The sequence below is a fragment of the Kitasatospora sp. NPDC004240 genome, assembly GCF_053603215.1.
Window position 1 is genome coordinate 1 of the sequence record NZ_JBSGFD010000050.1, and the last position, 48719, is coordinate 48719.

General features: G+C 72.9%; 55 protein-coding genes and 1 pseudogene. 33 read left to right on the plus strand and 23 right to left on the minus strand.

Translation table 11 applies throughout. The features are described 5' to 3' along the window. Window positions 1-117 precede the first annotated feature (117 nt). The 3 genes from ACWEQL_RS15930 to ACWEQL_RS15940 all read right to left on the minus strand — a co-directional run bounded on the left by ACWEQL_RS15930 (window position 118) and on the right by ACWEQL_RS15940 (window position 4154). On the minus strand, window positions 118-1377 hold the full coding sequence (locus tag ACWEQL_RS15930) for a DUF5667 domain-containing protein (RefSeq protein ID WP_452150841.1): 1260 nt from the start codon (window positions 1375-1377) through the stop codon (window positions 118-120). A 268-nt stretch (window positions 1378-1645) separates the two neighbouring features. Then, window positions 1646-2437 (minus strand): ECF subfamily RNA polymerase sigma factor, BldN family, encoded by a 792-nt coding sequence (locus ACWEQL_RS15935; protein ID WP_452150893.1) that lies wholly within the window; start codon window positions 2435-2437, stop codon window positions 1646-1648. Between the two features lie 634 nt (window positions 2438-3071). Beyond that, window positions 3072-4154, minus strand: a complete 1083-nt coding sequence (locus tag ACWEQL_RS15940; RefSeq protein WP_452150842.1) for an HAD family hydrolase — start codon at window positions 4152-4154, stop codon at window positions 3072-3074. Window positions 4155-4339: 185 nt separating this feature from the next. Here ACWEQL_RS15940 and ACWEQL_RS15945 point away from each other — a divergent pair, with 185 nt between their 5' ends. From ACWEQL_RS15945 to hemB, 7 genes are all read left to right on the plus strand, one after another. After that, the gene (locus ACWEQL_RS15945) at window positions 4340-4624 is read left to right on the plus strand and encodes a glutaredoxin family protein (protein ID WP_452150843.1); all 285 of its coding nucleotides are present in this window, start codon (window positions 4340-4342) and stop codon (window positions 4622-4624) included. Between the two features lie 210 nt (window positions 4625-4834). Then, window positions 4835-5584 (plus strand): 3'-5' exonuclease, encoded by a 750-nt coding sequence (locus tag ACWEQL_RS15950; RefSeq protein WP_452150844.1) that lies wholly within the window; start codon window positions 4835-4837, stop codon window positions 5582-5584. 101 nt (window positions 5585-5685) lie between these two features. Further along, window positions 5686-6576: a redox-sensing transcriptional repressor Rex gene (locus ACWEQL_RS15955; RefSeq protein WP_452150845.1), complete on the plus strand. Its 891-nt coding sequence runs from the start codon at window positions 5686-5688 to the stop codon at window positions 6574-6576. Between the two features lie 31 nt (window positions 6577-6607). Then, window positions 6608-7954, plus strand: a complete 1347-nt coding sequence (locus ACWEQL_RS15960) for a glutamyl-tRNA reductase (protein ID WP_452150846.1) — start codon at window positions 6608-6610, stop codon at window positions 7952-7954. Between the two features lie 41 nt (window positions 7955-7995). Next, window positions 7996-9006 (plus strand): hydroxymethylbilane synthase, encoded by a 1011-nt coding sequence (gene hemC, locus ACWEQL_RS15965; protein WP_452150847.1) that lies wholly within the window; start codon window positions 7996-7998, stop codon window positions 9004-9006. Continuing rightward, window positions 9003-10673: a uroporphyrinogen-III synthase gene (locus ACWEQL_RS15970; RefSeq protein ID WP_452150848.1), complete on the plus strand. Its 1671-nt coding sequence runs from the start codon at window positions 9003-9005 to the stop codon at window positions 10671-10673. The genes hemC and ACWEQL_RS15970 overlap by 4 nt, the downstream gene beginning before the upstream one ends. Before the next feature lie 95 nt (window positions 10674-10768). Then, on the plus strand, window positions 10769-11749 hold the full coding sequence (gene hemB / locus ACWEQL_RS15975; RefSeq protein WP_452150849.1) for a porphobilinogen synthase: 981 nt from the start codon (window positions 10769-10771) through the stop codon (window positions 11747-11749). Between the two features lie 82 nt (window positions 11750-11831). On the opposite strand, the gene ACWEQL_RS15980 is transcribed toward hemB, so the two are convergent. From ACWEQL_RS15980 to ACWEQL_RS15990, 3 genes are all read right to left on the minus strand, one after another. Further along, window positions 11832-12089, minus strand: coding sequence for a hypothetical protein (locus ACWEQL_RS15980; RefSeq protein WP_452150850.1), 258 nt, complete (start codon window positions 12087-12089; stop codon window positions 11832-11834). A 235-nt stretch (window positions 12090-12324) separates the two neighbouring features. Then, window positions 12325-12669 (minus strand): rodlet layer protein, encoded by a 345-nt coding sequence (locus ACWEQL_RS15985; protein WP_452150851.1) that lies wholly within the window; start codon window positions 12667-12669, stop codon window positions 12325-12327. Window positions 12670-12747: 78 nt separating this feature from the next. After that, complete coding sequence (locus ACWEQL_RS15990; RefSeq protein WP_452150852.1) at window positions 12748-13092, minus strand: rodlet layer protein; 345 nt, start codon at window positions 13090-13092, stop codon at window positions 12748-12750. A gap of 325 nt (window positions 13093-13417) precedes the next feature. Between ACWEQL_RS15990 and ACWEQL_RS15995 the strand changes: the two genes are divergently transcribed. Continuing rightward, a complete protein-coding gene (locus ACWEQL_RS15995) occupies window positions 13418-14068 on the plus strand; it encodes a hypothetical protein (RefSeq protein ID WP_452150853.1) in 651 nt (216 codons plus the stop codon). Window positions 14069-14234: 166 nt separating this feature from the next. Here the strand turns inward: ACWEQL_RS15995 and ACWEQL_RS16000 are convergent, their stop codons facing one another. From ACWEQL_RS16000 to ACWEQL_RS16015, 4 genes are all read right to left on the minus strand, one after another. Further along, on the minus strand, window positions 14235-14654 hold the full coding sequence (locus tag ACWEQL_RS16000; protein WP_452150854.1) for a hypothetical protein: 420 nt from the start codon (window positions 14652-14654) through the stop codon (window positions 14235-14237). A gap of 125 nt (window positions 14655-14779) precedes the next feature. Then, window positions 14780-15055 (minus strand): chaplin, encoded by a 276-nt coding sequence (locus tag ACWEQL_RS16005; protein ID WP_452150855.1) that lies wholly within the window; start codon window positions 15053-15055, stop codon window positions 14780-14782. Between the two features lie 112 nt (window positions 15056-15167). After that, window positions 15168-15410, minus strand: coding sequence for a chaplin (locus ACWEQL_RS16010; RefSeq protein WP_452150856.1), 243 nt, complete (start codon window positions 15408-15410; stop codon window positions 15168-15170). Between the two features lie 315 nt (window positions 15411-15725). Then, complete coding sequence (locus ACWEQL_RS16015) at window positions 15726-15977, minus strand: chaplin (protein ID WP_452150857.1); 252 nt, start codon at window positions 15975-15977, stop codon at window positions 15726-15728. 240 nt (window positions 15978-16217) lie between these two features. Between ACWEQL_RS16015 and ACWEQL_RS16020 the strand changes: the two genes are divergently transcribed. Then, window positions 16218-16457, plus strand: a complete 240-nt coding sequence (locus ACWEQL_RS16020; protein ID WP_452150858.1) for a chaplin — start codon at window positions 16218-16220, stop codon at window positions 16455-16457. Between the two features lie 95 nt (window positions 16458-16552). On the opposite strand, the gene ACWEQL_RS16025 is transcribed toward ACWEQL_RS16020, so the two are convergent. After that, a complete protein-coding gene (locus tag ACWEQL_RS16025) occupies window positions 16553-17146 on the minus strand; it encodes a DUF4291 domain-containing protein (protein WP_452150859.1) in 594 nt (197 codons plus the stop codon). Window positions 17147-17297: 151 nt separating this feature from the next. Here ACWEQL_RS16025 and ACWEQL_RS16030 point away from each other — a divergent pair, with 151 nt between their 5' ends. The 3 genes from ACWEQL_RS16030 (at window position 17298) to ACWEQL_RS16040 (ending at window position 20545) form a co-directional block, all read left to right on the plus strand. Then, window positions 17298-18671 carry an ATP-grasp domain-containing protein gene (locus ACWEQL_RS16030; protein WP_452150860.1) on the plus strand — a complete coding sequence of 458 codons (1374 nt, stop codon included), beginning with the start codon at window positions 17298-17300 and terminating at the stop codon, window positions 18669-18671. Window positions 18672-18765: 94 nt separating this feature from the next. Then, window positions 18766-20019: a hypothetical protein gene (locus tag ACWEQL_RS16035; RefSeq protein WP_452150861.1), complete on the plus strand. Its 1254-nt coding sequence runs from the start codon at window positions 18766-18768 to the stop codon at window positions 20017-20019. Between the two features lie 34 nt (window positions 20020-20053). Continuing rightward, on the plus strand, window positions 20054-20545 hold the full coding sequence (locus tag ACWEQL_RS16040) for a MarR family winged helix-turn-helix transcriptional regulator (RefSeq protein ID WP_452150862.1): 492 nt from the start codon (window positions 20054-20056) through the stop codon (window positions 20543-20545). 58 nt (window positions 20546-20603) lie between these two features. Here ACWEQL_RS16040 and ACWEQL_RS16045 read toward each other — a convergent pair whose 3' ends face one another. Continuing rightward, on the minus strand, window positions 20604-21086 hold the full coding sequence (locus ACWEQL_RS16045; protein ID WP_078879960.1) for a hypothetical protein: 483 nt from the start codon (window positions 21084-21086) through the stop codon (window positions 20604-20606). A 417-nt stretch (window positions 21087-21503) separates the two neighbouring features. Here ACWEQL_RS16045 and hemL point away from each other — a divergent pair, with 417 nt between their 5' ends. The 7 genes from hemL to ACWEQL_RS16080 all read left to right on the plus strand — a co-directional run bounded on the left by hemL (window position 21504) and on the right by ACWEQL_RS16080 (window position 28697). Further along, entirely contained in the window at window positions 21504-22832 is a 1329-nt protein-coding gene (hemL, locus tag ACWEQL_RS16050; protein ID WP_452150863.1) for a glutamate-1-semialdehyde 2,1-aminomutase, read from the plus strand. Between the two features lie 71 nt (window positions 22833-22903). After that, window positions 22904-23545, plus strand: a complete 642-nt coding sequence (locus ACWEQL_RS16055; protein ID WP_452150894.1) for a histidine phosphatase family protein — start codon at window positions 22904-22906, stop codon at window positions 23543-23545. 259 nt (window positions 23546-23804) lie between these two features. Next, window positions 23805-24422, plus strand: coding sequence for a TlpA family protein disulfide reductase (locus tag ACWEQL_RS16060; RefSeq protein ID WP_452150864.1), 618 nt, complete (start codon window positions 23805-23807; stop codon window positions 24420-24422). Next, on the plus strand, window positions 24419-25189 hold the full coding sequence (locus tag ACWEQL_RS16065) for a cytochrome c biogenesis CcdA family protein (RefSeq protein WP_452150865.1): 771 nt from the start codon (window positions 24419-24421) through the stop codon (window positions 25187-25189). Before ACWEQL_RS16060 ends, ACWEQL_RS16065 begins: the two co-directional genes overlap by 4 nt. A gap of 2 nt (window positions 25190-25191) precedes the next feature. Continuing rightward, window positions 25192-27030 carry a cytochrome c biogenesis protein ResB gene (locus ACWEQL_RS16070; protein WP_452150866.1) on the plus strand — a complete coding sequence of 613 codons (1839 nt, stop codon included), beginning with the start codon at window positions 25192-25194 and terminating at the stop codon, window positions 27028-27030. 3 nt (window positions 27031-27033) lie between these two features. Further along, window positions 27034-28167 carry a c-type cytochrome biogenesis protein CcsB gene (gene ccsB, locus ACWEQL_RS16075; RefSeq protein WP_452150867.1) on the plus strand — a complete coding sequence of 378 codons (1134 nt, stop codon included), beginning with the start codon at window positions 27034-27036 and terminating at the stop codon, window positions 28165-28167. Between the two features lie 143 nt (window positions 28168-28310). Then, a complete protein-coding gene (locus tag ACWEQL_RS16080; RefSeq protein ID WP_452150868.1) occupies window positions 28311-28697 on the plus strand; it encodes a hypothetical protein in 387 nt (128 codons plus the stop codon). Between the two features lie 27 nt (window positions 28698-28724). On the opposite strand, the gene ACWEQL_RS16085 is transcribed toward ACWEQL_RS16080, so the two are convergent. Next, complete coding sequence (locus ACWEQL_RS16085) at window positions 28725-29759, minus strand: ScbA/BarX family gamma-butyrolactone biosynthesis protein (protein WP_452150869.1); 1035 nt, start codon at window positions 29757-29759, stop codon at window positions 28725-28727. Between the two features lie 268 nt (window positions 29760-30027). On the opposite strand from ACWEQL_RS16085, the gene ACWEQL_RS16090 reads away from it, so the two are divergent. Then, window positions 30028-30699 carry a ScbR family autoregulator-binding transcription factor gene (locus tag ACWEQL_RS16090; RefSeq protein WP_452150870.1) on the plus strand — a complete coding sequence of 224 codons (672 nt, stop codon included), beginning with the start codon at window positions 30028-30030 and terminating at the stop codon, window positions 30697-30699. On the opposite strand, the gene ACWEQL_RS16095 is transcribed toward ACWEQL_RS16090, so the two are convergent. The 4 genes from ACWEQL_RS16095 to ACWEQL_RS16110 all read right to left on the minus strand — a co-directional run bounded on the left by ACWEQL_RS16095 (window position 30635) and on the right by ACWEQL_RS16110 (window position 34257). Next, complete coding sequence (locus ACWEQL_RS16095; RefSeq protein WP_452150871.1) at window positions 30635-31390, minus strand: ScbR family autoregulator-binding transcription factor; 756 nt, start codon at window positions 31388-31390, stop codon at window positions 30635-30637. The genes ACWEQL_RS16090 and ACWEQL_RS16095 overlap by 65 nt on opposite strands. A gap of 152 nt (window positions 31391-31542) precedes the next feature. Continuing rightward, window positions 31543-31755, minus strand: coding sequence for an acyl-CoA carboxylase subunit epsilon (locus ACWEQL_RS16100; RefSeq protein WP_452150872.1), 213 nt, complete (start codon window positions 31753-31755; stop codon window positions 31543-31545). 55 nt (window positions 31756-31810) lie between these two features. Then, window positions 31811-33412 carry an acyl-CoA carboxylase subunit beta gene (locus tag ACWEQL_RS16105; protein ID WP_452150873.1) on the minus strand — a complete coding sequence of 534 codons (1602 nt, stop codon included), beginning with the start codon at window positions 33410-33412 and terminating at the stop codon, window positions 31811-31813. A 440-nt stretch (window positions 33413-33852) separates the two neighbouring features. After that, window positions 33853-34257: a PLD nuclease N-terminal domain-containing protein gene (locus ACWEQL_RS16110; RefSeq protein WP_452150874.1), complete on the minus strand. Its 405-nt coding sequence runs from the start codon at window positions 34255-34257 to the stop codon at window positions 33853-33855. 140 nt (window positions 34258-34397) lie between these two features. Here ACWEQL_RS16110 and ACWEQL_RS16115 point away from each other — a divergent pair, with 140 nt between their 5' ends. Together ACWEQL_RS16115 and mqnP are read left to right on the plus strand one after the other, a co-directional pair. Beyond that, window positions 34398-35855 carry a menaquinone biosynthesis decarboxylase gene (locus tag ACWEQL_RS16115; protein WP_452150875.1) on the plus strand — a complete coding sequence of 486 codons (1458 nt, stop codon included), beginning with the start codon at window positions 34398-34400 and terminating at the stop codon, window positions 35853-35855. Then, window positions 35855-36760, plus strand: coding sequence for a menaquinone biosynthesis prenyltransferase MqnP (mqnP, locus tag ACWEQL_RS16120; RefSeq protein WP_452150876.1), 906 nt, complete (start codon window positions 35855-35857; stop codon window positions 36758-36760). The genes ACWEQL_RS16115 and mqnP overlap by 1 nt, the downstream gene beginning before the upstream one ends. A 72-nt stretch (window positions 36761-36832) precedes the next feature. On the opposite strand, the gene tnpA is transcribed toward mqnP, so the two are convergent. Beyond that, window positions 36833-37249 carry an IS200/IS605 family transposase gene (tnpA, locus tag ACWEQL_RS16125; RefSeq protein ID WP_452150877.1) on the minus strand — a complete coding sequence of 139 codons (417 nt, stop codon included), beginning with the start codon at window positions 37247-37249 and terminating at the stop codon, window positions 36833-36835. Window positions 37250-37275: 26 nt separating this feature from the next. Between tnpA and ACWEQL_RS16130 the strand changes: the two genes are divergently transcribed. The 5 genes from ACWEQL_RS16130 to ACWEQL_RS16150 are packed head-to-tail and all read left to right on the plus strand — an operon-like array spanning window position 37276 to window position 40475. Further along, window positions 37276-38556, plus strand: a complete 1281-nt coding sequence (locus ACWEQL_RS16130; RefSeq protein WP_452150878.1) for an RNA-guided endonuclease InsQ/TnpB family protein — start codon at window positions 37276-37278, stop codon at window positions 38554-38556. A 49-nt stretch (window positions 38557-38605) separates the two neighbouring features. Continuing rightward, window positions 38606-39439 (plus strand): helix-turn-helix domain-containing protein, encoded by an 834-nt coding sequence (locus tag ACWEQL_RS16135; RefSeq protein WP_452150879.1) that lies wholly within the window; start codon window positions 38606-38608, stop codon window positions 39437-39439. After that, the gene (locus ACWEQL_RS16140; RefSeq protein ID WP_452150880.1) at window positions 39426-39623 is read left to right on the plus strand and encodes a DUF397 domain-containing protein; all 198 of its coding nucleotides are present in this window, start codon (window positions 39426-39428) and stop codon (window positions 39621-39623) included. The genes ACWEQL_RS16135 and ACWEQL_RS16140 overlap by 14 nt, the downstream gene beginning before the upstream one ends. Beyond that, the gene (locus ACWEQL_RS16145; RefSeq protein ID WP_452150881.1) at window positions 39616-39813 is read left to right on the plus strand and encodes a DUF397 domain-containing protein; all 198 of its coding nucleotides are present in this window, start codon (window positions 39616-39618) and stop codon (window positions 39811-39813) included. Before ACWEQL_RS16140 ends, ACWEQL_RS16145 begins: the two co-directional genes overlap by 8 nt. Before the next feature lie 32 nt (window positions 39814-39845). After that, a complete protein-coding gene (locus ACWEQL_RS16150; RefSeq protein ID WP_452150882.1) occupies window positions 39846-40475 on the plus strand; it encodes a hypothetical protein in 630 nt (209 codons plus the stop codon). Here the strand turns inward: ACWEQL_RS16150 and ACWEQL_RS16155 are convergent. Beyond that, window positions 40472-40993 (minus strand): DUF3995 domain-containing protein, encoded by a 522-nt coding sequence (locus ACWEQL_RS16155; RefSeq protein WP_452150883.1) that lies wholly within the window; start codon window positions 40991-40993, stop codon window positions 40472-40474. The two genes, ACWEQL_RS16150 and ACWEQL_RS16155, sit on opposite strands and share 4 nt — an antisense overlap. A 115-nt stretch (window positions 40994-41108) precedes the next feature. Continuing rightward, window positions 41109-41750: a hypothetical protein gene (locus tag ACWEQL_RS16160; RefSeq protein WP_452150884.1), complete on the minus strand. Its 642-nt coding sequence runs from the start codon at window positions 41748-41750 to the stop codon at window positions 41109-41111. An 80-nt stretch (window positions 41751-41830) separates the two neighbouring features. On the opposite strand from ACWEQL_RS16160, the gene ACWEQL_RS16165 reads away from it, so the two are divergent. Continuing rightward, entirely contained in the window at window positions 41831-42199 is a 369-nt protein-coding gene (locus ACWEQL_RS16165) for a VOC family protein (protein ID WP_452150885.1), read from the plus strand. Window positions 42200-42233: 34 nt separating this feature from the next. On the opposite strand, the gene ACWEQL_RS16170 is transcribed toward ACWEQL_RS16165, so the two are convergent. The 3 genes from ACWEQL_RS16170 to ACWEQL_RS16180 form a co-directional block, all read right to left on the minus strand. After that, the gene (locus ACWEQL_RS16170; RefSeq protein ID WP_452150886.1) at window positions 42234-42770 is read right to left on the minus strand and encodes a GNAT family N-acetyltransferase; all 537 of its coding nucleotides are present in this window, start codon (window positions 42768-42770) and stop codon (window positions 42234-42236) included. A 65-nt stretch (window positions 42771-42835) separates the two neighbouring features. Next, window positions 42836-43546 carry an MOSC domain-containing protein gene (locus ACWEQL_RS16175; protein WP_452150887.1) on the minus strand — a complete coding sequence of 237 codons (711 nt, stop codon included), beginning with the start codon at window positions 43544-43546 and terminating at the stop codon, window positions 42836-42838. 52 nt (window positions 43547-43598) lie between these two features. Next, entirely contained in the window at window positions 43599-44354 is a 756-nt protein-coding gene (locus tag ACWEQL_RS16180) for a cyclase family protein (RefSeq protein ID WP_452150888.1), read from the minus strand. A 103-nt stretch (window positions 44355-44457) separates the two neighbouring features. Here ACWEQL_RS16180 and ACWEQL_RS16185 point away from each other — a divergent pair, with 103 nt between their 5' ends. From ACWEQL_RS16185 to ACWEQL_RS16205, 5 genes and pseudogenes are all read left to right on the plus strand, one after another. Further along, a complete protein-coding gene (locus tag ACWEQL_RS16185; protein ID WP_452150889.1) occupies window positions 44458-45162 on the plus strand; it encodes a UbiX family flavin prenyltransferase in 705 nt (234 codons plus the stop codon). 129 nt (window positions 45163-45291) lie between these two features. Continuing rightward, window positions 45292-45753 carry an Lrp/AsnC family transcriptional regulator gene (locus tag ACWEQL_RS16190; RefSeq protein ID WP_452150890.1) on the plus strand — a complete coding sequence of 154 codons (462 nt, stop codon included), beginning with the start codon at window positions 45292-45294 and terminating at the stop codon, window positions 45751-45753. Window positions 45754-45757: 4 nt separating this feature from the next. Then, a complete protein-coding gene (locus ACWEQL_RS16195; RefSeq protein ID WP_452150891.1) occupies window positions 45758-46720 on the plus strand; it encodes a threonine ammonia-lyase in 963 nt (320 codons plus the stop codon). Between the two features lie 52 nt (window positions 46721-46772). Further along, window positions 46773-47936 (plus strand): aminofutalosine synthase MqnE, encoded by a 1164-nt coding sequence (gene mqnE, locus ACWEQL_RS16200; RefSeq protein ID WP_452150892.1) that lies wholly within the window; start codon window positions 46773-46775, stop codon window positions 47934-47936. A 149-nt stretch (window positions 47937-48085) separates the two neighbouring features. Further along, window positions 48086-48719: pseudogene (locus ACWEQL_RS16205) on the plus strand (hypothetical protein); the annotation flags it as partial.

Consider the following 48719-nt stretch of genomic DNA (forward strand, 5'->3'; position numbering starts at 1 on the left):
CCTGGCGGGGCGGCCAGGGCGGTGCCGGGGCTTCGGCCGGCATCGAGGGCCCGACCCGACTCGCAGCGAGTCGGGCCTCCCGTGGTCGTTCCGGGCCGTCGGCCCCGTCGGCCGCCGTCAGCCGCCCAGGATCCGCAGCCCCGGCAGCAGGCCGGGGATGAGCGGGGGCAGGTCCATGCCCTGCTGGGCGTCGGCCGTGGCGCTCGGTGAGACGGACGGCTGGGGCGCCTGGTCCGGGGCCGGGGCCGGGACCGGCGAGGACTGGCCGCCGGTGAGCCCGTTGGTGAGGCCGTTGACCAGCCCGCCGACCGGGTTGGCCGGGTTGCTGGGCGCGCCGCTCGGTGCCGCGCCGGGCGTGCCGGCCCCGGCGGTCGGCGCCTGACCGGCGCCGCCGGGCTTGCCGTTGCCGCCGTTCGCCGCCCCCGGGACGCCCTGGGGCGCTCCGGCGCCCGGCCGGGGCTGCCCGGCCTGGCCGTCGGCGGGGTCGGGGGCCGCGGGGCCGTTCGCGCCGCCCGACCCGCCGCCGGCCGGGGTGCCGCCCTTGGCGTGCGGCTCGACCAGGCGCAGGGGCGCGACGTCCTCGCTTATGTCGTCGAAGAGCTGGTCCACCAGGTGGGCCTGCTGGGTGAGTTGGACGGGCAGCTGGCGCTGCAGGTCGGTCCAGTCGTCCTCGTCCTGGGCGAAACCGGCCAGCGCGCGCATCGGTTCGAGCGAGCCGTTGCTGCGGTAGACCGAGCGCAGCAGCTCCCGGCCCTTGAGGGCCTCGGTGTGCATGTCGTCGAGGGCCCGGCGGACCTGCTCGACCGTGGCCGGGCTGAGCGATGTGCTCGGACCGGCGCGTCCCATCAGGCTCTTGGCCTCGCCGAGCCGGGTGGAGGCGTGGTCCAGCAGCAGCTCGCCGCGTTCGCTGTCGGAGTCCGCGAGGGTCAGCCTGAGCTCTTCGAGGCCGCGCTTCATGCCGTACAGCGTGTCCCCGGGCAGGGCGTTGCCGCTGGCGGCCGCGACCCCGGCGAAGCTGCCGACGGCGAGTCCGGCGACCAGGCCGCCGACCGCGAACCGGCGGCTCCAGCGGCCGCGGGGGGCCGCGCGCAGGCCGCGGTGCCGGCGTTGCCGGGGCACCGTGGCGCCCGGTCCGCCGGCGAAGGCCTGCTCGAACGCGGCCATCAGCTGGGCGCGTTGGACCGTTCTGACGTCGTGGTCCAGCTCCGGTGCGGGCAGTGCCCCGAGTGAGTCCGCCACACCGATCAGCCCGGACATCGCGGCCGAGGCCGCTCCGGTGGGCGCGGTGGTGGCGGCGCCGCGTTGCTCTGACTGGTGGGCCTCCAGCGCCTCGGCGAAGGCCTTCGCCCGCCGGTGCTCCAGCACGTTTGCCGTCACGGGCCACACCTCCCTTCGTCGTTGTCGACACCTCGGCCCGCGGGACGGTTGCCCCGGCGGACCAAAGCCACTCCATCGGGTGAGAGGTCGCAATTCGACTTGACCGTACGCCTGGTGGAGGCTTGCACGCTGGCCAACGAGTGGTGCGGGCGGTCGGTTACGCACGGCTGATCATCGGACCGACCGTTCACCCGGACGTGTCGGCCCGGCACCGGCGGTGACGGCCGGCCCGGCACCGCCCCCGGTATCCCCCCGCTCATCGGCCCGTTCACCGCGCGTCGGGCGGCAGCAGCCGGGCCAGCGTCCGTACGGCCCGGTACTGGAGGGTCTTGATGGCGCCCTCGTTCTTGCCCATGATCCGGGCGGTCTCGGCCACCGAAAGCCCCTGGAGGAAGCGGAGCGTGACGCACTCCTGCTGCTGAGGGTTGAGCCGGTGGACGGCCTCCAGCAGCGCGGCGTTGGAGAGCGACTCCAGGACGGAGTCCTCGGGGCTGCGCTCGCACTCGTTGGAGTCGAGCATCTCGCCGGTGGTGACCTCCAGCCGGAACCGGCTGGACTTGAAGTGGTCGGCGACCAGGTTGCGCGCGATGGTGACCAGCCAGGCACCGAAGTCCCGGCCCTGCCAGGTGAAGGTGCCGATCCGGCGCAGCGCGCGCAGGAAGGTCTCGCTGGTGAGGTCCTCGGCGGTGGCCCGGCTGCCGACCCGGTAGTAGATGTAGCGGTAGACGGTGTCCGCGTAGTGGTCGTAGAGGCTGCCGAAGGCCTCGCTCTCGCCGGCCTGGGCCCGCTCGACCAGCTCCATGATCGGGTTGTGCTCGGTCTCGGTCCCGGGGCCGGCGGCCGTCCGGGAGCGGCTGCGGCCGCCGACGGTGGTGGTGCGTCCGCGCGAGCCGGTGCCGCTGCCGGCGCTGGTGGCGGTCGAGCGCAGGGCGGTGCCCGGCGGGCCGTACCCGAGCGGGCCGCCGACGGGCACCGGTCGGGGGCCGATGACGGCGAGCTGCCCGACGGCCGACTGCCCGACGGCGAGCTGGCTGCGGAGCAGGCTGCGCAGCAGGTCCAGGCCGGTGGAGATCTGCCGGGCGGAGGCCGGGCGGCCGCGGAGGCCGGTGCGGGAGCGCAGGGGCGCGGACGACGGGCGGGAGGGAGCAGGCGCGTCGTTCCGGACGGGTGGGTACACGGGACTCCCAGAGGCAGAACTGTGGACGGATCACCTCCGCCTGCGCGGAGAGCACGCCCGTCGGACCCCGGCCGGCGGGGACGCCTGATGGGCGTGCATCCAGGAGAGAATAACGCTTTGTGCAATGACAGCTACACCGTGTGGTCGAAGTGGTCGTTTGAGATCCGCATGGCGCGCATTTTCAGCTGATACTGACCGAACATGTCATCGATCATCCGGCCCAACGTGACCGTTCCGGAGCGGTGAGTGACCAATTCAAGGGCGGGGCGGACGGTTTCCCTGTCTTGGGGCCTGGCAACCCCTGACTTTCCCGGCTTGCCGAACGATCAGAACCGGTCAGCGGCTTGCGCGTTCGCAACCGCGGACTGGACCACCCGGTGCGGGGCGGCGGTTCGCCCGTACGAGGTCCCTGCTCAGCGGCCCGGTTGACGGACCGTCACTCCTGCGGGGAGGTCCGCCGGGGCCGCGTCGGGGCTATGCCGGGGGGGCGCATCGGGGCCGCGTCGGGGGCCGGGGCTCAGGGCCGGTGGCGGCGACGCAGCGCCACCGTGGCGGCCGCGGCGCCCGCGGCCACGCCGAGCCCGGCCGCCGCCGGGACGCCCACCCGGGCCGCCTTGCGCCCGGTGCGGAAGTCGCGCACCCGCCAGCCCATCGCCCGGGCGTGCCGGCGCAGCGCGCCGTCCGGGTTCACCACGTACGGATGGCCGACCAGGGAGAGCATCGGGATGTCGTTGGCGGAGTCGCTGTAGGCCGCGCAGCGGTCGAGGTCGAGCCGTTCGCGGCGGGCGAGGGAGCCGACGGCGGCGGCCTTGGCGGGGCCGTGCAGCAGGTCGCCGACCAGCCGGCCGGTGTAGTGGCCGTCGCGGGCCTCGGCGACGGTGCCGAGCGCGCCGGTCATGCCGAGCCGGCGGGCGATGATCCTGGCCACCTCCAGCGGGGCGGCGGTGACCAGCCAGACGCGCTGGCCGGCGTCCAGGTGCATCTGGACCAGGGCGCGGGTGCCGGGCCAGATCTTGTCGGTGATGACGTCCTCGAAGATCTCCTCGCAGATCGCCTCCAGGTCGGCGGTCGGCTTGCCGGCGACCAGGCCGAGGGCGGTGTGCTGGGCGTCGGCCATGTGGTCCGGGTCCTCGGTGCCGTTGAGCCGGAACCAGGCCTGCTGCCAGGCGAAGCGGGCGATGTCGCGGCGGGTGAGGAAGCCGCGGCGGTAGAGGCCGACGCCGAGGTAGAAGATCGCGGCGCCGCGCAGGATGGTGTTGTCGCAGTCGAAGAAGGCGGCGGCGCGGGGGTCGTCCGGCTCGGGGACGTGGTTCTCGGCGGGCGCCTTGGGCGGCTTGCCGGTGCGCGCCGCGTCGGCGAGGGTCCCGTCACCGCGGTCCTCGCCGGAGCGGTCCCCGGCGGTGCGGTCCCCGGCCGGGTGCGCCTCGGTGATGACGGCCCCGCCCGTGCGCGCCCCCTCGGCGGGCTCCGCCGCGCGGGCCTGCGGCGGCGGGGTGTCGCGCAGGGCGGCCTCCGCCGCCTCGGCGGCGGCCTCGCCGGCCAGGGCGGTCCGCTCGGTGGTGGAACGCCTTGCCTTGAGGAGCCTTCGGAGCACGGCCATGGCCATGAGCATAGCCAGGCTGACCTGCGACGTCCGTGACGGCCGCGTGTCGGACGGGTGGACGGTCGGTGGCCGCGGCACGGCCCCGGGGGAGCCGCCGAGGGGCTGCCGGGGAGCCGCCGAGGGGTCACCGAGGGGCCGGGCCCGCGCCCGGCCGTGCCGTAAGGCTGGCGCACAATGGCGGGGTGAGCCCTCTGCTGCGACGTGACAAGACCCCGAGCCCGAAGCCGTCCGACCGCACCGTGACGCTGGTCGGCAAGCCGGGCTGCCACCTGTGCGACGACGCCCGGGAGGTGATCGTCCGGGTGACCGGCGAGCTGGGCGCGGCGTTCGAGGAGAAGGACATCACCCAGGACGAGGAGCTGTACCGGCTGTACTGGGAGCAGATCCCGGTGACCCTGGTCGACGGCCGGCAGCACGACTTCTGGCGGGTGGACGAGAACCGCCTGCGCAAGGCCCTCGGCGCCTGAGCACCCGCCTGAGCGCCGGCCCGAACGCCGGCCCGGAGCGTGTTCCCTCCCGTCACCCCCACCTCTTGCGCCACCCCCGCCGAACGGCGGGGGCCGTCGCCGAATCGTTGCGAAGAATCCCGGCGCAGGGCATGGGGCGGCCCCCTTTGATCGGCTTACGATCGAACCCGTTTGCGCCCATGGGGGGCTGAGCACGCGAGGAGTGCCGCCATGCTTCCCGGCCCGGTCCCAGGGATGTCCGCCGCCCCGGCGGCCTCCGGGGGTTTCGCCGTGGTGGACGTCGAGGCGAGCGGCCGCAGCCCCTGGCGGCACCGGGTGGTCGAGATCGCGGTGGTGCTGCTGGACGCGCGGCTGCGGCCGGAGGGCGAGTTCTGCACGCTGCTGGACCCGCTGGGCCCGGTCGGCCCGACCCATGTGCACCGGATAGCGCAGGAGGACGTCGAGGGCGCCCCGCGCTTCCGGGAGATCGCGCCGCAGCTGCTGGAGCTGCTGGCCGGCCGGGTGCTGGTGGGGCACCACGTGACCTGTGACCACGCCTTTCTCCATCGCGAGTTCGCCCGGATCGGGGTGCCGCTGCCGCCCGTCCCGCTGCTGTGCACGATGCGCCTGGCCCGGACGTACCTGCCGCAGGCCGGCGGGTTCGGCCTGGCGGCCTGCGTGGCGGCGGCGGGTCTGGACGGCTTCGCGGCGCACACCGCGCTGGGTGACGCCCGGGCGACCGCCGAGCTGCTGCGGCACTGCGCGGGCCGGGAGCGGCCGGCGCCGCACGCGGACTGGGCCGGGCCGCTCGGGGAGGCGGCCCGGGTGCCCTGGCCGAGGCTGGGCGAGGGCCGCCCGCGGCCCACCGGGCTGCCGGTGCGGCTGGTCCGCCGGGAGGTCCCGTTCGGGCCGTGGACGCCGGGCGTCGAGGCCCCGGCGACGGCGCGGGAGGAGAGCGGTGCTATGGGGTCGACGGCGTGATGCGCATCACTGTTCATGGACAAATCGGACACCATCTTTGTGCACACGTTCACAAACGCATAGCCTGGCTGCCTAAGCCCAGCTTCACCCACAGGAGCACCGTGGCAATCGGCCGATCACCACAGAGCAGTTCGCAGGCGCCCGACCAGGGCGCCGCGCGCCGACCCTCGCGTGCCCGGGGCATCCCGGAGGCGACCGTCGCCCGGCTCCCGCTGTACCTGCGGGCGCTCACCGCGCTCTCCGAGCGTTCGGTACCCACCGTCTCCTCCGAGGAGCTGGCCGCCGCGGCCGGCGTGAACTCCGCCAAGCTCCGCAAGGACTTCTCCTACCTCGGTTCGTACGGCACCCGCGGCGTCGGCTACGACGTCGAGTACCTCGTCTACCAGATCTCCCGCGAGCTCGGCCTGACCCAGGACTGGCCGGTCGTCATCGTGGGCATCGGGAACCTGGGCCACGCGCTCGCCAACTACGGCGGGTTCGCCTCCCGGGGGTTCCGGGTGGCCGCCCTGCTGGACGCCGACCCGGCCGTGGTCGGCACCAGCGCGGCCGGCCTGCCGGTGCGCCACATGGACGAGCTGGAGGCGATCGTGGAGAGCCAGCACGTCTCCATCGGCGTCATCACCACCCCGCCCGGTGCCGCCCAGCAGGTCTGCGACCGGCTGGTCGAGGCCGGCGTCACCAGCATCCTCAACTTCGCCCCGACCGTGCTGACCGTCCCGGACGGCGTGGACGTGCGCAAGGTCGACCTCTCCATAGAGCTCCAGATCCTCGCGTTCCACGAGCAGCGCAAGGCCGGCGAGGAGCCCACCCCCGGCGACTCCGTGCTCGACCGCGCCCCCGGCCCGGTCCGGGCGGCGGCGGCCAAGCTGCGCCGGGCCACCGGCGGCGGCAAGGGCCGCGCGGCCGAGCCGGGCAAGGCCGAGGCCGAGACGGCCAAGGGCAAGCCGGCCAAGGGCAGCGAGGGCGACCTCTCCGCGGTGATGCCGGCGTGAGTACCGACAACCGTGGCACCTGGGGGCGGGCATGAGCCTTCTCGTCGTAGGACTGAGCCATCGCACCGCGCCGGTCGGCGTGCTGGAGCGCGCCGCGCTGACCGGCGAGGTGCCCACGCGCCTGCTGCACGACGCCGCCGCGAGCGCGACGGTGGCCGAGGCCGCCCTGCTCAACACCTGCAACCGGATCGAGCTGTACGCGGACGTGGACAAGTTCCACGCCGGCGTCGCCGAGCTGTCGCTGCTGCTCGCCCACCACAGCGGGGTGGACCTGGAGGAGCTGACCGCGCACCTCTACGTCCACTACGAGGACCGCGCCGTCCACCACCTCTTCTCGGTGGCCTGCGGCCTGGACTCGATGGTGGTCGGCGAGGGCCAGATCCTCGGCCAGCTGCGCGACGCGCTGGCCCGGGCCCAGGACGAGCACACCGCCGGCCGCGGCCTGAACGAGCTGTTCCAGCAGGCCCTGCGGGTCGGCAAGCGTGCGCACAGCGAGACCGGCATCGACAAGGCCGGCCAGTCGCTGGTGACCTTCGGGTTGGAGCGGCTCGCTGCCGGAATGGGCGACGGCACGGGCGACATCGCCGGCAAGCGGGCCCTGGTGGTCGGCGCCGGCTCGATGAGCTCGCTGGCCGCCGCGACCCTGGTCCGCGCCGGGGTGGCCGAGCTGCTGGTCGCCAACCGCACGCCCGAGCGCGCCGAGCGGCTGGTCGAGATCCTCGGCACGCCCACGGCCCGTACGGTCGCGCTGGCCGAGGTGCCGAAGGCGCTGGCCGGGGTCGACCTGGTGATCTCCTGCACCGGCGCGGCCGGCGCGGTGATCGCCGCCGAGGACGTGGCCGCCGCCGTGGCCGCCCGCGGACCGGTCACCGCCGCGGCCCGCGGCCCGCTCGCCTTCCTCGACCTGGCCATGCCCAGGGACGTCGACCACGAGGTGCACGGGATCCCCGGCGCCCTGCTGGTCGACCTGGAGAGCCTCTCGCACGCCCACGCCGCCACCCCCGGCGCCGGGGACGTGGACGCCGTCACCGGCATCGTGGCCGAGGAGGTCACCGCCTTCGGCGCCGCCCAGCGGGCCGCCCGGATCGCGCCGACCGTGGTCGCGCTGCGGGCGATGGCCTCCGAGGTGGTCGCCGCCGAGCTGGGCCGCCTGGACTCCCGGCTGCCCGACCTGGACGAGCGCTCCCGCGCGGAGATCACCCAGACCGTCCGCCGGGTCGTCGACAAGCTGCTGCACGCGCCGACCGTGCGGGTGAAGCAGCTGGCCGCCGAGCCGGGCGGCGCGTCCTACGCGGACGCGCTGCGCGAGCTCTTCGACCTCGATCCGGCGGCCGTGCACGCCGTGTCCGGCACCCCCGTCGGCGGAGGCGCCAGATGAACCGTCAGCCATCCCACGAGTACCACCGGGACGATCACCTCATGAATGGTCAACCGTTCACCGACCAGGCCGGGGCGGACACCACGCCGCTGCGGCTCGGCACCCGGCGCAGCGCGCTCGCCATGGCCCAGTCGGGCATGGTCGCGCGCGAGGTGACCAGGGTCACCGGACGCCCCGTCGAGCTGGTGGAGATCACCACGTACGGCGACACCTCACGCGAGGCGCTGGCCCAGATCGGCGGCACCGGCGTGTTCGTCTCGGCCCTGCGCGACGCGCTGCTGGAGGGCCGGATCGACTTCGCCGTGCACTCGCTCAAGGACCTGCCCACCGCCGAGCCCGCGGGCCTGGTGCTGGCGGCCGTCCCGGAGCGCGAGGACTCCCGCGACGCCCTGGTGGCGCGCGAGGGCCTGGGCCTGGACGAGCTGGTGGAGAAGCTGGCCGGGGCCGGGCGAACCGCCCGGATAGGCACCGGCTCACCGCGCCGGATGGCGCAGCTGAACGCCTGGGCGGCGGCCCGGGGCACCACGCTGGAGACCGTGGCGATCCGCGGCAACGTGGACACCCGGATCGGCTTCGTCGCCTCCGGCGAGCTGGACGCGGTCGTGCTGGCCACGGCCGGCCTGAACCGTCTCGGCCGCGGCGCCGAGATCACCGAGCACCTGGGCGCGGAGCTGATGCTCCCGGCCCCCGGCCAGGGCGCCCTCGCGGTCGAGTGCACCACGGCGAACACCGGGCTCACCGCCGCCCTGTCGGCCCTGGACCACCTCCCCACCCGGGTCGCGGTGGCCGCCGAGCGCGCCCTGCTGGCCACCCTGGAGGCCGGCTGCTCCGCGCCGGTCGCCGCGCTGGCCACCTGGGGCCACCGATCCGAACTGCGGCTGGAGGGCGTGGTCGGCACCGTCGACGGCGCCACCCTGCTGAAGATGTCCGCCAACGGTCCGATCGTCCTCGACGAGACCGCCGTCCGGCAGGCGTCGGCCCTCGGCCACGCCCTCGCCGCCCGGCTGCTCGACGCGGGCGCGGCCGCCCTCATGGGGGAGCGAGCCCGATGAGCCCCACCACCGCCACCGACAGTCCGTTCCCGGCGGACAGCCCGTTCGGTCCCGGACCGGCGCCCGAGGGCCGCTGCACCTTCCTGGGCGCGGGTCCCGGTGACCCGGGCCTGCTGACCCTGCGCGCGGTCGAGGTGCTGGCCACGGCCGACATCCTGGTCGCCGACCCGCTGACCGCCGCCGCCGTGCGCAGCCACTGTCCGGCCGGTGTGCAGGTGCACACCCCGGGTGCGGCGGGCGCGGAGGCCTTCGACCTGGTCAAGCTGGTCGCCGAGGCGGTCCGCGCGGGCAAGCAGGTGGTCCGCACCGTGGACGGCGACCCCGGCCTGGACGGCTGCGCGGCCGAGGAGATGCTCGGCTGCGCGGGCGACGGCATCCCGTTCGAGGTGATCCCGGGCGTGGCCCAGTCGGTCGGCGTGCCGGCGTACGCGGGTGTCCCGCTGCGCGCGGGCAGCGGCACCGACGTGCGGTTCGTGGACGGCGCCGCGCTGCTGGCCGGCTCCCCGGTGGACCTGGGCGCGGACGGCACCACCCTGGTGGTGCGCACCACGCTGGGCCAGCTGCCGGCCACCGCCAACGCGCTGGTGTCCAACGGCCGCAAGCCCGAGTCGGCGCTGAGCGCCACCCTGTCGGGCACCACCACCCGTCAGCGCACCTTCACCGCGACCCTGGCGACCATCGCCGCGGACCTCAAGGCGGCCCGGGTGCTGCCCTCGCCGGTCTCCGCCCCGGTGGACCCCGCGACCTCGGTGATAGCCGTGGTGGGCGAGCAGGTCGCCCGCCGCTCCTCGCACTCCTGGTTCGAGACCAAGCCGCTGTTCGGCTGGAACGTGCTGGTGCCGCGCACCAAGGAGCAGGCCACCGGCCTGTCCGAGCAGCTGCGCTCGTACGGCGCGGTGCCGCAGGAGGTGCCGACCATCGCGGTCGAGCCGCCGCGCACCCCGCAGCAGATGGAGCGGGCGATCAAGGGCCTGGTCACCGGCCGCTACGAGTGGATCGCCTTCACCTCGGTGAACGCGGTGCGGGCCGTGCGCGAGAAGTTCGAGGAGTACGGGCTGGACGCGCGGGCGTTCGCCGGCATCAAGGTGGCGGCGGTCGGCGAGACCACCGCGCAGGCGCTGGTGGACTTCGGCGTGAAGCCGGACCTCGTGCCCTCCGGCGAGCAGTCCGCGGCCGGGCTGCTGGAGGACTGGCCGCCGTACGACCCGGTGTTCGACCCGATCGACCGGGTGCTGCTGCCGCGTGCGGACATCGCCACCGAGACCCTGGTGGCCGGCCTGGTCGAGCTGGGCTGGGAGGTCGACGACGTGACGGCGTACCGGACGGTGCGCGCCTCTCCGCCGCCGGCCGAGACCCGTGAGGCGATCAAGGGCGGCGGTTTCGACGCGGTGCTCTTCACCTCGTCCTCGACCGTGCGCAACCTGGTCGGCATCGCCGGCAAGCCGCACAACGTCACGGTGATCGCCTGCATCGGCCCGGCGACCGCCAAGACCGCCGAGGAGCACGGCCTGCGGGTCGACGTGATGGCCCCGGCGCCGTCGGCGGCCGCGCTGGCCCAGGCGCTGGCAGACTTCGGTGCCAAGCGCCGGGACACCGCCACGGCCGCGGGCGAGCCGGTCTACCGGCCCAGCGAGCGCCGTCCGGGCTCGCGGCGCAAGGCCCGCTGAGACACCCCGGGCCCTGGGGCCCTAGGGGCCCGGTCCGGACCGGGGGCGGCGATCCGTCGCCCCCGGAGCCGTACAACCGTTCGGAGAGAGAAGCCGTGTCCGCTGAATTCCCGTACGTCCGCCCCCGCCGGCTGCGCTCGACCCCGGCGATGCGCCGGCTGGTCGCGGAGACCCGGCTGCACCCGGCCGAGCTGATCCTGCCGCTGTTCGTCCGCGAGGGCGTGAGCGAGCCGGTGCCGGTCTCCTCCATGCCGGGCGTGGTCCAGCACACCCGGGACACCCTGCGCAAGGCCGCCGTGGAGGCGGCCGAGGCGGGCCTGGGCGGCGTGATGCTCTTCGGCGTCCCCGAGGTGCAGGACGCCACCGGCAGCGAGGGCACCAACCCGGACGGCATCCTGCAGCAGGCCATCCGCGACGTGGTCGGCGAGGTCGGCGACGCGCTGGTGGTCATGTCGGACCTCTGCCTGGACGAGTACACCGATCACGGCCACTGCGGGGTGCTGGCCGCCGACGGCAGCGTGGACAACGACGCGACGCTGGAGCGCTACGCCGAGATGGCCCGGGTGCAGGCCGACGCCGGCGTCCACCTGGTCGGCCCGTCCGGGATGATGGACGGCCAGATCGGCGTGGTCCGCCGGGCGCTGGACGAGGCCGGGCACCAGGACGTGGGCATCCTCGCCTACACCGCCAAGTACGCCTCGGCCTTCTACGGCCCGTTCCGGGAGGCGGTCGGCTCCTCGCTGAAGGGCGACCGCAAGTCCTACCAGCAGGACCCGGCGAACGCCCGGGAGTCGCTGCGCGAGCTCCAGCAGGACGTCGCCGAGGGCGCCGACCTGGTGATGGTCAAGCCCGCGATGGCGTACCTGGACATCCTGCGCCAGGTCGCCGACGCCTCGCCGGTGCCGGTGGCGGCGTACCAGGTGTCCGGTGAGTACGCGATGGTCGAGGCGGCCGCCGCCAACGGCTGGATCGACCGCGACCGCATGATCATGGAGACCCTGACCTCGATCCGCCGGGCCGGGGCCGGGCAGATCCTCACCTACTGGGCGCTGGAGGCCGCGGCCGCGCTGCGCTGACCGCCGCCGGACCCTCACGGCCCGTACGCACCGGAGGCCGGACCCCCGCTCGGGGTCCGGCCTCCTGGCGTCGTACGGGGGGTCAGCCGACGTGGGCGAAGCCCTCCTGGCCACCGAGCGCGTCGGTGGAGGTCGCGGCGCCCCACTGGTGGAAGCCGGTCAGGATGTTGTCGGTGTGGGCGATGCCCCACTGCTCACCGGCCAGGAACACCGGGTCGGCCGAGGCGACGAACTCGCCGCCGCCCACCAGGCCGACGTGCGCGAACGCCGGCGTGGCGGCACCCGCCAGGGCCAGCGCGCCCGCGGCGACCAGCACGGCCTTGCCCAGCTTGTTCTTCATGGATTACGTCCTCTCTGCGGAGTCCTGCACTACACGTGATCACACGCCGCCGTCCCCGGCGCCCCTGCACGCGCCGGGGAGGCGGCCTTCCACCCGGCGGGTCCGTACGGCTACGGCCCCGCCGGGGGAGTCGGTCGCACCCGGTGCCCGGACGGCCCGGATGCCCCGGAGGGCCCGGGGGAGACATCCCCCGGGCCCTCCGGCCGGTCGTGCCCTGGATCGGTCGCCGAGGTGATCAGCCGATCAGGTGCGAGACACCCGCGTCGCCCGAGGACTGGGTGTTCTGGCCGACGTTGCAGATCTGCTTCGGGGTGCTGTTGAGGATCGGCACCTCGACCGGAACCGCGACGCCGACGACGGCGACGGCGATGTTGTGGACCTCCGGCAGGCAGACGTTGGCGTTGTCCAGGGTGTGGAAGTTCGGGCTGCCGTTGCCGTGGGTGCCGGTGGCGTTGGTGCCGCCGTTGCCCTGGACGGAGACGGCCGAGCCGTCCGAGTCGGCGATGGCCGAGGCGGAGCCCGCGGACATGGCGAGGGCGGCGGCGGCCAGGCCGGCGGCGGCGATGGACTTCTTGATCATTTCGGTTTTCCTCTCGAGGGGTGAATCGGGGAGCGATTCGGAGGGATGGTTCGGGGGTGGCGCAGACGGGGCGGAGGGTCAGCCGACGAGGTGCGAGACGCCGCCGTCGCCCTTGCTCTGGGTGCCCTGGCCCACGGAGCAGATCTGCTTGCCGCCGCTGTTGGCGACCGGCACCTCGACCGGGACGGCCACACCGAGCACCGCGACCGAGATGTTGTGGATCTCGGGCAGGCAGATGTTCGGGTTGTCCAGGAAGTGGAAGTTCGGGCTGTTGTCCCCGTGCGTACCGGTGTAGTTGGTACCGCCGTTGCCCTGGAAGGAGCCGGCGGCGCCGTCCGCGTTGCCGATGGCCGAGGCGGGGGCGGCGGTCGCGGCGAGGGCGGCCGCGGCCAGGCCGGCGGCGGCGAAGGACTTCTGGATCATGGAGAGATCCCTCTCTGAAATGCTCTTGTGTTCCCGTGCGTACGACGTCGCGTACTGCGCCCTCGCGGACGGCGCGTGCGTCGCTCGGACCCGGTCTGCGGTCACTGACATTGAGATCAAAGAATGACGAAGCGGAAGGTTACGCGGTTTCCGGAAAACTTCCGGGGAGGCTCTCCGGGTTGCCACTTTCCGGTCGGATTATTAGGCCGAATCGGTTAACCGGCGCAATCCGCGCCCGGCGTGGCTCGTTTAGGCAGATTGCTTTCGGCTGCGCCCCCGCAGCCGTCCCAGATCTCCAGTACGGACAGGCGGAACGGTGAAAAGCATGAGGTTCTCCAAGCGGGCCGGCGCGATGCTGCTGGCGGTCGGCGCGGGCGTGGTCGCCACCCAGGGGACGGCCTCGGCCGCCCAGCCCACCCCCGGTCAGGTCGGGGCCCTGGAGGAGAAGCTGGCGACCCAGCAGGTGCCGGTGGACGTCCCGCTGAGCCCGCTGGGCAGCCGGATCTCCGGCGGCGTCCCGACCTCGCTGGTGATGCCCCCGGTGCCCGCCCACACCACCGGCGACGCGCTGCTCCCGGACCGGCTGGTGCCCGCGCTCGGCACCGGCAAGGTCGGCCCGACCGCCAAGGCCGAGCTGCCGCTGCCGCTCGTCGACGACGCGGCCGACCTGGGTGAGGTGCTGGTCGACGCGCCCGCCGCGCCGCTCAAGGCCGACACCCCCGGCCTGGCCCTCGGCAAGCCGCTCGCGCTCGCCCAGGACGGCACCGGCCAGCTCGCCGGCGGCAACCTCAAGGTGGACGAGGTCGACCCGCGCCTGATCACCGGCGCGGTGCAGGCCGTCCCCGGCGCCAAGGCCACCCTCGGCAACGAGGGCGAGCGGATCTCGGTCACCGACTCGGTGGAGAACCTGGCCGCGACCGCCACCGCGACCGCCACGGCCACCACCACGGGCGCGCTCCAGCAGGCCGTGCTCTGAGCGATCCGCTGGCCTGAGCGATCCACTGCCCTGAGCGATCCACTGGCCTGAGCGATCCGATGCCGTGAGCGGCCCGTGCGGGAGCCGTCCGGTGGGCCGTACGACAGGTGAGCCCGGGGCCCGTCCAACTGGACGGGCCCCGGGCTCACCGCTGCGCGGGGCGGGCTCAGCCCGGCAGCACGCCCAGCAGCGCGCCGGCCAGGGGCAGGTCGCGCGGCCCCCCGCCGGCGCTCAGCGGGCCGGTCAGGGTGCCGGTGCCGATCGGCGGCAGGCCGGAGTTGTCCGGCTGGAGGGTGGCGCCGTTGTTCAGCACGTCGGCCGAGGAGTTGGCCCACGGGTCCAGGCGCAGGTCCTTCAGCGGCGCGATGCCGTATCCGAGGCCGCTGGTGGTGCCGCCCAGCGCCTGGTTGACGTCGGTGTGCTTCAGGTTCGCGCCGGGCAGCGGCGCCTCGGCGTGCGCCGGGCCGGCGGCGGCGCCGAGCAGCACCGCGGCGCCGAGGGCGGCGAGGGAGGCGCCGCCCACCGGGGCGAGGCGGGCCCGCCGGGGCCGGGCGTGGGTCGGGGAGTGGGGCTGCTCGGGGGCCATGCGGGAACCGTCCTTCGGGTTCGGTGGGGGAGCGGGCCGCGCCGGGCGGCGCACCCGCCACGCCGAACCGCCCCCCGGCCGGCGGGCCGAGGGGCAGTTCGATGGGGACTCGTGCCGATCGGGGATCAGCAGTCCTCCTCCTGCTTGACCGGGGGCGCCGCCTCGATGTTGGCGCAGTGGTTGCCGAACGCGGGGTTCAGCAGGCCGACCACGTTCACGGTGTTGCCGCACAGGTTGACCGGGATGTGCACCGGGACCTGGAGCTGGTTGCCCGAGACGACGCCGGGGGAGCCGGCGGCGACGCCCTCGGCGCCGGAGCTCGCCACGGCGGACCCGGCACCGGCCAGCAGCATGCTCGCCGCGGCGGCGGAGAGGACGGCGGCCTTCTTCACGTTCTGCATGGGGGTTGATCTCCTCGATCACACACGGGTGGAGCGGGCCGTACGCGGCCGGTCGGACCGCGTACGGCACGGACTCGGTGAAGCGGTGGTCGCCGGTTCAGCGACCGCCGTCTCAGCCGATGTTGGCGCAGGTGTTGCCGAACGCCGGGTTGAGGATGCTGATGACGCCGATGGAGTTGCCGCAGACGTTGACCGGGATGTGCACCGGGATCTGGATCTGGTTGCCGGAGAGCACGCCGGGGGAGCCCGCGGCGACACCCTGGGCACCGGAGCTGGCGACCGCGCCGCCGGCACCGGCGACGACCAGGCCGGCGGCGGCGATGGACAGGACGGCGGCCTTCTTGAAGTTGCGCATTGTGGTTCTTCCTCCGTTTGTCTGCCCGACGGATTATTTGAGAAGTCGGGAGTCGGGCGTTCGGATCATCGCCCGATGGTTTACGGGGTGCCGTGATTGTCACTCTGGCGGCCCAGATAGATCGTGTCGCCCGTGGCTGGGGCGCTGGCCGGCCGCCTATTCCCGCGTCCCGCGAACAATTCCCGCACGGCCGGGAACAATTCGTGCAGGGACGCGACCGGGGGCAATTCCGTACGGGGCCGGCCCGTCGCGGAGTCACCTCCCGGGAGTTTCCGGGTGCCGTCCGGCGCGGGCCGGGCGGCGTGGTGCGGCGTGTCAGGCGTTGGCGCAGGTGTTGCCGAACGCCGGGTTGAGCAGGCCGACCAGGTCGACGGTGTTGCCGCACAGGTTGACCGGGACGTGCACCGGGACCTGGACCTGGTTGCCGGAGACGACCCCGGGCGAACCGGCCGCGACACCCTCGGCCGAGGCGCCGTCGACGTGGTGGGCGGCGGCGGCACCGGCGCCGGCGACCAGCAGGGCGGCGGTGGCCGCGGTGCCGAGGACGCCGTGGGCGAGCTTGCGCATGCTGCGGACTCGATTCGTTCGGGCCGTCCGGGACGGCCTGGGTGGAGCGTGTTCCGCCAGGGAGAACGAGGCAGGGTCCGGGGGGAAACGGCCGGATCCTGTGATCACCCGAATGCCTGTCAGGCCCTCCATTGCTCCTTACGGGTGACAACCGGCGTGCCGTCGCAACCGCGCTCGGGAGGGCTCGTTGGAGATGTCGCACTCCCCGTGCATCTCTGTCGATAAGTCATGGAGGCTCGTATGAGCATCAAGAAGACGGCCGCCGTCGGCGCCGCCGTGGTAGGCATCGTCGCGGCCGGCGCCGGTTCCGCGGTCGCCAGCTCGGGTGCCGAGGGTGTCGCCGCGGGCTCCCCCGGCGTCATCTCCGGCAACCAGATCCAGGTGCCGGTGCACGTCCCGGTCAACCTGTGCGGCAACACCGTGAACGTGATCGGCCTGCTCAACCCGGCGTTCGGCAACCACTGCCTCAACGCGGGCTGATCCGCACCCGGTTCGGCCGGTGCGAGCCGCCGTCCTCCGCCTCCCTCCTGGGGCGGCAGGGCGGCGGCTCTCGCGTTGAGTGCCTTCGGGGCCGCCTACGCGTTCGCCGCCATCCCCAGCCGGGCACCGGTGGGCCCGCCCACGGGGTACGGCCGCTCCATCGGCAGCAACGAGAGGTCCCGGCTCCGCCGCACCTCCCCGGCCAACCCGGTGACATCGGTGATCGAGGTGATCCAGCCGTCCGCGTACCCCCGGGCCGCCTCGCCGCCCAGCCCCACCTGGACGGCCCGCCACGGCAGGGCCCGCAGGTGGACGTCCCGCTCCGGGTCCCACTGCACCCGCACCGCGCTGCGCCGCAGCTCCCGCCGCCAGGCCGCGCGCGACTCGTGCACCCGCCCGGTGTACGCGCTGAGCACCGCCCCGCCGAGCGCCCGGTCGAACGCCGCCCGGTCGATCTCCAGCGCCAGCACCCGCTCCTGCCCCGGCGCCCGGCCCCAGTCACTGCGGTGCATCAGCCAGAGGAAGGACGGCTTGATCCAGGTCATCCGGTCACGGTCGAAGGCGTCCGGCAGGCGTCCGGTCGCGGCGGCGGGTCCGGCGATCTCGGGTGGGAAGGCCTGGTACACCGTCAGGGTGTCGGCGGTGAAGGCCGCCCGGATCTGACGGGTGGGCGGGGGCGTGTCGGGCATGGCGCCATGTTGCGCCGGGGCGGGTCGTGGGGGCCACCGGATTCCGGGGGTCCGGGCGGCGGTCGCGAATTCTAAGGCATCGTCAGCTCCCTTGGGGTGCTGGCTGGTTGATCCGTTCGGGCGGGTCGGTGGCGCGTGGATAATCCATCGCGTGATCGCCACTCTGGAGGACGCCGAGCGCCTGCTGCGTCCGGCCGCGCACCTCGGGCTCGCCGCCCGGCCGCTGTACCTGCTGCCGTTGCTGCGGGTCGGCGCGCTGGCCGCGCTGCTCTCCTGCGAGGCGGCGGACCAGGACTGGGGCGAGCGCTTCGGGGTGGAGCTGCACGCGCTGGAGCAGCACACCGGGGACCGCGACGGAGGGCCGACCGGGGCCGGCCTGGAGGAGCTGACCGCCCGGCTGCCGGCCCTGGTCGGCCGCCGGTGGCGGGGCCGCGAGCTGCGGCTGGCCGCGTACGGCGCCCACCGGGAGCAGTGGACGGCGGCCGTGGAGGGCCTCGGGGCCCGGCTGCTGGTGCCGCCCCGGCCGGCGGACTCCGCGGTGCTCGGCGACAAGACCGCGATGCGTGAGTGGTTCGACCACCTGGGGGTGGCCACCCCGGCCAGCACGGTGGTGGCGGGCGCGCTCGACCACCGGGCGCTCGCCCGCCGGTTCGGGGCGGTGTTCGTGGCCCAGTCGCCCCGGGGCTCGGCCGGCAACGGCACCCATCTGGTGCGCTGCGCCGAGGACGCGGCGGCGCTGCCCGAACGGGAGCGCTGGCTGGTCAGCGAGTACGCCGGCGACACCGCGCTGAACGTGCACGGCTTCGTCGGCCTGGACGGGCTGCCGCAGGTGCTCCGCCCGTCCCTGCAGCTGATCGGGGTGGCGGGGACGGGCGCCGCGTTCGGCCAGTACTCGGGCTGTGACTTCGCCGCGCCCGAGCGGCTGCCCGCGCGGGCGCTGGCCCGCTGCACGGAGGCGGCCGAGCGGATCGGCTGGGGCCTGGCGGGGCTCGGCTACCGGGGCGTGTTCGGCGCCGACTTCGTGCTGCGCGGGGAGGAGGCCCTCGCGCTGGAGATCAACTGCCGGATGCAGGGCTCCACCTGGCTGCTCGGCGAGATCGAGCTGGAACGCGGGGACGGCCGGCTGCCCTCGCAGCTGCGCCACGTGCTGGAGCGGCACGGCGTGCCGACGGCGGGCAAGCCGGACCCGGGCCCGGCCCGGGGCACCCAGCTCACCGTGCGCCACCGCGGCGGGGCGGCCCGGCTGCTGCGGGGCCCGGCCGCCGGGGTGTACGAGCGGCGGGAGGGGGCGCTGGTTCGCCGGGGGAGCGGTGCGGGCCTGCTGGAGTGCGGGCCGCGGGACGTCCTGCTGGCGAACCTGCCCCCGGCGGGCGCCCTGCTGCGCCCGGGCACGGTGCTGGCCCGGCTGGTCACCCGGGTGTCGCTGACCGCTCCGGACGGCCGGACCCTGACCGAGGAGGGGCGGCTCCTGGTCGACGCGGTGCACCGGCTGCACACCTTCGGGGAGCCCGACGCGGAAGGTTGACGGAGGCCGCCCGGCCGGTGTCGTAGGCTCACCCGACAGTCGCTGCGTCCACAGACCGCGCGCGACCACGACCGGGGGCGGGAGTCCAGAGCCGATGAACACGGCAGCGAGCACGGCCAGCAGGCCGGACGCCGACGCGTCCGAGGATCAGCACGAGCGCCCCGGCCGCCGGATCGCGGCGGTGGTGGACCGCTTCGCGCCCGCGCTGGGCGCGTACGCGGTGGTCAAGGCGACCGGCCTGACCGTCTTCATGCTGCTGCTCCGGCACACCGGGGACTTCCTGAAGAAGGACCCGGGCCGCGGCGGCGGGGCCCAGCCCTGGGACGTCCTCGGCACCTGGGACGGCGTCTGGTACCAGCGGATCGCCGAGAACGGCTACGACCCGCAGCTGATCCCGCTGCACGGCTACTACCTGGCGACCCACTACGAGAACTCGGCCGCGTTCTTCCCGCTCTACCCGTGGCTGATGCGCCTGGTCTCCACGGTCACCGGCCTCGGGCCGTACGGCGCGGGCATCGCGGTGTCGGTGATCGCCTCCTTCGTCGCGGCGGCCGGGATCTACGCGGTGGCGGACCGGCTGGGCGGCTGGCGGGCGGGTGTGATCGCGGCGGCGATCTGGGGCCTGTTCCCGGGTTCGGGCGTGGAGTGGGCGGTCTACTCGGACTCGCTGTTCGTCGCGCTCTCCGCGTGGACCTGCTACGCGGTGATGACCCGCAGCTGGGTGACCGCGGGGCTGCTGGCCCTGGTCACGGGCCTGAACCGGCCGACCGCGGCCGCGGTGATCGCCGCGGTGTCCATCACGGCGCTGGTGGCACTCATCCGGCGCACGGACGGCGTCGCGCGCCCCCTGTTCGCGATGCTGATCACCCCGTGGGGCCTGCTCTGGTACGTGACCTGGGTCGGCTACCGGATGGGCGAGTGGACCGGGTACTTCACCCTCCAGCGCGGAGCCTGGAACCGCTACTTCGACTGGGGCGCCTCCACCTCCCGGACCTTCCTGGACGTGATCACCGGCCACTGGGACTTCTGGCAGTCCAACCCGGTGCCCGACCTGATCGCGGTCGCCCTGCTGCTCTCGCTGCCCGGACTGATCGTCCTGCTGGTGCGGGTGCGGCCGCCGCTGGTGCTGGTGATCTACACCGCGCTGACCGTCTTCACCGCGCTCAGCAGCAACCAGATCTTCGGCAACATCTCGCGCTACCTGCTGCCGGCCTTCCCGCTCTTCATCGGCCTGGCGTTCGCGCTGCGCCGGCTGCGGATGCCGACCCTGGTCGGGCTGTTCGCGCTGCCGGCGGTCGCCTCGGGCTGGTACGCCGGGTACGCGCTGTTCGAGCTCGGCATCCCGTAACCGGCGCCGGGCCCCGGATGGCTACGCTCGGAACATGACCACGAGCCGGCCCACCGCCCGCACGATCCGCGACATCTCCGGCCTGCTGGACCACGCCAGCCACGTGCTGGCGACCCGGATGGCCGCCGCCTTCGCCGAGCTGGGCATCACGCCGCGCGCGTACTGCGTGCTGCTCCACGCCCTGGAGGAGGAGCGCACCCAGATCCAGCTGGCGCAGCTCTGCGACCTGGACAAGACCACCATGGTGGTCACCGTGGACGAGCTGGAGGGGGCGGGCCTGGCGGAGCGCCGCCCGTCCGCGACCGACCGCCGGGCGCGGATCGTCTCGGTGACCGGGGCCGGCGCCGAGGCCGTCGAGCGAGGGACGGAGATCGCCGACCGGGTGCACCGCGAGCTGCTGGAGTCGCTGCCCGCGCCGGAGCGCGCGGCCTTCGTCTCCGCGCTGTCGCTGCTGGTCGAGGGGCACCTGGCGGACCCGGTGGAGGGCGAGCGCACGGTACGGCGGGCGCGCCGCCCGCGCGGCTGAGCCGGCCGCCGGGGCGGGCACCCCGGCGACCGGTGACGCGTCGGTGCTCGGGCCGGCGCTACGGCCAGACCAGGCAGTACAGCTGGTGCCCGGCGTCGTGCAGCCGGTTCGCGAAGTCCTGCCACTCGTGCAGCATGCTGTAGATCACGAAGGCGTCGCGCGGCCCACGGCGGTCCGGCACGGTGGACCAGATGAACGCGGCGGCGCCGAGCTCGGTCTCGTCGGCCTTGCGCAGCGGCTCCACCACGTTGTGGGGGAGCTGGACGACGGCGTAGTCCGGGTGCAGCACGACCAGCTCCAGCGGCGGGACCTGGTGGAGCGGGACGCCCTGGATGCCGGTGAGGACCATGGCGCTCATGGTCTCCGGCTTGATCTTGGTGGAGAGGTGGCCGTTGGGCGAGCCGCTGGTCTCCATCAGGTCGCCGAGGCGCCCGAGCGAGCCGAGCTCGCCGGCGTCGAGGCCGAGTCCGCCCGGGCCGAGGGCGGTGGGGACTCTGGCGGCGGTGGCGCGATCGGGTGCCCCGAAGTACTTGTAGGTCACCCCCACGCGTCCCTCACCCCGCCTCTGCCCACCACGTCCACCACGACCCGTACCCGCTCCCGTACCCCCGCGTGCGGCCTCGGCGGGCCAGCGGGAGCCACCCGCGGCCTCGTCGTAGCCGTCCTGCGCCTCGGACACTCGGACCATCCTCACCGGAATTCGCCGGAATCGACAGACCCCCGCACGTCCGGCGTCCGTCCGGACGTGCTCCTTACCCGTCATTGCGCCGCTGTACCCAATACCGGCACGCGGCACTCCTGCCACCCCTACATACCTGGGTACATAGTCTGACTGGTCCGCGGTGCGGCGGCAGCCAGGGGGGTCGTTGTACGGATAACCGTACAGACTTCTGCGCCCGGATCATCGTTCCAGATGATCGGGTCCGACATGCAAAGACGAAGGACACGATTTGAGACCATGTCTCCCGTGAGCTACCCCTACGAAGCACCCCAGTCCCAGTCGCTCTTCGACCGCGCCTCGGTCGTCACCCCCGGCGGCGTCAACTCCCCGGTGCGCGCCTTCCGCGCCGTGGGCGGCACGCCGCGCTTCATGGTGTCCGGCACCGGCCCCTACCTCACCGACGCCGACGGCCGCGAGTACGTCGACCTGGTGTGCTCGTGGGGCCCGATGATCCTGGGCCACGCGCACCCGGCCGTCCTGGACGCCGTCCAGCGGGCGGTGACGCGCGGCACCTCCTTCGGCACGCCCGGTGAGGGCGAGGTGGAGCTGGCCGAGGAGATCGTCTCCCGGATCGCCCCGGTCGAGCAGGTGCGCCTGGTGTCGTCCGGCACCGAGGCGACCATGTCGGCGATCCGGCTGGCCCGCGGCTTCACCGGCCGCGCCAAGGTCGTGAAGTTCGCCGGCTGCTACCACGGTCACGTGGACGCGCTGCTGGCCGCCGCCGGTTCCGGCGTCGCGACCTTCGGCCTGCCGGACACCCCGGGCGTCACCGGCGCCCAGGCCGGCGACACCATCGTGCTGCCCTACAACGACCTGGCGGCCGTCGAGGCGGCCTTCGCGGCGCACCCCGGCGAGATCGCCTGCGTGATCACCGAGGCCTCGCCCGGCAACATGGGCGTCGTCCCGCCGCTGCCCGGTTTCAACGGCGGCCTGGCCCGGCTCTGCCGGGAGAACGGCGCGCTGTTCATCTCCGACGAGGTGATGACCGGTTTCCGCGTCTCCAGGGCCGGCTGGTACGGCCTGGAGGCGGCGAACGAGGGCTGGGCGCCCGACCTGCTGACCTTCGGCAAGGTGATGGGCGGCGGCTTCCCGGCGGCGGCCTTCGGCGGCCGCGCCGACGTGATGGCGCACCTGGCCCCGGCCGGCCCGGTCTACCAGGCGGGCACCCTGTCCGGTAACCCGATCGCCACCGCGGCCGGCCTCGCCCAGCTGCGCGGCTGCACCGACGAGGTGTACGCGACGGTGGACCGGGTCGCCGCCGAGGTGTCGACGCTGGTCTCCCAGGCGCTGGCCAAGGAGGGGGTGGCGCACCGGCTGCAGACGGCGGGCAACATGTTCTCGGTGTTCTTCACCGAGGCCGAGGTCACCAACTACGACGAGGCGAAGACCCAGCAGGCGTACCGTTTCACCGCCTTCTTCCACTCGATGCTCAGCCAGGGCGTCTACCTGCCGCCCTCCGCCTTCGAGTCCTGGTTCGTCTCGGCGTCCCACGACGAGCGGGCGGTCGAGCGGATCGCCGCCGCCCTGCCGGCCGCCGCCCGCGCGGCCGCCGAGGCCACGGCCTGACGCCCGGACCACCGACGAAGCCCCAGGAGAACTGAGAAGTGAGCGCCAAAGAGATCACCGTCGTGCACCTGATGCGGCACGGTGAGGTGCACAACCCGGAGGGCATCCTGTACGGGCGCCTGCCGGGCTACCGGCTGTCCGAGCTGGGCCGGCGGATGGCCGACCGGGTCGCCGAGGACCTGGCCGGCCGGGACATCACGCACGTCGTGGCGTCCCCGCTGGAGCGGGCCCAGGAGACCGCCGAGCCGATCGCCAAGGCGCACGGCCTGGACCTCGCGGTGGACGACCGGCTGATCGAGGCGGACAACATCTTCCAGGGCAAGACCTTCGGGGTCGGCGACGGCTCGCTGAAGAACCCGGGCCACTGGAAGTACCTCACCAACCCGTTCAAGCCGTCCTGGGGCGAGCCGTACCTCGACCAGGTGGTGCGGATGATGGGCGCCCTCGGGGCGGCCCGGGACGCGGCGCGCGGGCACGAGGCGGTCTGCGTCAGCCACCAGCTGCCGATCTGGATCGTCCGCTCCTTCGTGGAGCGCCGCCGGCTCTGGCACGACCCGCGCAACCGGCAGTGCTCGCTGGCCTCGCTGACCAGCTTCACCTTCGAGGGCGACCGGATCGTCTCGGTCGGCTACCGCGAGCCGGCCCGCGACCTGCTGCCGGCGCACCTGGTCGGCAAGGGGAGCAAGCCGGTGGGCAAGAGCTTCGGCGCCTGAGCCCCTGTGAGGCCCGTGGCCGCCGGCAGCCCGGACCCGGCGGCCCGGGCCCCGGGAAAGCCGGAGGCCCGGGCCCCGGAACGGCCGCCGGACGGGGGTGCGGGAACGGCGCGCCGCGCAAGGGCCGAAGGGCCCGGCGTAAGCGCTTCGCGGCCGGACGGCCCGCCGGGCGCCCGGCTCAGTCGCAGGTCAGAGGGGGTTCGGCAGGTTATGCCGGGCCCCCCGGAACCTGCCCGGACCAGCATGCGAAACTTTTCACATGTCTGGCACGACGCGCCCCCGTCCTCGTCCCGCCGCCGTGGCGGCAGCCTGTGCTGCCGCTGCCGCGCTGGCCCTCACCGGCTGTTCGTCGTCCGGCTCCTCGGACGGCGGTGACGGCAAGACCGGCTTCGTCACCGCCAAGAACAGCACCATCTCCACGTCGGCCGTCGGCCAGCGCAAGGACGCCCCGGACATCGGCGGCAAGACCCTGGAGGGCACCGAGCTCAAGCTCTCCGACTTCCGCGGCAAGGTCGTCGTCCTCAACGTGTGGGGCTCCTGGTGCACCCCCTGCCGGACCGAGGCGGACGACCTCCAGCGGATCTGGGACAAGTACCGGGACCAGGGCGTGCAGGTCCTGGGCATCAACACCCGTGACAACGAGCCCGCCAACGCCATCCGCTTCGAGCAGGAGCGGGGCGTCACCTACCCCAGCCTGTTCGACCCGGCCGGCGAGCTGCTGCTGAAGTTCCCCAAGGGCAGCCTCAACGCGGCCACCATCCCGACCACCCTGGTGATCGACCGGGACGGCAAGCTGGCCGCCCGGGCCGTCGGCGGCCAGGTCGACGACACCCTGGAGACGATGCTCCAGCCGGTCCTGGCGGAGCGGAAGCAGTGAGTGCCGTCCACCTCGCCGACAGCACCGGGACGGTCCTGAGCGGCGCGCTGCCGCTGGCCGTGCCGATCGCCGTCGCCGCCGGCCTGCTCTCGTTCTTCTCGCCGTGCGTGCTGCCCCTCGTGCCGGGCTACCTCTCGTACGTCACCGGCTTCTCCGCCGCCGACCTCGCGGACGCGCGCGGGGCCCGGCGCGGGCGGATGCTGGCCGGGGCGCTGCTGTTCATCCTGGGCTTCACCGCGGTCTTCGTCTCCGGCGGCGCGCTGTTCGGCTACTTCGGGGACACGCTGCAGGAGCACAAGCGGGTCATCGCGATCGTGCTCGGCTCGGTGACGGTCCTGATGGGCCTGGCCTTCATGGGCCTGGTGCCCGGCCTGAGCATGCGTGAGCTGCGCTCGCACCGCCGGCCGGCGATCGGCCTGCTGGGCGCGCCGCTGCTGGGCGTGGTGTTCGGCGTCGGCTGGACCCCGTGCATCGGCCCGACCATGACCGCCATCCAGACGCTGGCCCTGAACGAGGCCGACGCGGGCCGCGCCGCGCTGCTGATGACGGCCTACTGCCTGGGCCTCGGCGTACCGTTCGTCGTGGCCGCGCTGGCCTTCCGCCGGGCGCTCGGAGCCTTCGGCTGGGTCAAGCGCCACTACCCGCTGGTGATGCGGGTCGGCGGCGGCATGCTGGTCGCGGTCGGCGTGCTGCTCGTCACCGGGGTGTGGGACTCGCTGGTGAGCGAGACGCAGTCCCAGTTCGCCGACTTCCAGATCGGAATCTGACCGTGAGCAACACCACGACCGGGACCGACCGGGAGCCCCGGCCGACCATCGAGGACGAGGTCGAGCGCCTCAGCACCGCCCCCGTGGAGTCGGAGGGGCCGGTCGGCCTGGGGGTGCTCGGCTGGCTGCGCTGGATGTGGCGGCAGCTGACCTCGATGCGGGTCGCGCTGATCCTGCTCTTCCTGCTCTCGCTGGCCGCCATCCCGGGCTCGCTGATCCCGCAGAACGGGCAGAACGAGTTCAAGGTGGAGACCTGGAAGGCGCAGCACGCCACGGTCGCCCCGATCTACGAGAAGCTCCAGCTGTTCGACGTCTACAGCTCGATCTGGTTCTCGGCCATCTACATCCTGCTGTTCGTCTCGCTGGCCGGCTGCATCGTCCCGCGCACCTGGCAGTTCGTCGGGGTGCTGCGGGCCCAGCCGCCGGCCGCCCCGCGCGTGCTGACCCGGATGCCGGTGTACGCGGCCTGGCGCACCGACGCCGACCCCGAGGCGGTCGGCGCGGCCGCGCACCGGCTGCTGCGCCGGCGCCGGTTCCGGGCGAACCTCGCCGGTGGCGCGGTGGCCGCCGAGAAGGGCTACCTGCGCGAGGTCGGCAACCTGGTCTTCCACCTGTCGCTGTTCGCGCTGCTCGGCGGCTTCGCCTGGGCGAGCCTGGCCAGCGGCTCCGGCGGCAAGCTGATGGTGGTCGGGGAGGGCTACGCCAACACCCTGACCCAGCTGGACGACTTCAAGGGCACGAGGTTCTACGGCGCCGACGACCTCGACCCCTTCTACCTGAAGCTGACCGGCTTCGAGTCCCGCTTCCAGAGCCGGGGCGACCAGATCGGCGCGGCCCGGCAGTTCACCGCGCACGTGGAGTACTACGAGGGCGACGACCGCTCGAAGCTGAAGCGGAGCACCATCGAGGTCAACCACCCGCTGGAGATCGGCGACAGCAAGGTCTTCCTGATCGGCCACGGCTACGCCCCGGTGGTCACCGTCCGCAACGCCAAGGGCGACGTGGTCTACACCGGCGCCACGCCCTTCCTGCCGCAGGACGGCAACCTGACCTCGACCGGGGTCGTCAAGGTCTCCGACTACGGCGACAAGGACGGCAAGAAGACCCAGCTGGGCTTCTCCGGCTTCTTCCTGCCGACCGCCCCGGTGACCTTCGACCCGCGGATCGGCCCGATCTCGCTGTTCCCCGGCGACGCGGACCCGGTGCTGGTGCTGAACGCCTTCGCGGGCGACCTCGGCACCGACTCCGGCCTGCCGCAGAACGTGTACCAGCTGGAGACCAGGAAACTGACCCAGCTCCAGCAGGACGGCCAGCCCGCCAAGGCCCGGCTCAAGCCCGGCCAGGGCTGGACCCTGCCGGACGGCTACGGCACGGTCACCTTCGAGGGCTACAAGCGCTGGGCCAGCCTCCAGATCTCCCACCGCCCGGGCAACGGGATCGCCCTGGTCGGTGGTGTGCTCGCGATCCTCGGCCTGATCGGCTCGCTGTTCGTGCAGCGCCGCCGGATCTGGGTGCGGGCGGTCGCGCTGCCCGACGGCGGCACCCTGGTCGAACTGGCCGGGCTGGCCCGCAGCGAGTCCGCGAAGATCGCGGAGGAGCTGGCCGAACTCGCGGTGGACCTCCAGGACGACGCCCCCGCGACGGACGAGGACCCCGCCACCGAGGACGACTCCGCGAACGACGGCGACCCCGCCACCGACGGCGACCCCGCCACCGACGGCGAACCCGCCACCGACGGCGACCCCGCCACCGACGACCCGGAGACGGACGGGGACGACCCCGCCGGCCCGGGAGCACCCTCAGACCCCGCAGTCCCTGCCGACCAGAACTCCAAGGAGTAGACGGTGCTTCTCGCCTCGGCGGTCGACCCCCAACTGGCCGACCTCTCCAACAAGCTGATCTACTCGGCCATGGCCGTCTACCTGATCGCCATGTTCGCCCACATGTTCGAGTGGACGTTCGGCAGCAAGGGCGCCGTCGCCGTCCGTTCCCAGGAACAGGCCGGCCTGGCCGAGACCGTGGCCGCGGCCGACACCGCGGCCAAGGGCGCCAAGAAGGTCACCGTCACGGTGGCCTCGGCCGGCGGCGGCACCACCACGCTGACCCGCACCGCCCTCGCGGGCGAGGGGGCCGCCGTGGTCACCAGCGGCCGGGACGAGGAGTCCGAGGACGGCCCGGGCATGGCCGGCACCAGCGAGCGGGCCGACCTGGCCGGCCGGATCGCGGTCTCCCTCACCGTCCTGGCGGCCCTGCTGCACGCGGGCGGCGTGCTCACCCGCGGCCTGTCGGTCTCCCGCTGGCCGTGGGGCAACATGTACGAGTTCTCCTGCGCCTTCGCGCTGGCCATGACGGTCGCCTACGTGGGCCTGCTGGCCGCGAAGAAGAAGGTCCGCTGGCTGGGCCTGCCGGTCGTGCTCGCGGTGCTGCTGACCCTGGGGGTCGCGGTCTCCGTGCTGTACACCGAGTCGGAGCAGCTGGTCCCGGCGCTGCACTCGTACTGGCTGGCGATCCACGTCTCCACCGCGATCGTCTGCGGCGGCGCGCTGTACGCGGCCTTCATCGCGACCCTGCTGTACCTGGCGAAGGACTCCTTCGACCGGCGGATCGCGAACGGCCTGACCACCGGTCCGCTGGGCACCTCGGCCTCGATCTGGCGCCGGATGCCCTCCGCGTCCACCTTCGACAAGCTGTCGTACCGGATCAACGCGCTGGTCTTCCCGCTCTGGACGTTCACCATCATCGCGGGCGCGATCTGGGCCGAGGCGGCCTGGGGCAAGTACTGGGAGTGGGACCCGAAGGAGACCTGGTCGTTCATCACCTGGGTCGCCTACGCCTGCTACCTGCACGCCCGGGCCACCGCCGGCTGGAAGGGGCGCAAGGCCGCGTACCTGGCGGTGCTGGCCTTCGCCTGCTGGCTGTTCAACTACTACGGCGTGAACATCTTCGTCACCGGAAAGCACTCGTACGCGGGTATCTGACCGGGCCGGTCACCAACGCCGACGGCCCGGCTCCGCACCACGGAGACCGGGCCGTTCCCGCAAGGTCTGTTCCACAAGAGCTGTTCCCACAAGGGTTTCTGAGAGCGTCGAGGAGGAATCGCGCAATGGAGTGCGACGAGGTCATGCTGACCGTCCGAATCACCGCCGCCGAGCGGATGCTGCTCCGCAGTCTCGCGCAGGGGCACCGCAGCGACGTGTCCGAGGTGGTCGCGGACGGGCTGCTGGACGTGATCCCCACACTGAGCACGCACGCGGCCGCCTACCGGCTGCTGGGCGCCCTGGCGACCCCGGCGCCGTGCGCGCTGACGGTCTGGCTGCCGACGCCGCTGGCCGACCTGCTGGTGCCGGGCGCGGCCCGGATCGCCCAGGTGACCGAGGTCCGGATCGGCTCGGCGAGCGCCATGCTGGGCGCCGCGCTGCGGCTATGGCTGGCCCAGGATCCCGGCCGGCTGGCCGCCAACCTGAGCGTGATGCACGCCGGCCGCCCGTCCGCCCTGGTGGCGGCCTGACAGCGGACGTCGAGGGGGCGGCGGGCGCTAGGAGGCCAGCGGCAGGCGGCTGCCCCCGGTCGGCGCGGCGGAGCAGGTGTCCCGGACGGACGGCAGGGCGGGGGCGGGGCTCAGCGGCTCGGTGACCAGCCGGCACTCGGCCGCCGTCCGGCCGTCCTGCTCCAGGGTCACCCGGACCGGCACCCGCTGGCGTTCGCGGCCCGGCTCGCGCCAGGCGCGGACCAGGCAGGGCCGGTCCAGCTCGATGAAGCGGCTGAAGGTGGTCACCAGCTCGACGGGGGCGACCGGTTCGGGGAACCGCAGCCGCTGGGCGGCCTGCCGGGCGGCCTCCAGCACCAGCATCCCGGGGGCGTGGTCCAGCGGCTGGTCGAACAGCACGGGGTGGCGGACGTCGGTGCGCAGCCACCAGCCGGCCGGCGGCCGGGCGGGGCTGAGCACCACGTCGTCCGCGAGCTCGCGGCCGACCAGTTCCGGCGCGGCCGGCACGGTGGGCCGGGCGGGGGCGGGGGAGTGGGGGCGCGGTCCGCGCAGCCGGGCGTACGAGGCGGGGGCGATCACCCGCAGCTGGGCCGAACCGCGGCCGAACGGGCGCCCGTCGCGTTCGAACTCGGCCTGTACGCGCAGTGCGTGGAGCCGCCCGTGTCTCATCCGGACGTCCTGGCAGGCGACCCTGAGCATCAGGGAGGCGGGTGCGGCGGTGACGGCGAGGGCTTCGGGGTCGAGCTCGTAGGAGAGGTCGTCGAGCGCGAAGTGGTGGTCCCGCGGGACGCCGAAGCCGGCGTGGCCGATCAGCAGCCCGGCCTGGCGGAGCGTCTCGGCCGTGAGCAGCGGGTCGTGGTGGCGGTCGCCGGGCAGCCGGTAGAAGCCGTGCGAGCGCGGCCACTGGGCGCCGAGCAGGAAGTCGTACGGGCCGGTGGCCTGCCAGCCGGTGATGAACACCTCGGAGACGGAGGCGCGGTGGACCAGGTGCCGGGAGACCGTGCGTTCGTGGAAGTCGTAGCCGGCGGCGGAGGCCGGGTACGGGTACGTGCCGTCCGTGTCGGGTGCTGCGTGGAAAGGCATGGCTGGCCCTGCTCCCGGGGAGTCGGTCGACGGGCCGCGATCAGGCGGCCAGATGAAACATACAGACCACCCGGTTTCTGTTCAGCCTCCGGGGTCGGTGATGTCGATCTCACGCCACCCGCTCCCCCTACCCCCATAAGGCTTTGATGATGCGGCAGTTGCCGGATTCCGGCCGATGGGCGGGGGTGCCTCCCCGCTGGACGGCGGGGTTCTGTCAAGCGGTAGATTAGATACCAACCATGCGGTTTCGGGGGCCGGAGGTTCACACGTGGTCAAGCAGGAACGCGCGGGGCGGACCAGGAGGGCCGTGCTGCTCGCCGCGGCGGACACCTTCGCGGACGCCGGGTACGAGTCCGCCAGTCTGGTCGACATCAGCCGGCGGGCCGGGGTCAGCAAGGGCGCACTCTACTTCCACTTCGTCTCCAAGCAGGCGCTCGCGGACGGTGTGCGCGCCGCCGCCGGTCGGGAGCTCGCCACCGCGGCGCTGGCCGCCCTGCGGGCGCCGGGCCCGGCGGTGCAGGCGCTGGTCGACCTCTCCGGCGAACTGGCCCGGCTGCTGCGCGAGGACGTGATGGTCCGGGCCGCCGTGCAGCTCGGCCGGCAGTCCGCGACGGCGGCGGGCGAGGCCCACTGGAGCGGCCTGACCGTGCTCTTCCGCCGGCTGCTCGACCGCGCGGCGGCGGCCGGTGAGCTGTGCCCGGGCGTCGGCCCGCGACAGGCGGCCGAGCTGCTGACCACGCTGGCGGCCGGGCTGGTGCTGCTCGCCGCCGAGGACCCGGCCCGGCTGGAGCCGCCGGCCGTCCGGGAGCTGTGGGCGAGCGCGCTGCCGGCGCTGGTGCCCGCGGCGGGCCCGCTCCGGCTGCCCGGGGAGGGGCTCACGCCCGTGGTGGCGGACCTTGCTCCGGTGGCGCTGCCGCCGGCGGGCCTGGTTCCGGCATAGCCCCGGCCGCAGCGGATTCCGGCGTGGCCCCGGCCACCGCGGTCTCCGGCGCGGCGCCCGCCACGTCGGTCTCCGGCGGGGCGCCCGGCCCGCCGAGGTCGAGCCGGGCCAGCACCCGCGGCGTCACCAGGCCCGGTAGCAGCAGCGTCCACAGGTCGGCCATCCGCCGGAGCAGGTCGCGCCGCCCGGTCATGACCTGGGAGCTGAGCTGGATCCCGGTCACCGCGCCGGTGATCACGTCGGCGGCCCGTTCCGGGTCCACCCCGGGGTGCAGTTCGCCGGCCTCCCGGGCGTGCTCCAGCAGCGTGCGGGCCGCGTCCGACCAGCCCCGGTAGGCCGCGACCTGGGGCTCGGTGAAGCTGCCGTGCTCGATGGTCAGCCGGATGCTGCCGCGCAGCACCGGGTCGTCCAGCAGGGAGCGGGCGAAGGCGTCACCGAGGTCGATCAGGGTCTGCATCGGGCTCTCGGAGCGCGGTTCCCAGCCGGCCAGCCAGCCGGCCTGGCCCTCGATGACGGCCAGGGCCAGCTCCTCCTTGGAGGCGAAGTGGAAGTACAGCGCGCCCTTGGTGACCTTGGCCCGGTCCAGGATCTCGGCCATGGTGGCGGCCGCGTAGCCGCGCTCGTCGAAGACCTCGGCCGCCGCGAGGAGTACCGCCTGGCGGGTCGCCAGCGCGCGTGCCTGCCGGGCCATCGCAGCCTCCCTGAGCTCGATCGGCTACATACCGTCCAGTAGGTATTCTACCGAGATCCGGCTGTCCGCCCTCGGAACGGCGACGGCCGGCCACCCCGTGCGGGGGGCCGGCCGGGGCCGGTGGAGCACCGTGGTCGCACGGGCCCGGAGGATCAGGCGGCCTGCTGCCAGCTGACCGGCGAGTAGTACGCCGGGCGGCGCTCCAGGCGCTGCCAGCTGGCGATCGGCTCGACCGGGGCGACGGCCGCCGCGGCCTGCTGGGCGGCCACGGCACGGGCCATCAGCACGGCGGTGAGGGCGGCGAGTTCCTCGTCGGTCAGCGAGCCGCGGACGACGCGGACGAGAGATGGGTCGGAAGCGTTCATGGCCGGTGTTTCTCCCCCGGTGGACGTGAGATGAGCGTTCGGCGGAACTGCGGTGCTACATCGGCGGGTTGCCGTGCTTGCGGCTCGGCAGGTCGGCGTGCTTGGTGCGCAGCATGGAGAGCGCGGAGGCCAGCACCTGGCGGGTCTCGGCCGGGTCGATGACGTCGTCCACGAGGCCGCGCTCGGCCGCGTAGTACGGGTGCATCAGCTCGGTCTTGTACTCCTTGATCTTCTGGGTGCGCATCGCCTCGGGGTCCTCGGCGCCGTTGATGTCCCGGCGGAAGATCACGTTGGCGGCACCCTCGGCGCCCATGACGGCGATCTCGTTGGTCGGCCAGGCGTAGGACAGGTCCGCGCCGATCGAGCGGGAGTCCATCACGATGTACGCGCCGCCGTAGGCCTTGCGCAGGATCAGCTGGATACGCGGCACGGTGGCGTTGCAGTACGCGTACAGCAGCTTGGCGCCGTGCCGGATGATGCCGTCGTGCTCCTGGTCGACGCCGGGCAGGAAGCCGGGGACGTCGAGCATGGTGACGAGCGGGATGTTGAAGGCGTCGCACATCTGGACGAAGCGCGCGGCCTTCTCGCTGGCGTTGATGTCCAGCACGCCGGCCAGCGACTGCGGCTGGTTGGCGATGATGCCGGTGACGTGGCCGTCGATCCGGGCCAGCACGCACAGCACGTTGGTGGCCCAGCGCTCGTGGACCTCCAGGTACTCGCCGTGGTCGACGATCTCCTCGATCACCTTGCGCATGTCGTACGGGCGGTTGCCGTCGGCGGGCACCAGGTCGAGCAGGCTGTCGTTGCGGCGCTCGATCGGGTCGTCGTTGACGGCGACCGGCGGCATCTCGCGGTTGTTCTGCGGCAGCAGCGACAGGAGGTAGCGGACCTCCTCGATGCAGGACTGCTCGTCGTCGTACGCGAAGTGCGAGACGCCGGAGACCCCGGAGTGGACGTCGGCGCCGCCGAGCCCGTTCTGGGAGATCTTCTCGCCGGTGACCGCCTGGACGACGTCCGGGCCGGTGATGAACATCTGCGAGGTCTCGCGGACCATGAAGATGAAGTCGGTGAGCGCGGGCGAGTACGCGGCGCCGCCGGCGCACGGGCCGAGCATCACGGAGATCTGCGGGATGACGCCGGAGGCGCGGGTGTTGCGCTGGAAGATGCCGCCGTAGCCGGCCAGCGCGGTCACACCCTCCTGGATGCGGGCGCCGGCGCCGTCGTTCAGCGAGACCAGCGGGGCACCGGCCGCGATGGCCATGTCCATGATCTTGTGGATCTTCTGCGCGTGGGCCTCGCCGAGCGCGCCGCCGAAGATCCGGAAGTCGTGCGCGTAGGTGAAGACCGTCCGGCCGTGCACGGTGCCCCAGCCGACGATGACGCCGTCGGTGTGCGGCTTCTTCGCCTCCAGGCCGAAGCCGGTGGCGCGGTGCCGGCGCAGCGGCTCCACCTCGTGGAAGGAACCCTCGTCGAGCAGCAGCTCGATGCGCTCCCGGGCGGTCAGCTTGCCCTTGGCGTGCTGCGCCTCGGTGGCCTTCTCGCTCGGGCCGCGCAGGACCTGCTCGCGCAGTGCGTGCAGCTCGGCGACCCGCCCGTGGGCGTCGGCCGGGATCTCGGGGACCTCGTCGCCGACCGGCGCCTCATGCACAACCGTCATCTCGAACCACTCCAAGGGTGAGGGAACTGTCCGACAGCCAACGTCTGGTGCTCTGCCCCCGGCTGCGAATCACTTCTTCACTTATGACTGTACGAGGGGCCGCGTGCAGGTTTCGGCGTCGATTCCGTACAAGGTCGAGTCCGTTTACATGTCAGGGCTGCACAGAAAACGCCCCCCGGCCCTCGGCGCGCTCCGTGTCCGTTCGAACACTGCGCGCGACTGATCGAATGGCTGTCGGATGCCCCGTGCTTCTGGGAATGTGCAGGTCAGAGCCATCATGCGACGGGCCGGTCGCGGTGCGTCGGGAATCCCCCCGGGCGGACGTGAGCCGAGGGTGACCGGCGCACCGGTGCGATTCCGGGGGCCGGTTCTCGTAGGGAAGCGCCAAAAACGACGAAGCCCACCCGGAAGGCTCCGGGTGGGCTGTCCGAGGGAGGGCGTCAGCCCTTGCGGCCGTCCTCGGGCTCGTCCCTGCCCCGCAGCTCCTCCTCGCGGCGGCGCAGGTCGGCCTCCCACTGCTTGAGCATGTCCTCGTGCTGCTTGTTGTCCTTCTTCAACGACGCCAGGAACTCCGGGTCGTCGTCGGGCGCCAGCGGGCGGCCGCCGCGCGCCCGCTCGTACTCGGGGTAGCCCGTGGTGCGGCCGCCACCGGCCGGGCGGGCGTACGCGCGCTGCTTGCCGGCCACCAGCCAGGCGATCGAGCCGACCAGCGGGAAGAGCAGCACGATGATCACCCAGATCACCTTGGGCAGGTGCTTGACCTCCTCCTCGGGAGTGGTCAGGCAGTCGATGAAGGCCCACACCCACAGAGCGAGCGGGAGCACGAAGGTCAGGATCCTCAGCACGGCAGTGATCTCCCCCGGGCGGCGAACGGTACCGGTGACACGGTCGGTGACACGGTCTAGGGCGACAGGGCTCTGGGCGCCGACAGGTGAACAGGGGCCCTTGACCGAGCCAGGCTATCGGGTGGCGGATACTGACTGGCATGGCATACGACGATCTCCGCTCGTTTCTGCGGGCCCTCGACCGCGAAGGCGACCTCAAGCGCATCAAGGTTGAGGTCGACCCCCATCTGGAGATCGGCGAGATCGTCGATCGCGTGCAGAAGGCCAAGGGCCCGGCGCTGCTCTTCGAGAACGTCAAGGGCTCCTCGATGCCGCTGGCGATGAACGTCTTCGGCACCGAGCGCCGGCTCGCCAGGTCGCTCGGCCTCAAGGGCCCCGAGGAGATCTCCGAGAAGATCGCCGGCCTGCTGAAGCCGGAGCTCCCGCAGGGCTTCACCGGCTTCCGGGACGCCTTCGGCAAGCTCGCCTCGATGGCCCACGTGCCGCCGAAGCACGTGAAGTCCGCCGACGCCCCGGTGCACGAGGTCGTGCTCACCGGCGACGACGTCAACCTGGACGAGCTGCCCGCGCTGTTCACCTGGCCGCTGGACGGGGGCTCCTTCTTCAACCTGGGCCTCACCCACACCAAGGACCCGGACACCGGCATCCGCAACCTCGGCCTCTACCGGCTCCAGCGCCACGACCGGCGCACCATCGGCATGCACTGGCAGATCCACAAGGACAGCCGCAACCACTACCAGGTGGCCGCCAGGCGCGGCGAGAAGCTGCCGGTGGCCATCGCCTTCGGCTGCCCGCCCGTCGTCACCTACGCCGCCACCGCCCCGCTGCCCGGCGACATCGACGAGTACCTGTTCGCCGGCTTCGTCGCGGGCGAGCGGGTGAAGATGGTCGACTGCAAGACCGTCCCGCTCCAGGTCCCGGCCGACGCCGAGGTCGTCCTGGAGGGCTGGCTGGAGCCCGGCGAGATGCTCCCCGAGGGCCCGTTCGGCGACCACACCGGCTTCTACACCCCGCAGGAGCCGTTCCCGGCGCTCACGATCGACTGCGTCACCATGCGCCGCCGGCCGATCCTGCAGTCCATCGTGGTCGGCCGCCCGCCCACGGAGGACGGCCCGCTGGGCAAGTTCACCGAGCGCTTCTTCCTGCCGCTGCTGAAGGTGATCATCCCGGACATCGTCGACTACGACCTGCCCGAGGCCGGCGGCTTCCACAACTGCGTGATCGTCTCGATCGACAAGAAGTACCCCAAGCACGCCCAGAAGGTCATGCACGCCATCTGGGGCGCCCACATGATGTCGCTGACCAAGCTGATCATCGTGGTGGACTCCGACTGCGACGTCCACGACTACCAGGAGGTCGCCTGGCGAGCCCTCGGCAACGTGGACTACAGCCGGGACCTCAGCGTCGTCGAAGGCCCGGTCGACCACCTCGACCACGCCTCCTACCAGCAGTTCTGGGGCGGCAAGGCCGGCATCGACGCCACCCGCAAGCTCCCCGAGGAGGGCTACACCCGCGACGGCGGCTGGCCCGAGATGGTCGCCTCCGACCCGGACACCGCCGCCCTGGTCGACCGCCGCTGGAAGGAGTACGGGCTCTGATGAGCACCGCCGCCTCCCTGCCCGAGGCCCCCCAGAGCAAGGTCAAGGCCTTCCTGCGGCTGGTGATGATCGAGCACTCGATCTTCGCCCTGCCCTTCGCCTACATCGCCGCGCTCACCGCGATGTTCCTCGCCGACGAGCGGGTGCACTGGGGCGAGCTCTTCATCGTCACCGTCTGCATGGTCGGCCTGCGCACCTTCGCCATGGCCGCCAACCGGATCATCGACCGCGAGATCGACGCCCGCAACCCGCGCACCGCCGGCCGCGAACTGGTCACCGGCGCGGTCTCGTTGAAGACCGCCTACATCGGCTCGGCGATCGCCCTGGTGGTCTTCGTCGGCGCGGCCGCCCTGCTGAACCCGCTCTGCCTGGCCCTCGCCCCGGTCGCCGTCGTCCCGATGGTCGTCTACCCGTACGGCAAGCGGTTCACCGACTTCCCGCAGGCCATCCTCGGCCTCGCCCAGGCCATGGGCCCGATCGGCGCCTGGCTCGCCGTCACCGGCACCTGGTCCTGGGACGCCGTGGTGCTCGGCCTCGCCGTCGGCATCTGGATCGGCGGCTTCGACCTCGTCTACGCCTGCCAGGACACCGAGTCCGACCGCGAGGAGGGCGTCCGCTCGGTGCCCGCCAAGTACGGCGTCCCGGCCGCCGTGTGGGGCGCGCGGGTCTGCCACGTCCTGACAACGCTCCTGTTGGGCTGGTACGCCCTGCTCACGGACGCCGGACCGGCGTTCTGGGTCGGCCTCACGGTCGTCGCGGGCGCCTTCGTGTACGAGCACACCATCGTGAAGCCGAACGACCTGTCGAGGCTCAACCGGGCGTTCTTCCAGACGAACGGGTTCGTGGGCATCTCGCTGTTCTTCTTCGCACTGGTGGACCTGATCGTGCGCGGTCTGGGGATCTGACCAGCATGTCCGGCGCAAGCCCTGTCCTTCAGGGCTGGGTTAGCTGGTTCGGTCCGCAGCGCGGAGCGCGCCCTACGCCGGGCGCTGCTGGTTCTCGATGTACTCGCGGATGACCGCCGGCGGTGCGCCGCCGCAGGATGCGGCGAAGTAGGACGGCGACCAGAGGTGTCCGTGCATGACGGCGCAGTTCATCGCGTACGTGTACTCCTTGCGCAGCAGCCGGGCGGAGACGCTCTTGAGGCTGTTCACCAGGCCGGAGACGGCCACCTTCGGCGGGTACTCCACCAGCAGGTACACGTGATCACGTTCGCCGTTGAACTCCTTCAGGTCCGCCTCGAAGTCGCCGCAGACCTTCCGCATGATCTCTTCGCAGCGGGTCAGCGTGGCGTCGGTGAAGACGCCGCACCGGTATTTCGTCACGAAGACCAAATGAACATGCATCGCCGTAACGACGTGCCTGCCTCGCCTGTAGTCCGTGTTTGTATCCATGGACCAACCGTTACTACGGTTGGTCCATGCAGCTCCGCTACAACTTCCGCGCGTATCCCACGCCGGGTCAGCGACAGTCGCTGGCTCGTGCGTTCGGATGTGCCCGGGTGGTCTTCAACGATGGGTTGCGTGCCCGTCGGGAAGCCCACGCGGCGGGGCTGCCGTACATCAAGGACACCGACCTCCAGAAGCAGGTCATCACCGCCGCCAAGCGCACCGGGGAACGGGCGTGGCTGGGTGAGGTGTCCTCGGTGGTGCTGGTGCAGGCCCTGCGGGACCTGCACATGGCCTACCGGAATTTCTTCTCCTCCGTCACCGGCAAGCGCAAGGGGCCGAAGGTCTCCCCGCCGCGCTTCAGGTCGAAGCGGGACAACAAGCAGTCGATCCGGCTCACCGTCAACGGCTTCGACCTGCGCGACAACGGCAAGCTGTACGTCGCCAAGGTCGGGGACCTGGAGATCCGGTGGTCCCGGCAACTGCCTTCCGCTCCTACCTCGGTGACGGTCACCAAGGACGCCGCCGACCGATACTGGGTGTCGTTCGTGGTGGACACCGATCCCGAGATCCTGCCCGGGCTGGACACCGAGACCGGCATCGACCTCGGACTGTCCCACTTTGCCGTCATGTCCGACGGCCGCAAGGTGGAGTCCCCGAAGTTCCTGCGCCGTGCCGAGAAGAAGCTCAAGCGGATGCAGAAGGCCCTCAGCCGGTGCGCGAAGGGCAGTAACAACCGGGCCAAGGCCCGCAAGAAGGTGGCCCGGCAGCACGCCCGCGTGGCGGACCAGCGCAGGGACTGGCACCACAAGCTGAGCACTTCGATCATTCGCGAGACCCAAGCGGTGTACGTCGAAGACCTCAGCGTGAAGGGGCTTGCCAGGACCCGGCTCGCCAAGTCCGTGCACGACGCCGGATGGTCGCAGTTCGTGATGATGCTGGAGTACAAGGCCGTCAAGCACGGCCGGTACTTCGGCCGGATCGGACGCTTCGAGCCCACCTCACAGGTGTGCTCCGCGTGCGGGATCAAGGACGGACCCAAGCCCCTCAACGTCCGCGCATGGACCTGTGGGGACTGCGGGACCGCCCACGACCGGGACGTGAACGCAGCCCGCAACATCCTGGCCGCCGGACGGGCGGACAGGCTAAACGCCTCGCAGAGCGCAGATAAGACCGGGCCCGTCCCGGCACAGCGCGTTGAAGCAGGAACCCATCGAGACGGTCACCCGACCGTGGCAGGAATCCCGGTCCTTCAGGGCCGGGAGGGCGTCAATCCAACAACGTCACTGTTTGTATCGACCTCATGGCTGTGAGTGTCTAACGTCATACCCGGCAACGGTCTCGTTGAGGGGAGTGGCACTCATGGCCAAGGACTTCGACCCGTCGGACGCGCCGCGCGGGTACTACGGCGCCGAGCTCCGCCGGCTCCGCGAGCTGGCGGGGCTGACCCAGGACGCCTTGGGGAAGCTGGTGTTCTGCTCGGGGGCGTACATCGGGCAGATGGAGGCGGCGGTCCGCCGGCCGCAGGAGGACCTGTCCAGGCACCTCGACAAGGTGCTCCTGACGGACGGGCACTTCCAGCGGATGTACGAGATGGTGCGGAAGTCCTCGCGCTACGCCGACTACTTCGTCCACGTCAACGAACTGCAGTCGACGGCGAAGAGCATCAGCCAGTTCGCTCCGCTGCTGGTGCCCGGCCTGATGCAGACGCCGGACTACGCCCGCGCGCTCTTCGAGGCGGCGGAGCCGCTGCGGAAGGCTGCGGAGAACGAGGAGATGGTGGCCGCTCGGCTCGCCCGGGCCAAGCTGCTCGACCAGCCGAAGGCCCCGTTCTACTGGGCGGTTCTCGATGAGGCCGTTCTGCGTCGGCCTGTGGGCGGACATGCAGTGATGGCAGGCCAGTTGAAGCACCTCGCCGACCTGGTTCGCAGCCGGAGGGTGCTTCTCCAGGTCGTTCCGTACGAGACCGGGGCGCACCCGCTGATGGTGGGCTCGCTGTGCCTGATGACCTTTGAGGAAGCGCCGCCAGTGGCGTATGACGAGGGCCTCTACTCGGGGAACCTCATCGACGATCCGGCGCTGGTCGAGAAGTGTTCGCTGGCCTACGATCTCGTCAGGGCCGCCGCGTTGTCGCCGGAGGCGTCCCTGGCCTTGATCGAATCGACGGCGGAGGACCACGCGAATGCACCGAACTGAGCAGTGGCGCAAGAGCAGTTACAGCAGCGGTAACGAGAGCAACGACTGCATCGAGGTCGACGACGCACGCCCCGGCTCGGTCCGTGACTCCAAGGATCCGCACGGGCCGCGTCTGCGCTTCACCTCCGACGCGTGGCAGTCGTTCGTCACCGCTGTCGCCGACGGTGAGTTCCCCGGTGCCTGAGCAGTGGCGTAAGAGCAGTTACAGCGGCGGTAGCGACAACAACAACTGCATCGAGGTTGACGACGCGCGCCCGGGTTCGGTCCGTGACTCCAAGGATCCGCACGGGCCGCGTCTGCGCTTCACCCCGGAGGCCTGGCAGGCGTTCGTATGTGCCACCGTGCGGGGCGAGTTCGGGGTGCACGGGGCCTGACAGGTGTCGGCCCCGGCGCCTACCGTGGCGGGATGAGTGCTGAAGGCGGGGGAGCCGGGCAGCGGCGGCGGTACGGGCTGCTGGTGGTCGCGTTTCACATCGTCGCGATGGGCCTGTGGGTCCTGGTGCAGTTCGGCTCGGAGGTGCTGGCCGGGGCCGGCTGGGCCGGTGAGCGCGGCACGATGGCGGTTTCGCGCTGCGTGGACTCGTACGTGAGCAACGCCGACCGTGGTGGCGGCGGTACGGTCCACCACTGCTTCGGCACGTTCCGCCCGGACGGCGGTGGCCCGGAGGTCACGGGGGTCGAGCTCAAGGGCGGCCGGGGCGACGAGTACGCCCCGCCGCGGCCGGGGAGCTCCTGCGCCCGCCCGGCGGACGTGCGGCCCGGTTGGTGCGGCCCGGACCGCTCGAACGAGGTGCCGGCCCGCTATCTGCACGACAAGGTGTGGATCTTCGGCAGCGGCCTGATCCTGCCGGGCGGCGCCGCCCTGCTGGGCCTGGCCGTCGTCGGCGGGGGACTGCTGGTCGCCGCCCACGGCTGGTGGCCCGCCGAGGGGCTCCGCCCGCGGCCGGTGCGGTCCGCGCCCAAGGCGCTGGTCGGCCTCACCGTCGTCGGCACCCTGACGCTCTTCCTCGGCATGCTCCCGTCCCTCGACGTCTAGGCGGCGCGCGCACACGCGCACCCGCAGTCGCGGCTCCGCCCGGACCCGCGCAGCCGCTGCCATGCGGCCGCGCCGAGGGTGAGGCCCCAGAGGACGAACAGCCCGTACCAGAAGAGGCCCCAGGCGGCCTGCGGGTGGGCGTCCTTGGCGGCGAAGGCCGGGGCGGAGACCACGCGGTCGGCGGCGAGCAGGTACTGCATCGCGAAGTAGGTGAGGCCCCACAGCGTCATCCCGACCGAGGCGGCCAGCGCCGGAAGGGCGATCAGCCGGTCCGGAAGGCGCCTTCCCCAGGGCCGGACCAGGGCGAGCGAGAGGCCCGCGCCGGCCACCGCCACCGCGCCCATCACCCAGTAGCCGATCGCGGCCTCCCAGGTGCCGTGCGGCGCCGAGGCGAAGTCGCCGGGGAAGGTGGCGCCGACGCCGGCGCCCCACCAGAAGTGCGGCGCCGCGTAGGCCAGGGCGGCGACCGCCGCCACGTGACCGGCCAGTTCGCCGCGTCGTACCAGTGCCCTGTTCATCCTCAACCCCCGAGTGCGGCGCTTCCTTCGATCCTCCTGAAGTCTGGCCGTCGGGGCCGCCCCGGCGAATCCGGCGGCCGCAGGATCCGTCCTCCCCCGGCGGGGGGAGCCCGGGTCAGCCCAGATGGGGTGCGGTGGGGTGGTAGCGACGCTGGCGTTCGACCGGGGTGGTGGCGAAGTCGCCGGTGGCGTTGATGACTTCGCCGACGCCCAGCCGTATGCCGACCGCGCGGCCGAAGCCCTTGAGGACGGCGCCGCGGTGGTCGGGGTCGGGGTAGGTGTGGGGGTGGCCGGCTGCGAGGTCGACCGAGCGGGCCGAGACCGCGCCGAGGATCTGGCTGCCGGCGCCGAGCCGGCTGCCGCCCAGCACCTCGGCGCCGCCCGCGAGGCGGGTGCGGTCCCCGATCTCGACGGCGTCGGTGCCGGCGGCGGTGATCCGGGTGCCGCCGTCGCCGAGTTCGGTGCCCCGGCCGATCGCGATGCTGGCGCCGCAGGTGGCGGTGATCCGGGTGCCGCCGTGCAGGGTGGTGCCGGGGCCGAGCTCGCAGGTGCTGTGCTCGTCGCACTCGACGACCGCGCCGGGGTAGAGCACGGTGCCGGGCTCCAGGCGTACCCGCCGCGAGACGATCACCGAGAACGGGTCGAGCGCGATCACGTCCCGGTCGGCGAGGTCCACCAGCTCGGTGGGCGTCAACAGCCCACGCTCGCGCCGGAGTCGGTCGAGGCGGTTCCACGGCGAGCCAGTTCCCATGATCATCGGTCAATGATCGACACTGGTCGGAGGCGCTGTCCATCCCCCGACCGGCCGCCTCTTGACCGTCCATCCGAGGAGTTCCCGTGATCGGCACGCTGCAGTGCATCGTCCTGGACTGCCACTACCCGGCCGCCCTGGCCCGTTTCTACGCCGCCCTGGTCGGCGGTGAGGTCGACCGTCCCGATCCGCGCTGGTCGCTGGGCCCGAACTGGTCGACCCTGCACACCGACAGCGGCATGGTGCTCTGCTTCCAGCGCGTCGAGGACTTCCACCCGCCGCAGTGGCCCGACCCGGGCCACCCCCAGCAGCTGCACCTGGACGTCGACGTGGCGGACCTGGACGCCGCCGAGGCCCAGGTGGTGGCCCTCGGCGCGGCCCCGCTGAGCGACGCCGGCTCCTGGCGGGTCTACGCCGACCCCGCCGGGCACCCGTTCTGCCTGATCAGGGGCTGAGCCCGCCGGCCCGGGCGCGGCCGGTGGGCGCCGGTCACGCCCGCTGGCCGTGCCACTCCTCGGCGAGCAGGCCGAGCAGCACCTCGTCCGCGAAGGCGCCGTAGGTCCAGGCGGAGCGGCGCAGGGTGCCCTCGTGGGTGAAGCCGGTGGCCTTGGCGGCGGCGATCATCGGGTGGTTGTCGGCGAGCGTCTCGATCTGCAGCCGGTTGAGGCCGCGGACCTCGAAGCCGTACCCGCAGAGCGCGGTGATCGTCTCGCGGGCCAGGCCGCGGCCGCGGAAGGCGGGGCGCAGGGCGATGCCCAGGTGGCCGACCCGGTTGTGGGTGTCGATGCCCCACAGCAGGGCCTCGCCGGCCAGTTCGCCGGTGGCGCGTTCGACGACCGAGAAGAAGGCGGCGTCGGGCGCGTCCGTGGTCGCGTACGGGGAGCGGGCCGGGTCGGGCGGCAGCGGCAGCCAGGGACGGGTGTCGGCGCGCACGCGGGTGGCCACGTCCTCGTAGAGCTCGGCGTGGAGGACGGGGATGTCGCCGTCGTGACGGCCGCGCAGGGTCACTCTCTCGGTGTGCAACATGTGACATGTTATAGATCGCCGAGCCTCGCCCCTCAACGGATTTAACGGACCGGCCGGGTGAGGGTTCAGTGCAGGGTGAGCTCGTCGCCGACGGACAGCCGTCCGGGGGCGGCGACCTCGGCGAGCGCGTCCAGCCGGCCGTCGTGGGCGTGGACGATCACCTTGAGGATCTCGGAGGCGTGCGGCAGGCCGGGCTGCGGGGCGGTGGTCATCACACAGCGCTCGCTGGAGCGGACGAACGCCAGCCGGGTGCCGCAGCCGCCCCGGCCCTCCCGGCCGAACCAGGTGTCCTCGACGAAGGGCGCCGTCCCCGGCGGGGTGCGCAGCAGGATGTTGGGACGGAAGCGGCGGACATCGACCACGGCGGACGGCGCGGCCTCGCGCACCCAGTCCAGGGTGGCGGTGGTGAGCACGCTGACCGGCAGCTGGTCGAAGTGGGAGACGGCGTCCTCGCGGGCCAGCTCGACGTCCTCCCGCTGGAGGTAGGCGCGCAGGAAGGCGGTCGGGTCGGCGACGGTCCGGCCGAGCGGGTCGAGCAGCTCCGGGCTGTCGAGGTGGCGGCCGAGCCGGGAGGAGAGCCGCAGCAGGCCGTCCATCCGGCGGAAGCGGCGGGTGTTCTTGCCCGAGCCGAACTTGCCGGCGCCGTCGCGCACGGCGTAGAGCCGGTCGCCGGCAAGGCCGCGCCCGTCCACCTCGACGGAGTCGAGCCGCTCGCCGCCCGTGGACTTCACGGGGTAGCGCCAGAGCTGCTCGATGACGCCGATGATCTCTGCCATGACCGGACAGCGTACCTGCGCCCGCCGGACTTGGTCTAGACCAAGAGGGGGGTCAGCCCAGCCGTGCGACCGCCCGGACCGGGGCACCGTCCGCCGCGACCAGGCGCAACGGGAACAGCGACACCTCCACCGGCCGGCCGGCCGCCTGGGCCTCCAGCAGCGGCCGCAGGTCGGTCAGGTTCTCCGCGATCACCCCGCCGCCGTCGGCGCCCAGCAGCACCCGGTGGGCGGCCAGACCCGGCTCCCCGGCACCGGGGTGCCGGTCGTGCTCGTCGTGCTCGTCGGTGAGGTCGGCCAGCAGCGCGGCCACCGCCGGATCGCCCGGGCCCGGGTCGGGGGTGGGGTCCACGCTCAGCGCGTCCACGCCGACGGTCCGTACGCCGGCCGCCACGATCGCCTCGGCGGCCGCGGGGGTGAGGCTCGGGTGGGCGAGGTAGGCGTCGGTGCCCCAGTGCCGGGTCCAGCCGGTGGCGATCAGCAGCACCGTGCCCGGTCCGGCGGCGGCCAGGGCGGGGGCGAGCAGCTCGGGCGTCACCGCCGCCCGGGGCTCCAGACCGCGGACGTCGGCGACCACGGCCGGGCCGGTGAAGCGCTCCAGCGGCAGCCCGTCCAGGGTCGGCCAGGTGACGTCCACGTGGTACGGCGCGTCCACGTGGGTGCCGGACTGCGAGCCGAGGTGCAGGGCCAGCACGTTCACCCCGGCGGACGCGGTGGTCAGCGCGGGCTCCAGGACCACCGCGGGATCGCCGGGGTAGACCGGCATCGCGGTGGTCACCTGATGGGTGAGGTCGACGAGGGTCACTGCCATGGCCCCATCCTCGCAGGGGTTGACGACCCGTCGGTCCCACGTGGCCGCGCGGCCCCGGCGGCGGAACCCGGCGGCCGGTCCCGGCGGTGGAAGACTGGGCGCCATGGAGATCGCGCAGCAGCCAGTACGTCAGCCCTGGGTCGTCGGGGTCTCGGGGGCCTCCGGGACCCCGTACGCCGCGTCGGTGATCCGGGGGCTGCTCGCCGCCGGGGAGGCCGTGGACCTGGTGGTCAGCCGGGCGGCGCGGCTGACGATCCTGGACGAGACCGGGATCTCCTTCCGGGACGCCCGCTGGCGCGAGGACCTCGCGCAGTGGCTGGGCACCGGCACCGGCGATGGCACCGACGGCGGCACCGGCTACGGGCTGGACGACGTCCGCTACTGGGCGGCGGGCGACTTCGCGGCGGGCCCGTCCAGCGGCTCCTACCCGGCCAAGGGCATGCTGGTGGTGCCGGCGACCACCGGGGCGGTGGCCGGGATCGCGCTCGGGCTGAGCAAGGACCTGCTCCAGCGGGCCGCCTCGGTCACCCTGAAGGAGCGCCGTCCGCTGGTGGTGTGCGTGCGCGAGACACCACTCAACGGGGTGACGTTGAAGCACCTGGTGGAGCTGGACGCGCAGGGCGCGGTCGTGCTCCCCGCCTCGCCCGGTTTCTACGCCGGCGGCTCCACCGTCCGCGAGCTGGTGGATTTCGTGGCCGGACGGGTCCTGGACGCCGTCGCCGTGCCGCACCGCCTGTACCGGCGCTGGGAGGGCGAGTTGGGCGCGGCGGGCGCCCGAGCGGGAAAGGACGCGGACCGGGCCGGGTGAGGGGGCGTGAGACGGCCCGCTACGGGAGAGTATGTTCTCTGCGATATCCGGGTTGGTCCGCACACGGCGCCTTTGAATCCGGATAATGATCTGTGGGTCTGGCGAGGTTCGGAAGGACGCGGACGGTATATGGACACGGTGGACAGACAGCTCATCCAGGCGCTCCGGGAGAACGGCCGCGCCTCCTACGCCGAGCTGGGCCGGCTGGTCGGCCTGTCCGGCCCGAGCGTCACCGACCGGATCAACCGGCTGGAGCAGGCCGGTGTGATCACCGGCTACCGGGCGACGGTCAACCCGGCCTCGCTCGGCTTCGGCGTGACGGCCCTGATCGGTCTGCTGCTCACCGACGCGGCCGACCACGAGGACGTGGCGTTCCGGCTCAAGGACCTCGGCGAGGTCGAGGACTGCTGGTTCATCGCGGGTGACGACTCGTACATGCTCAAGGTGCGGGTCTCCGACGTGGAGGGCCTGGAGTCGGTGGTCAAGAAGATCTCCGGCACGAAGGGTGTGGCACGTACCCGCACCACCGTCGTACTGTCGACCAAGTGGGAGAGCAGGGTCAGCGAACTCCCCCTGGTCGAAGGAGAGTAACGGGATGGCACTGGTCGGTCTGGAGGAGCTGCGCGCTGCCCGGCAGCGGATCGCGGGCGTGGCGGTGCGCACCCCGCTCGTCCCCGCGCCCTGGGCGGCGGACGGCGAGCGCCGGCTCTGGCTGAAGCCGGAGAACCTCCAGCCGACCGGGGCCTTCAAGACCCGTGGCGCGTACAACCGGCTGGCCGCGCTCACCGAGGCCGAGCGGGCCCGCGGGGTGGTCGCCCAGTCCAGCGGCAACCACGCCCAGGCGGTCGCGTACGCGGCCCAACTGCTCGGCATCAAGGCCGTCATCGTGATGCCCGACACCTCGCCGCAGGTGAAGGTCGACAACACCCGGGCGTTCGGCGCCGAGGTGCTCATGGTCGGCCCGGACGAGCGGGACACCGTGCCGGGCGAGCTGGCCGAGAAGCACGGATACGTCTGGGTGCCCCCGTACGACGACCCGTTCATCATCGCGGGCCAGGGCACGGTCGGCCTGGAGATCGCCGAGGACGCCCCCGCCGAGCTGGACACCGTCCTGGTGCCGGTCAGCGGCGGCGGCCTCATCTCCGGCACCGCGGCCGCGCTCAAGCTCACCCGCCCCGGCGTACGGGTGGTCGGCGTCGAGCCCGAGCTGGCCGCCGACGCCCAGGCCAGCCTGCGGGCCGGCGAGCGGCTCTCCTGGCCGGTCGCCGACACCTACCGGACCATCGCGGACGGGCTGCGCACCCCCTCCGTCGGCGTGGTGCCCTTCGAGCACCTGACCGCGTACGTGGACGACATCGTCACCGTGACCGAGGACGAGATCCGCGCCACCGTCGCCCTGCTGGCCCGCCGCGGCCGGCTGGTCGCCGAGCCCTCCGGCGCGGTCGCCCCGGCCGCCTACTTCCACCGGGCCGACACGATCGGCGGTACCGCGGTCGCAGCCGTGGTGAGCGGCGGCAACATCGAACCGGCACTGCTCGCGGAGCTGCTGTCGGCATAGGCGTAGTCTCGGATCCGGCATTGATTCGAAGTCGGAGGAGGCGGGGCACCGCATGGACGCAGGGCTCAAGCGCGAGCTGGAGGCGAAGGTCTACGCGGGTGAGCGGCTGACCCGTGAGGACGGGATCGCGCTCTACGAGAGCGACGACCTGGCCTGGCTGGGCGGGCTCGCCCACCACGTGCGGACGCGGAAGAACGGCGACGTCGTCCACTTCAACGTCAACCGCCACCTCAACATGACCAACGTGTGCAGCGCCTCCTGCGCGTACTGCTCGTTCCAGCGCAAGCCGGGCGAGAAGGACGCGTACACCATGCGCATCGAGGAGGCGGTCCGCCTCGCCAAGGCGATGGAGGTGGACTCCCTCACCGAGCTGCACATCGTCAACGGCCTGCACCCGACCCTGCCGTGGCGCTACTACCCGCGCTCGCTGCGGGAGCTGAAGGCGGCGCTGCCGAACGTCTCGCTGAAGGCCTTCACCGCCACCGAGATCCACTGGTTCGAGAAGATCAGCGGCCTGTCCGCCGACGAGATCCTCGACGAGCTGATCGACGCCGGCCTGGAGTCGCTGACCGGCGGCGGCGCCGAGATCTTCGACTGGGAGGTCCGTCAGCACATCGTCGACCACGACACCCACTGGGAGGACTGGTCGCGCATCCACCGCCTGGCGCACGGCAAGGGCCTCAAGACGCCGTCGACCATGCTCTACGGCCACATCGAGGAGCCCCGTCACCGGGTCGACCACGTGCTGCGGCTGCGCGAGCTCCAGGACGAGACCGGCGGCTTCCAGGTCTTCATCCCGCTGCGCTACCAGCACGACTTCCACGACTCCAAGGACGGCGTCGTGCGGAACAAGCTGATGGCCCGTACCGAGATGGCCACCGGCGCCGAGGCGCTGAAGACCTTCGCGGTCTCCCGGCTGCTCTTCGACAACGTCCCGCACGTCAAGGTCTTCTGGGTGATGCACGGCGTCACCACCGCCCAGCTGGCGCTCAGCCACGGCGCGGACGACATGGACGGCTCGGTGGTCGAGTACAAGATCACCCACGACGCGGACAACTTCGGCACGCCGAACAAGCTCGGCCGCGACGACCTGCTCGGCCTGATCCGGGACGCCGGGTTCCGCCCGGTGGAGCGCAACACCCGCTACGAGGTCATCCGCGAGTACGACGGCCCGGACCTGACGCGCCGTGAGACCCCGCAGGCCATGCGCCTCTGAAACGCCCCTGACCTGGGCTTTCTCCCGCCCGCCGCTCCCGCGCCCGCGCCGTTCCCGGCCCGTCCGCGCGGGCGGCGGGCGGTTTCTTCACCGGGCCCCCACAGGGGCCGGGTTTCCCAACGGGTTTGTTATTTGGCAGGATCGGCGCCATGTCCGGTTCCCATCGCGCCACCGCGTACCCCTCGTACGAGCCGATGTACGAGGCTCAGACCGAGGCGGGGTACGGGGTGCCGCAGCAGTCGTACGGGGTCTACGAGCAGCCGGCGCACCCGGCGTACGAGGAGCCGGGCCACTACGGCCGGCACGCCGAGGACGGCCACACCGACGGCTACGGCGTCGCGTACGACACGGGCTCCTTCCCCACCGGCGCCTACGGGACGGGCGGCTACGACACCGGGAGCTTCCCGACGGTCGGCCACGGGAACGGCGGCCACGGGACCGGCCCCTACGACACGGGCTCCTACGACACGGGCTCCTACGACACGGGTGCCTTCGAGACCGGCGCGTACGACACCGGCTCGTTCGGGACCGGCGCGTACGACACGGGCTCCTTCCAGACCGGCGCCTACGACACCGGCGCGTACGACTCCTCCTCCTACGACGACGGGGTCTACGGACACCGGGGCGAGGGCCACGCGCCCGCCGGGTACGAGGACCTCCCGGGCGACGAGGACGTCTACGACCGTCCGTTCCAGCCGGTGACGGCCCCCGCCGTGGTGCCCGAGCCGGTCGTGCTCGCCGCCTCCGCCGTCCCCGCCGCCGCGGCCGAGGGCCGGGCCGCCG

Bases quoted from the DNA above. Each gene is read 5' to 3' on its own strand.
- ACWEQL_RS15940 (WP_452150842.1), bottom strand. From the start codon at position 4,154: ATGGCCGTGCTCCGAAGGCTCCTCAAGGCAAGGCGTTCCACCACCGAG.
- ACWEQL_RS15950 (WP_452150844.1), top strand. From the start codon at position 4,835: ATGCTTCCCGGCCCGGTCCCAGGGATGTCCGCCGCCCCGGCGGCCTCC.
- ACWEQL_RS15960 (WP_452150846.1), top strand. From the start codon at position 6,608: ATGAGCCTTCTCGTCGTAGGACTGAGCCATCGCACCGCGCCGGTCGGC.
- hemC (WP_452150847.1), top strand. From the start codon at position 7,996: ATGAATGGTCAACCGTTCACCGACCAGGCCGGGGCGGACACCACGCCG.
- ACWEQL_RS15970 (WP_452150848.1), top strand. From the start codon at position 9,003: ATGAGCCCCACCACCGCCACCGACAGTCCGTTCCCGGCGGACAGCCCG.
- ACWEQL_RS15980 (WP_452150850.1), bottom strand. From the start codon at position 12,089: ATGAAGAACAAGCTGGGCAAGGCCGTGCTGGTCGCCGCGGGCGCGCTG.
- ACWEQL_RS15985 (WP_452150851.1), bottom strand. From the start codon at position 12,669: ATGATCAAGAAGTCCATCGCCGCCGCCGGCCTGGCCGCCGCCGCCCTC.
- ACWEQL_RS15990 (WP_452150852.1), bottom strand. From the start codon at position 13,092: ATGATCCAGAAGTCCTTCGCCGCCGCCGGCCTGGCCGCGGCCGCCCTC.
- ACWEQL_RS15995 (WP_452150853.1), top strand. From the start codon at position 13,418: ATGAGGTTCTCCAAGCGGGCCGGCGCGATGCTGCTGGCGGTCGGCGCG.
- ACWEQL_RS16000 (WP_452150854.1), bottom strand. From the start codon at position 14,654: ATGGCCCCCGAGCAGCCCCACTCCCCGACCCACGCCCGGCCCCGGCGG.
- ACWEQL_RS16005 (WP_452150855.1), bottom strand. From the start codon at position 15,055: ATGCAGAACGTGAAGAAGGCCGCCGTCCTCTCCGCCGCCGCGGCGAGC.
- ACWEQL_RS16010 (WP_452150856.1), bottom strand. From the start codon at position 15,410: ATGCGCAACTTCAAGAAGGCCGCCGTCCTGTCCATCGCCGCCGCCGGC.
- ACWEQL_RS16015 (WP_452150857.1), bottom strand. From the start codon at position 15,977: ATGCGCAAGCTCGCCCACGGCGTCCTCGGCACCGCGGCCACCGCCGCC.
- ACWEQL_RS16020 (WP_452150858.1), top strand. From the start codon at position 16,218: ATGAGCATCAAGAAGACGGCCGCCGTCGGCGCCGCCGTGGTAGGCATC.
- ACWEQL_RS16025 (WP_452150859.1), bottom strand. From the start codon at position 17,146: ATGCCCGACACGCCCCCGCCCACCCGTCAGATCCGGGCGGCCTTCACC.
- ACWEQL_RS16035 (WP_452150861.1), top strand. From the start codon at position 18,766: ATGAACACGGCAGCGAGCACGGCCAGCAGGCCGGACGCCGACGCGTCC.
- ACWEQL_RS16040 (WP_452150862.1), top strand. From the start codon at position 20,054: ATGACCACGAGCCGGCCCACCGCCCGCACGATCCGCGACATCTCCGGC.
- hemL (WP_452150863.1), top strand. From the start codon at position 21,504: ATGTCTCCCGTGAGCTACCCCTACGAAGCACCCCAGTCCCAGTCGCTC.
- ACWEQL_RS16055 (WP_452150894.1), top strand. From the start codon at position 22,904: ATGCGGCACGGTGAGGTGCACAACCCGGAGGGCATCCTGTACGGGCGC.
- ACWEQL_RS16060 (WP_452150864.1), top strand. From the start codon at position 23,805: ATGTCTGGCACGACGCGCCCCCGTCCTCGTCCCGCCGCCGTGGCGGCA.
- ACWEQL_RS16080 (WP_452150868.1), top strand. From the start codon at position 28,311: ATGCTGACCGTCCGAATCACCGCCGCCGAGCGGATGCTGCTCCGCAGT.
- ACWEQL_RS16085 (WP_452150869.1), bottom strand. From the start codon at position 29,759: ATGCCTTTCCACGCAGCACCCGACACGGACGGCACGTACCCGTACCCG.
- ACWEQL_RS16095 (WP_452150871.1), bottom strand. From the start codon at position 31,390: ATGGCCCGGCAGGCACGCGCGCTGGCGACCCGCCAGGCGGTACTCCTC.
- ACWEQL_RS16100 (WP_452150872.1), bottom strand. From the start codon at position 31,755: ATGAACGCTTCCGACCCATCTCTCGTCCGCGTCGTCCGCGGCTCGCTG.
- ACWEQL_RS16105 (WP_452150873.1), bottom strand. From the start codon at position 33,412: ATGACGGTTGTGCATGAGGCGCCGGTCGGCGACGAGGTCCCCGAGATC.
- ACWEQL_RS16115 (WP_452150875.1), top strand. From the start codon at position 34,398: ATGGCATACGACGATCTCCGCTCGTTTCTGCGGGCCCTCGACCGCGAA.
- mqnP (WP_452150876.1), top strand. From the start codon at position 35,855: ATGAGCACCGCCGCCTCCCTGCCCGAGGCCCCCCAGAGCAAGGTCAAG.
- tnpA (WP_452150877.1), bottom strand. From the start codon at position 37,249: ATGGATACAAACACGGACTACAGGCGAGGCAGGCACGTCGTTACGGCG.
- ACWEQL_RS16130 (WP_452150878.1), top strand. From the start codon at position 37,276: ATGCAGCTCCGCTACAACTTCCGCGCGTATCCCACGCCGGGTCAGCGA.
- ACWEQL_RS16135 (WP_452150879.1), top strand. From the start codon at position 38,606: ATGGCCAAGGACTTCGACCCGTCGGACGCGCCGCGCGGGTACTACGGC.
- ACWEQL_RS16140 (WP_452150880.1), top strand. From the start codon at position 39,426: ATGCACCGAACTGAGCAGTGGCGCAAGAGCAGTTACAGCAGCGGTAAC.
- ACWEQL_RS16150 (WP_452150882.1), top strand. From the start codon at position 39,846: ATGAGTGCTGAAGGCGGGGGAGCCGGGCAGCGGCGGCGGTACGGGCTG.
- ACWEQL_RS16155 (WP_452150883.1), bottom strand. From the start codon at position 40,993: ATGAACAGGGCACTGGTACGACGCGGCGAACTGGCCGGTCACGTGGCG.
- ACWEQL_RS16160 (WP_452150884.1), bottom strand. From the start codon at position 41,750: ATGATCATGGGAACTGGCTCGCCGTGGAACCGCCTCGACCGACTCCGG.
- ACWEQL_RS16170 (WP_452150886.1), bottom strand. From the start codon at position 42,770: ATGTTGCACACCGAGAGAGTGACCCTGCGCGGCCGTCACGACGGCGAC.
- ACWEQL_RS16175 (WP_452150887.1), bottom strand. From the start codon at position 43,546: ATGGCAGAGATCATCGGCGTCATCGAGCAGCTCTGGCGCTACCCCGTG.
- ACWEQL_RS16180 (WP_452150888.1), bottom strand. From the start codon at position 44,354: ATGGCAGTGACCCTCGTCGACCTCACCCATCAGGTGACCACCGCGATG.
- ACWEQL_RS16185 (WP_452150889.1), top strand. From the start codon at position 44,458: ATGGAGATCGCGCAGCAGCCAGTACGTCAGCCCTGGGTCGTCGGGGTC.
- ACWEQL_RS16190 (WP_452150890.1), top strand. From the start codon at position 45,292: ATGGACACGGTGGACAGACAGCTCATCCAGGCGCTCCGGGAGAACGGC.
- ACWEQL_RS16195 (WP_452150891.1), top strand. From the start codon at position 45,758: ATGGCACTGGTCGGTCTGGAGGAGCTGCGCGCTGCCCGGCAGCGGATC.
- mqnE (WP_452150892.1), top strand. From the start codon at position 46,773: ATGGACGCAGGGCTCAAGCGCGAGCTGGAGGCGAAGGTCTACGCGGGT.